General features: G+C 39.6%; 48 protein-coding genes and 3 pseudogenes (2 of these 51 cut by a window edge). 3 read left to right on the top strand and 48 right to left on the bottom strand.

Going from position 1 to position 57,671, the window contains the following annotated elements:
* The 21 genes and pseudogenes from DWW85_RS07370 to DWW85_RS07250 all read right to left on the bottom strand — a co-directional run.
* A protein-coding gene (locus DWW85_RS07370; RefSeq protein ID WP_117808205.1) for a phospholipase D family protein crosses the window boundary here: on the bottom strand, positions 1-1,267 show its 5' portion. The gene continues 167 nt to the left of window position 1, outside the view; the window shows 1,267 of its 1,434 coding nt (coding positions 1-1,267); the start codon lies at positions 1,265-1,267; its stop codon lies beyond the left edge, outside the window.
* 461 nt (positions 1,268-1,728) lie between these two features.
* Entirely contained in the window at positions 1,729-1,953 is a 225-nt protein-coding gene (locus DWW85_RS07360; RefSeq protein ID WP_117808204.1) for a cysteine-rich KTR domain-containing protein, read from the bottom strand.
* Between the two features lie 320 nt (positions 1,954-2,273).
* Positions 2,274-2,975 (bottom strand): response regulator transcription factor, encoded by a 702-nt coding sequence (locus DWW85_RS07355; protein ID WP_008402109.1) that lies wholly within the window; start codon positions 2,973-2,975, stop codon positions 2,274-2,276.
* Complete coding sequence (locus DWW85_RS07350) at positions 2,968-5,661, bottom strand: sensor histidine kinase KdpD (RefSeq protein ID WP_117808203.1); 2,694 nt, start codon at positions 5,659-5,661, stop codon at positions 2,968-2,970. Before DWW85_RS07350 ends, DWW85_RS07355 begins: the two co-directional genes overlap by 8 nt.
* A gap of 327 nt (positions 5,662-5,988) precedes the next feature.
* On the bottom strand, positions 5,989-6,636 hold the full coding sequence (locus DWW85_RS07340) for a TrkA family potassium uptake protein (protein ID WP_117785753.1): 648 nt from the start codon (positions 6,634-6,636) through the stop codon (positions 5,989-5,991).
* Between the two features lie 10 nt (positions 6,637-6,646).
* Positions 6,647-7,978, bottom strand: a complete 1,332-nt coding sequence (locus DWW85_RS07335; protein WP_117808202.1) for a potassium transporter TrkG — start codon at positions 7,976-7,978, stop codon at positions 6,647-6,649.
* Between the two features lie 112 nt (positions 7,979-8,090).
* Positions 8,091-8,414 (bottom strand): CBS domain-containing protein, encoded by a 324-nt coding sequence (locus DWW85_RS07330; RefSeq protein ID WP_117808201.1) that lies wholly within the window; start codon positions 8,412-8,414, stop codon positions 8,091-8,093.
* Positions 8,377-8,919, bottom strand: a pseudogene (locus tag DWW85_RS07325) (plasmid recombination protein); the annotation flags it as partial. The gene DWW85_RS07330 and the pseudogene DWW85_RS07325, both read right to left, overlap by 38 nt.
* 28 nt (positions 8,920-8,947) lie before the next feature.
* The gene (locus DWW85_RS12710) at positions 8,948-9,103 is read right to left on the bottom strand and encodes a hypothetical protein (protein WP_181986534.1); all 156 of its coding nucleotides are present in this window, start codon (positions 9,101-9,103) and stop codon (positions 8,948-8,950) included.
* 113 nt (positions 9,104-9,216) lie between these two features.
* The gene (locus DWW85_RS07320; protein ID WP_117808200.1) at positions 9,217-9,630 is read right to left on the bottom strand and encodes a helix-turn-helix domain-containing protein; all 414 of its coding nucleotides are present in this window, start codon (positions 9,628-9,630) and stop codon (positions 9,217-9,219) included.
* 224 nt (positions 9,631-9,854) lie between these two features.
* Positions 9,855-10,670: a hypothetical protein gene (locus tag DWW85_RS07310; RefSeq protein WP_117808199.1), complete on the bottom strand. Its 816-nt coding sequence runs from the start codon at positions 10,668-10,670 to the stop codon at positions 9,855-9,857.
* 434 nt (positions 10,671-11,104) lie between these two features.
* Entirely contained in the window at positions 11,105-11,833 is a 729-nt protein-coding gene (locus tag DWW85_RS07305; RefSeq protein WP_147340903.1) for a hypothetical protein, read from the bottom strand.
* An 874-nt stretch (positions 11,834-12,707) separates the two neighbouring features.
* Positions 12,708-13,430 (bottom strand): annotated as a pseudogene (locus tag DWW85_RS07290) (AAA family ATPase); the annotation flags it as partial.
* 19 nt (positions 13,431-13,449) lie between these two features.
* Complete coding sequence (locus tag DWW85_RS07285; protein WP_008402103.1) at positions 13,450-13,695, bottom strand: hypothetical protein; 246 nt, start codon at positions 13,693-13,695, stop codon at positions 13,450-13,452.
* A 374-nt stretch (positions 13,696-14,069) separates the two neighbouring features.
* Positions 14,070-14,657, bottom strand: a complete 588-nt coding sequence (locus tag DWW85_RS07280) for a DUF1294 domain-containing protein (protein ID WP_117808196.1) — start codon at positions 14,655-14,657, stop codon at positions 14,070-14,072.
* Between the two features lie 14 nt (positions 14,658-14,671).
* Positions 14,672-16,060, bottom strand: coding sequence for a hypothetical protein (locus DWW85_RS12705; protein WP_181986542.1), 1,389 nt, complete (start codon positions 16,058-16,060; stop codon positions 14,672-14,674).
* Positions 16,061-16,103: 43 nt separating this feature from the next.
* Positions 16,104-17,465 (bottom strand): hypothetical protein, encoded by a 1,362-nt coding sequence (locus DWW85_RS07270; protein ID WP_117808195.1) that lies wholly within the window; start codon positions 17,463-17,465, stop codon positions 16,104-16,106.
* Positions 17,455-17,805: a hypothetical protein gene (locus tag DWW85_RS07265; RefSeq protein ID WP_117808194.1), complete on the bottom strand. Its 351-nt coding sequence runs from the start codon at positions 17,803-17,805 to the stop codon at positions 17,455-17,457. Before DWW85_RS07265 ends, DWW85_RS07270 begins: the two co-directional genes overlap by 11 nt.
* Before the next feature lie 13 nt (positions 17,806-17,818).
* Entirely contained in the window at positions 17,819-18,382 is a 564-nt protein-coding gene (locus DWW85_RS07260; RefSeq protein WP_117808193.1) for a hypothetical protein, read from the bottom strand.
* On the bottom strand, positions 18,382-18,873 hold the full coding sequence (locus DWW85_RS07255) for a helix-turn-helix transcriptional regulator (RefSeq protein WP_117808192.1): 492 nt from the start codon (positions 18,871-18,873) through the stop codon (positions 18,382-18,384). Before DWW85_RS07255 ends, DWW85_RS07260 begins: the two co-directional genes overlap by 1 nt.
* A 131-nt stretch (positions 18,874-19,004) precedes the next feature.
* The gene (locus tag DWW85_RS07250; RefSeq protein WP_242996087.1) at positions 19,005-19,907 is read right to left on the bottom strand and encodes a recombinase zinc beta ribbon domain-containing protein; all 903 of its coding nucleotides are present in this window, start codon (positions 19,905-19,907) and stop codon (positions 19,005-19,007) included.
* Between the two features lie 40 nt (positions 19,908-19,947).
* Here DWW85_RS07250 and DWW85_RS13105 point away from each other — a divergent pair.
* Positions 19,948-20,097, top strand: a pseudogene (locus DWW85_RS13105) (DNA polymerase); the annotation flags it as partial.
* 298 nt (positions 20,098-20,395) lie between these two features.
* Here DWW85_RS13105 and rlmD read toward each other — a convergent pair.
* The 9 genes from rlmD to eno all read right to left on the bottom strand — a co-directional run bounded on the left by rlmD (position 20,396) and on the right by eno (position 30,874).
* Positions 20,396-21,781, bottom strand: coding sequence for a 23S rRNA (uracil(1939)-C(5))-methyltransferase RlmD (gene rlmD / locus DWW85_RS07240; protein WP_117808191.1), 1,386 nt, complete (start codon positions 21,779-21,781; stop codon positions 20,396-20,398).
* Between the two features lie 30 nt (positions 21,782-21,811).
* Positions 21,812-22,345 carry a metallophosphoesterase gene (locus tag DWW85_RS07235; RefSeq protein ID WP_117808190.1) on the bottom strand — a complete coding sequence of 178 codons (534 nt, stop codon included), beginning with the start codon at positions 22,343-22,345 and terminating at the stop codon, positions 21,812-21,814.
* The gene (locus DWW85_RS07230) at positions 22,326-22,925 is read right to left on the bottom strand and encodes an XTP/dITP diphosphatase (protein ID WP_117785740.1); all 600 of its coding nucleotides are present in this window, start codon (positions 22,923-22,925) and stop codon (positions 22,326-22,328) included. Before DWW85_RS07230 ends, DWW85_RS07235 begins: the two co-directional genes overlap by 20 nt.
* Positions 22,926-22,945: 20 nt before the next feature.
* Entirely contained in the window at positions 22,946-24,646 is a 1,701-nt protein-coding gene (locus DWW85_RS07225) for a lectin like domain-containing protein (RefSeq protein ID WP_181986533.1), read from the bottom strand.
* 7 nt (positions 24,647-24,653) lie between these two features.
* Positions 24,654-25,799, bottom strand: coding sequence for a class I SAM-dependent RNA methyltransferase (locus DWW85_RS07220; protein WP_008402079.1), 1,146 nt, complete (start codon positions 25,797-25,799; stop codon positions 24,654-24,656).
* 86 nt (positions 25,800-25,885) lie between these two features.
* Positions 25,886-27,499 (bottom strand): hypothetical protein, encoded by a 1,614-nt coding sequence (locus tag DWW85_RS07215; RefSeq protein ID WP_117808189.1) that lies wholly within the window; start codon positions 27,497-27,499, stop codon positions 25,886-25,888.
* 240 nt (positions 27,500-27,739) lie between these two features.
* Positions 27,740-28,048, bottom strand: coding sequence for a rhodanese-like domain-containing protein (locus DWW85_RS07210; protein WP_021943660.1), 309 nt, complete (start codon positions 28,046-28,048; stop codon positions 27,740-27,742).
* Positions 28,049-28,158: 110 nt separating this feature from the next.
* On the bottom strand, positions 28,159-29,373 hold the full coding sequence (locus DWW85_RS07205; protein ID WP_181986532.1) for a PrsW family glutamic-type intramembrane protease: 1,215 nt from the start codon (positions 29,371-29,373) through the stop codon (positions 28,159-28,161).
* Positions 29,374-29,578: 205 nt separating this feature from the next.
* Positions 29,579-30,874 carry a phosphopyruvate hydratase gene (eno, locus tag DWW85_RS07200; RefSeq protein ID WP_117808345.1) on the bottom strand — a complete coding sequence of 432 codons (1,296 nt, stop codon included), beginning with the start codon at positions 30,872-30,874 and terminating at the stop codon, positions 29,579-29,581.
* A 439-nt stretch (positions 30,875-31,313) separates the two neighbouring features.
* Here eno and DWW85_RS07195 point away from each other — a divergent pair, with 439 nt between their 5' ends.
* On the top strand, positions 31,314-31,865 hold the full coding sequence (locus tag DWW85_RS07195; protein ID WP_117808187.1) for a DUF3793 family protein: 552 nt from the start codon (positions 31,314-31,316) through the stop codon (positions 31,863-31,865).
* Positions 31,866-32,014: 149 nt separating this feature from the next.
* Positions 32,015-32,437: a flavodoxin gene (locus DWW85_RS07190; RefSeq protein WP_021943657.1), complete on the top strand. Its 423-nt coding sequence runs from the start codon at positions 32,015-32,017 to the stop codon at positions 32,435-32,437.
* A 159-nt stretch (positions 32,438-32,596) separates the two neighbouring features.
* Here the strand turns inward: DWW85_RS07190 and DWW85_RS07185 are convergent, their stop codons facing one another.
* From DWW85_RS07185 to DWW85_RS07100, 18 genes are all read right to left on the bottom strand, one after another.
* The gene (locus DWW85_RS07185) at positions 32,597-33,556 is read right to left on the bottom strand and encodes a hypothetical protein (RefSeq protein ID WP_117808186.1); all 960 of its coding nucleotides are present in this window, start codon (positions 33,554-33,556) and stop codon (positions 32,597-32,599) included.
* A gap of 247 nt (positions 33,557-33,803) precedes the next feature.
* Entirely contained in the window at positions 33,804-35,579 is a 1,776-nt protein-coding gene (locus DWW85_RS07180; protein WP_117808185.1) for an oleate hydratase, read from the bottom strand.
* A 222-nt stretch (positions 35,580-35,801) separates the two neighbouring features.
* Entirely contained in the window at positions 35,802-36,383 is a 582-nt protein-coding gene (locus tag DWW85_RS07175) for a TetR-like C-terminal domain-containing protein (RefSeq protein WP_165853015.1), read from the bottom strand.
* 516 nt (positions 36,384-36,899) lie between these two features.
* Entirely contained in the window at positions 36,900-37,400 is a 501-nt protein-coding gene (locus DWW85_RS07170) for a DNA-deoxyinosine glycosylase (protein WP_117808183.1), read from the bottom strand.
* Between the two features lie 181 nt (positions 37,401-37,581).
* A complete protein-coding gene (locus tag DWW85_RS07165; protein WP_117808182.1) occupies positions 37,582-38,226 on the bottom strand; it encodes a methylated-DNA--[protein]-cysteine S-methyltransferase in 645 nt (214 codons plus the stop codon).
* Positions 38,227-38,799: a cytidylate kinase-like family protein gene (locus tag DWW85_RS07160; protein WP_117785731.1), complete on the bottom strand. Its 573-nt coding sequence runs from the start codon at positions 38,797-38,799 to the stop codon at positions 38,227-38,229.
* Positions 38,800-38,837: 38 nt separating this feature from the next.
* Positions 38,838-39,521: an FCD domain-containing protein gene (locus DWW85_RS07155; protein WP_008402061.1), complete on the bottom strand. Its 684-nt coding sequence runs from the start codon at positions 39,519-39,521 to the stop codon at positions 38,838-38,840.
* Positions 39,522-39,680: 159 nt separating this feature from the next.
* Positions 39,681-40,373 (bottom strand): LrgB family protein, encoded by a 693-nt coding sequence (locus DWW85_RS07150; RefSeq protein ID WP_117808181.1) that lies wholly within the window; start codon positions 40,371-40,373, stop codon positions 39,681-39,683.
* Positions 40,366-40,737 carry a CidA/LrgA family protein gene (locus tag DWW85_RS07145; protein WP_117808180.1) on the bottom strand — a complete coding sequence of 124 codons (372 nt, stop codon included), beginning with the start codon at positions 40,735-40,737 and terminating at the stop codon, positions 40,366-40,368. The genes DWW85_RS07150 and DWW85_RS07145 overlap by 8 nt, the downstream gene beginning before the upstream one ends.
* Before the next feature lie 301 nt (positions 40,738-41,038).
* A complete protein-coding gene (locus tag DWW85_RS07140; RefSeq protein ID WP_181986531.1) occupies positions 41,039-41,869 on the bottom strand; it encodes an RNA methyltransferase in 831 nt (276 codons plus the stop codon).
* A 52-nt stretch (positions 41,870-41,921) separates the two neighbouring features.
* Positions 41,922-42,824 carry an NAD-dependent epimerase/dehydratase family protein gene (locus DWW85_RS07135; protein ID WP_117808178.1) on the bottom strand — a complete coding sequence of 301 codons (903 nt, stop codon included), beginning with the start codon at positions 42,822-42,824 and terminating at the stop codon, positions 41,922-41,924.
* Between the two features lie 691 nt (positions 42,825-43,515).
* A complete protein-coding gene (locus tag DWW85_RS07130; RefSeq protein ID WP_181986530.1) occupies positions 43,516-44,613 on the bottom strand; it encodes a toll/interleukin-1 receptor domain-containing protein in 1,098 nt (365 codons plus the stop codon).
* A gap of 29 nt (positions 44,614-44,642) precedes the next feature.
* Positions 44,643-47,264, bottom strand: coding sequence for a hypothetical protein (locus tag DWW85_RS07125; RefSeq protein ID WP_181986529.1), 2,622 nt, complete (start codon positions 47,262-47,264; stop codon positions 44,643-44,645).
* A 24-nt stretch (positions 47,265-47,288) separates the two neighbouring features.
* Entirely contained in the window at positions 47,289-48,788 is a 1,500-nt protein-coding gene (locus DWW85_RS07120; protein WP_117808175.1) for an ATP-binding protein, read from the bottom strand.
* 125 nt (positions 48,789-48,913) lie between these two features.
* Positions 48,914-51,925, bottom strand: a complete 3,012-nt coding sequence (locus tag DWW85_RS07115) for a metallophosphoesterase (RefSeq protein WP_181986528.1) — start codon at positions 51,923-51,925, stop codon at positions 48,914-48,916.
* 161 nt (positions 51,926-52,086) lie between these two features.
* A complete protein-coding gene (locus DWW85_RS07110) occupies positions 52,087-55,497 on the bottom strand; it encodes an HsdR family type I site-specific deoxyribonuclease (protein ID WP_117808173.1) in 3,411 nt (1,136 codons plus the stop codon).
* Between the two features lie 3 nt (positions 55,498-55,500).
* Positions 55,501-56,646 (bottom strand): restriction endonuclease subunit S, encoded by a 1,146-nt coding sequence (locus DWW85_RS07105; protein WP_117808172.1) that lies wholly within the window; start codon positions 56,644-56,646, stop codon positions 55,501-55,503.
* A protein-coding gene (locus DWW85_RS07100; protein WP_117808171.1) for an N-6 DNA methylase crosses the window boundary here: on the bottom strand, positions 56,633-57,671 show its 3' portion. 569 nt of this gene lie beyond the right edge of the window; only the last 1,039 of its 1,608 coding nucleotides appear in the window; its start codon lies off the right edge, out of view; the stop codon is at positions 56,633-56,635. The genes DWW85_RS07105 and DWW85_RS07100 overlap by 14 nt, the downstream gene beginning before the upstream one ends.

Raw genomic sequence — 57,671 nt, 5'->3', positions numbered from 1 at the left:
GTTTATTAATATCTTTACTGCGTATTACAAGCATCAGTTCCGTATCCAGATATACACTTCTCATGTCCATATTAAAGGAACCGATTACAGACAGATCATCGTCAATCAGAATACTTTTTCCGTGATATGAATAACCGCCTTCATATTCCCAGATATTAATTCCTGTACTTAAGATTCTATTTCTGTTTTTCGCATAATCGGCAGACCCAAATGGATTCCTATTATTCGCAACTGAATTTGTCATGATAGAAAAATCTGAAACGTTCTCTGCAATCTCCTCCCATGTATTATACATCATATCATTACAGATAATATATGGCGTGTGGATCTTCACACGATTTTTTGCATTTTTCATCAATTCTCCCAACTGATACCACACTACTGGTTCTTTGGAACCTGTGTGAATAGGATTTGACACTAATGTAATCTTTTCTGTCTCAAAAGTTTCGTCCGTATAATCGGTCTCGCAGATTCTTTCCTTATTCTCCTCAAAATATTTCTGATAGCTGTTCTGCAGCTCTAAAACTGCGTTCTTTACAGATTTTCTATTTGCCAGTTTTTTATTGTTATGAAAATAACCACTGTCTTCCTGATTCCATATGGTTTCAAAATACTCTGACAACTGGTTAACTGAATTTTCTTTCTCAGGTTCATCGCAAACCACTAACACGTCTCTGTCATAGTTCTTATGTCCCGGGAAATCACCCAGGAAATAATTGTGTATATTTCTTCCCCCAAGAATATATCTCTTTCCATCTGCAATCAAATATTTATCATGCATTCTACCCATCATTTTCCACGGTTTCAATGGATTGGCCTTATTATACAGTTTAATTTCAACATTCTCATGGGAAGATAATCCATAGAAATACGGATTTCCTTCCATATCAATCCAGCTCTCCATTCCATCTACTAACAGACGAATATGTACACCTCTGTCTGCCGCATCATGCAGTGCTCCTAAAATCAATTTTCCACTTTCATCGGATTGAAATGCAAAAGTAGAAAGAATAATTTCCTTTTTTGCATTCTTGATCAAACGCACTCTTTGTAAAAGCGCTTCTGGATTCTTTTCTATGATTACTGCCCGTTCTGTATTTTCACTGCATTCGTTCCATGACCCATTTTTTGTTTCTTTTTTGGTTGTATTGGACACTTCCGGCTGCTTTTTATATGCAACGCAGATTCCGAGCAATTCATAAAAAGCCACACATAAAAAAATTGCCAGTATAACAAGAAGGATTTTACATATTTTATGCTTTATCATTGTACATCACCTGATTCCTTTTTATTCCATACTTATACAATACAAAGTCAATCTCAATTTAACCTCAACAAAATTTATTTTTCATGCGTCATTTCATCTGTTATGATTAGATATGGAGTCATAAACCAACAATATTTTTCAGCTTTATTTATCATACTGATACAAACTTCTTCTCCTACTTGTATAAACTTCAGGATAAAGTTCCCGAAGGTTAATTTTCTTCATTATGTACCTCCATTTCGATTCACGGGTGATTGACGGGTGAATCGAATGGAGGCGGAGACCGACACCGGCAGGCAACCGGGTCACCTCCGAAAAAATGGCAACAAAAAACGCCAGATTTCCGTGAGGGAAAACTGGCGCGCCAAGAACAGCCATTATTATACTGAATTACATGGAACGATAATGCCGATGCAATGTTATACTTGTCCGGAGGAGGAGGGCGGCAGAAATGTTTGGTTTCAACCACCGCGACATCTCAAGCGCAAATCATCGCTGTTAAATAGCAACGGTTTTGTGTTTGGCTCTTTGATAACTGTTGTATTCAATTCATTTACATTTATCAGCGTTGTCTGTTTACACTTCGGACAGTAAAGAGGATAATTTATCAAAACCGTATCTTTCCGTATTTGATCACGAGTTTTTCCTCCACATACGGGGCATATTAACCAACTGCTGTTCATCATCAAATTTTCAACTCCAAAATAAAGTTTATAATCTGATTGAACCCATAATCTAAAAACTTGCTTTCAGAGATAGAAAATTGCTTTGATATGAATTGTCCTTTCATTTGTGCAAGGGTAAGGAACGAAGTAATGCTTGACCAAAAAATGTAAACTGTCAACATCGGAATTATGTCTTGCCGTACAACGCCTTTTCCTTGTCCATTTTCAATAAATGTAGCAAGTGTGGTATTGATTTCCTTTCCAAATAACAAAAAATGATTAGGGCAATCCGAAACTCAATCGTCTATTTTTCATAGAGAACACTGGCCGTCCTCATAGCGTTATTCTATTTTCATCATGCGGTAGCCCACACCAATATGTGTTTGAATATATTGTGGAGACTCCTCTGTTGGCTCCAGTTTTTTTCGCAATGTTGCCATAAATACCCGCAGCGAAGCCACATCGTTATCCCAACTGCGGCCCCAGATATTTTGTGTGATAAAGGTATGGGTCAGTACCTTGCCGACATTCTTGGACAGCAGACACAACAGCTTATACTCAATGGGTGTCAGGTGAAGTTCGTTTTCATCCAGATAAGCGCATCCCCCGGCATAATCCACTTTCAACTTACCATTCACAAATACAGAACTGGCAGTAAACATCTCTGCCGTCATCAGAGAGAGTCTTCGCTGCGTCACCCGAAGTCGTGCCAGCAGTTCTTCTACCGAAAAGGGCTTTGTCAAATAATCGTCCGCTCCGGCATCCAGCGCCTTGATTTTATCGTTATCCTCGCTTCGGGCGCTGATTACAATAATCGGAACATTGGACCAAGAGCGAACCGTTTGAATGACTTGAATGCCATCCATATCCGGCAAGCCCAAATCCAGTAAGATGATTTCAGGATTGTGCGATGTGGCCTCCATAATGGCTGCCGAGCCATTAGGTGCTACCACATAACGATAATCATTTGTTTTTAAAGTGGTCGTAATGAGATTTCGTACAGACGGGTCATCCTCAACCACTAATATCAAAGGTTTATTCATGAAGTTCTACCTCCTCTGCAGGTAATGTAAATTTAAAAACAGTGCCATTTGGCTGATTGTCTGATACGGAAATCGTGCCGCCGTGGGCGGTCACAATGGACTTACAGAGGGACAGCCCCAATCCAAGGCTTCTGCGGCTGTCGACCACTTTATTGGCCCCACTATAAAACATATCGAAAATACGGGGTTTCTGCTCATCGGGAATCCCAGGGCCGTTGTCGGAAACGGAAACCGTGACCCATTGCTCTTTTTGATCGGTGTGTATTTCAATTACTGAACCGACAGGGGTATATTTGATGGCGTTGTCAACCAAATTGATAATCACCTGAACGATCAGCTTCGCGTCAATGTGGGCAAGGATAAAGTCTTTACCGCTGGTCACACGAATGGTGTGTTCTTTACTTTTTCTGTTGATGTGCTTCAGTGCTTCAGAAACGACCTCATCCATGAGTTCGATACTCCGAGTTAGATTGACCTGTCCGCCCTCAATTCGTGTGACTGCTAACAAATTTTCAACCAGATTGATTAGCCACATGGAATCGTCATAAATATCAGTAAAGGTCTGCTCCCGTAGTGCATCGTCCATTTTTTTATAATTTGCAAGCAAATTGTCTGCGCTGCCGGAAATCGCTGTCAACGGCGTCCGAAGATCATGGGAGATTGCCCGCAGCAGGTTGGCACGAAGTTGTTCATTTTGTGCCAGGACAGCCGCTTCCTCCTTCTCCTTGGCATTTTTGATGTTTTCCAGTGCCAATGCGCACTCGCCAAGAATGGAAAGAAGCACGCTATTTTCAAAAGAGTCCAATGGAGTACCGTTCACAGCAATACCAGCTACTCCATATACATTCTGGTTAACCCGAATCGCAAGGTATAAACACTTTGCACTGGATAATGTATCTGTTGTGGCACCGGCGTGTTTATTGTTTCGGAAGGCCCAATCGGCGACTGCTTTCTCGTTCTCAGAAATTAAATCTTCCTGAATGCTATTAACAGCACGAAAAACGTTAGGGGTGGCAAGTTCTTTACCATCAGACAGGTAGACGACAATATCTTTTTTCAGCAGCTTCATGAGCTGCCCTGCCGTAGCGGTGATTACCGCATTCTCATCCTGCTCTTTTTGCAGAAGCTGGTTGGTTTCAAAAAGAATCTTTGTACGGTAAGCTGTATGGGCAGATTGTTTCGCATTTTCTTTCAGCCGGGTAGCGAGAGATCCAGAAAGCAGTGTTACTATAAACATAATGGTAAAGGTAATAATATAGTTCGGATCGTCAAAATGGAATGTCAGTCTCGGAGTGGTAAAAAAGAAATTGAAAACCAGCACACTGACAACCGAGGTCAGAATCCCGCACAGTCGGTTGGTTGTGATTACAGCGGTCACAAGTACGCCTAATATATAAACTGCGATAATATTACTCTCCGTGAACCCAAGAGCGTCAAAGCCACAGCCAATTAGTGTAGCTACCAGCAATACAGCTATACTCTTCAGAACATCACGCAGGGGCATCGCATCTACCTGCGCCTTACTCTTTTTTTCCTGATAGCTGGTTCCTGTGCTGGCATCCGGTATCACATGAATATCCAGATTAGGTACGCTGGAAATCAGGCGTTCCGTCAAGGTGGGCTTGCTGAAAATATTCTTTCGTGCAATGGTACTTCGTCCAATTACGATTTTTGAGATGCCGGAAAGACGGGCAAATTCCGCAATCTGATAAGGCACGTCATCGCCATAACTTGTCTCAATCGCAGCGCCAAGTTGCTGGGCCAGACGCTTATTATCCTGCAAACGCTTTTTATCATCGTCACTCATCGCCGCTGTATTTGACGTTTCCACATAAAGAGCGGTAAATGTTCCCCGAAAGGCTCTTGCCATCCTTGCAGCAGTCCGAATAATTTTTGCGTTGGATGGCGACGAGGAAAGACATGCCAGAATGCGCTCGTCTGTATGGTAATCGCCTCGGCTCTGTACTCTGGCGCTTTCCGTCAGCAAGTTCACCCGGTCAGCGCACCGACGGAGGGCGATTTCCCGCAATGCGGTGAGATTTTCCAGCGTGAAAAAATTAACTGTTGCCCGCTGCGCCTGATCTTCCCGGTACACATTTCCACTTGCCAGTCGTTCCAGCAACTCCGCAGGCTCAATATCCACCAGTTCTACCTGATCTGCTTGATCAAAGGTGGAATCCGGAATGCGCTCCCGCACAAGAATTCCGGTGATAGAGGCTACTGTATCGTTGAGACTCTCAATATGTTGGACATTTACAGTCGTATAGACATCAATTCCAGTATTTAGCAGTTCCTGAACATCCTGATACCGCTTCGTGTGCCGACTGCTTTCGGCGTTGGTATGGGCCAACTCATCCACCAGTATGAGCTGGGGATTTCGCTTGAGCGCAGCATCAATATCAAATTCACGAAGGGTCATTCCTTCGTAAGCAACTTGTTTCACCGGAAGCTGCTCCAAGCCGTCCAGAAGTGCCATCGTCTGGGGTCGGGCATGGGGTTCTATGTATCCAGCAACCACATCGATGCCACGCTCCTTAGCCTGATGAGCCGCCTGAAGCATGGCATAGGTCTTTCCGACACCTGCGGCATAACCGAAAAAGATTTTGAGTTTTCCGCTTTTCTTAGTGGATGCATCGTTACGGATCGCACGAAGAAACTGATCCGGATCTTGTCTTGGCAGTTCCATTTTAACCCTCCTATCTGTCACTCAAGTAAAAGCGATTCCATTTTTCAATATTATAACACACAACGTCAAAACCTACATCTGCGACTGATCCACGGCAAATTTGTTCAGGCATCCAATGAAAAAATCGACAACAGGTGATTTTTTGGAATCCCTCCATAGTGCTATTTGTGTGATTTGATTCTGGGTAATCGGCTCAAAATTGTTTTCCAGAAAAACATCCAGTTTATTCATCAGAAAATACCCAAAAATAAATATGGCTGATGTACTTACAAGTAAAATAACATCCTGCATGGATTCACCCCCCAATTCCTTTGATTTTTCTTAAAATCAAGTATGAAAGCACTTTTGCAAATTTCTGTTACTTCCCAACGCCAACATGGTATCTCCTGCTTTCAGCACTGTGTCTGAAGAAATAGATAACTCCAGCTTGCCGCTTTTCTTGATTCCCATAATGTTAATATTGAATTTTTTACGAATATCAAGCTCTCCAATCGAATGATCCGCCCAATCTTTTGGAATGGGAATCTCAAACATGGCATGATTTTCATCCAGTTCTATGTAATCGAGAATGTGATCCGCACTGTAACGGATTGCTGTCCACTTTGCGAGCTGTTTTTCCGGGTAGACCACTTCATTTGCACCGTTACGCAGCAAAAATTTTTCCTGAACATCAGTTGCAGCTCTGGAAACTACAAACCTCGCTCCCAATTCACTGAGCAGAGAAGTTGTTTCCAATGAACTTTGAAAGTTGTTGCCGATGGCCACAATGCATACATCATAGTTGCGAACACCGAGAGATTCCAAGAAATCGGCATTCGTACTGTCTCCAATCTGTGCATTGGTAACAAGAGGCAGAACAGCCTCTACACGTTCCTCCGAAGTATCTACCGCCATCACTTGATGACCCAAATGATTTAAATGCAGGGCAATATGCTTTCCAAATCGCCCCAGACCAATTAGAAGAATTGATTTCATAATGTCTCCTTTATCCTACTGTTATTTTTTCCTTTGGTAGTTTTGAAACTTTCTTTTGTGCACTGGACAAGGCCGCAAAAATTAATGTAAGGCCACCGACTCGTCCAAAAAACATCAGCAGAATCAAAACACTCCGTGAGAGCAGATTCAGTTCCGGCGTAATTCCCAGGGACAGGCCGACTGTGCCAACAGCTGAGGCAGTTTCAAAAAGGCAGGTAAGCATGGGAAGTCCTTCGGAAACGCTGATGATAAGGCCACCGGTACAACATAGCGTGATATACATAAGCGAAATTGTCGCTGCATTTTTTACGACATCATCATCAATGCGACGTCCAAAGAGGTTGGCATTTTCTCTGCGCCGAAAGGTAGAAATCGCAGTAGTAAGCAAAACAGCAATGGTTGTTGTTTTCAAACCGCCTGCGGTAGACCCGGGACTACCGCCGATCAGCATCAGCGCAATGGTGATAAATTGTCCCGCCTCACTCAAATCAGTTAATTCCACCGTATTAAAGCCAGCTGTTCGTGGTGTTACAGCTTGAAAAAGAGAAGATAAAAGCCGTTCCTTTCGGGTAAGATCAGCAAACTCAAAAAAATAAAAGTACATTGCCGGAACGATCAATAAAACCGCTGTGGTACAAAGAATCACCTTACTCTGCATCCGATATTTGTGCAAATGCAATCGATTTGTCCGAATATCATCCCAAGTCAGAAAGCCAATGCCTCCAAACACAATTAAGAACATAATAGTAAAGTTTATGACTGGATTTGCTGCATAGCTGGTCAGGGAGGAAAAGGGAGTGCGCACACCCAATAGATCAAAGCCTGCGTTACAAAAAGCGGACACGGAATGAAACAGTGCCATCCAAAGTCCCTTTTTCCCGAAATCACGGCAAAACACCGGCGCCATCACGGCTGCACACAGCAGTTCCATCACCAGTGTCACCCTGACGATAAAGCCAGTCAAGCGAACGATTCCCCCTACCTTTGGCGCTGAAATCGCCTCCTGCATGGTACAGCGCTGCATCAAAGAAATCTTCCGACCGGAAATCATTGCAAAAGATGCGGCTATGGTAATAACCCCCATGCCTCCAATCTGAATCAGCAGTAAAATGACAAACTGGCCGAAGGCCGACCAGTATGTTGCCGTATCATGTATAATGAGTCCGGTTACACAAACTGCTGAGGTAGAAGTAAACAATGCATCCGAGAAAGGCGTTGCCAGTCCGCTTCGGCTGGAAAACGGCAACATTAAAAGGAAGGTGCCGAAAAGGATCACACCAGAAAACCCGAGGATGATAATTTGAAACGAAGTCAACTTCCTTTTTAACAACACTACTCCCATAACTGCAATCCTCCTTTATACCCCTTTATGTGCCCTTAATTATAAATCAAAGGGAGTAAAGAAAGTAAAAGAGAATGCGTATCTGTATTAAGACCGTCTAAAGATGCAGGACTTATTCTTTTTTATCACGAGCTTGTGCCAGAAATTCAATCAGCCGTTTCCTTGGCAGAATCCCGCATAGAGCATTCCGGCCATCAACGATGGGGACAAAATTCTGATTCAGCATTGAAGTTACAACCTGCTCGGAATCTGCATCTATTTGTAACGCAGGGCAAAAATCTCTGCGAACAATGCTGCCAAGTCGGTATCCCTCCTGTACTTTCAAGTCTGTTGTCTGGCAAACAAGAAGGTGACGGAGGAAATCTCCCTCCGTCACGCTTCCAATATACTGTTCCTGATCATTCAGTACCGGGACAGCGGTATAGCCATGTACCATAAACCGTTCCAATCCCTGACGAATCGTATCCCTTGTCCTGCTTGATTTGATATTGTAGGGAAGTAAGATGTTCCGCTGTACTTCCGTATTCGCCACGCTGAAAGCCTTTGAATCCTCGCTCCGTCATATAATTAAACAATTCGTCTTGCAGTATGCTGTACGAAGCTCGAAACATAGTTTTTCCGTTCTTTCTGAAAAGCGGATTGCCTTTTTCATCGGGCAGCGGAATATCCGATTTCCATTTCTCTGAATGGCTAATTTGATGAACAACTTCCTTAACTGTTCCTCGCAGTTTTTCATCTTTGCAACGCTTGCTCCATAGGATTTCTTTCTCCACCACAGGCAGAACCATAGCGTGAAGATGATAGTGGTAAACCTCTTTTCCGAGTTCCTCGGTTGCCGCAATATTGATTTCATCAGCGTGCATAACAGCCGATATGACATTATCAGCGCCGAATTTTTCCTCAATGAAACGGAACGCTTCTTCATAAAACTGCTTTGCATATTCGTAGCCAGCTACATATTCATTCTTGTTAAAATCCTAAATGTGCGATAAATGTTCCAACCACATAACCTAAACCATATATTATCAGTACAATTATTCCAACAACCATTATTCTCCTTATCAATTTTTGAACATTAGTTCCTCGATTCATCCAGTCTTTTATTGCATTTTCATTCAGTTTCATAATAGCAACCTCCTAATCAAATTTGTGATTAAAAGGTATCATTCAAGGCTCAAACAAACCATAAATTTATAGTTGCACTTGTGTAAACTTAAGGTTGCACCCGCCATTTTAGGTCATTTCGTCAGATATCCAATAAATTTTCCTATTTCATATCCGCCAAGATATATAACACTTATAATAAGGGCAACCAATGCGCAAATGATTAAAATATACAGCAGCATAAATAAGATCTTTTGCTTTTTAGATAAATTGGATAAAAAATTATTCCACACTAGTAAGATATTTTTTGTCTTATATTTCTCTAATGTCTTTTCGTCATTATCCTCTTTTTCAATTCCTCTCATCAGATAATCTAATGAGACATCAAAATAATCACTCATAAACAGTAGCCTGGTCATTTCAGGATATGCTTTATCATTTTCCCATTTGGAAATCGACTGTCTGGAGACATCCAAAACCTCTGCAAGCTCTTCTTGAGATAAATTCTTTTTATTTCGCAATTCATATAGTCGTTCCCCAAAAGTCATACTTCTTCCTCCAAATCATTGTAAATTAACAAAATCTGTATTTCTATTTCTTCTCATTCAAAAATTCTTTTCTTACTCTTTGAGGTTTTTACATATCCAATCCAAGCTGGTCCATCATAAGAATATCCAGTTTTAAGTTCAATATACATTAAATCACCAATCAATATTAACGCCTCCAATTTTTGTTTCGCAATTTTATGAATTGCGATTCATCGAATTTTTTATTAGGTCTTCGAATCATTTTTTTTTCGAATTACCCATTCATAAAATTTTTCATCACTGCCATCATATTTTGATTTTTGTATAGCCATAGATATTTGAGCAATATCACTATCAAGGTCATTTATGTCTGAAACCACTTTTCGTCTACAATATTGCACCTTAAACATATCCATTCCAGGTGAAATTATCATTGGTTTTATCTCTAATAAGTCATATAACTCTTGATAGTCGTTTTTCATGCAATCTAAAATTGTTTCAAACTGTTGGATTCTTTTTTCGATGTGAAATATAAACGAAGCCAGCTTCTCAACAGTATAGCCAACTATCTCTTTAATAATCACAGGATTAATTTGAGGTACTATTTTCACAAATTCTTTTAGTTCTTCAGGAATTCTTCTCGTTGCAGCCTCATCTCCAGCAACCAATATAGATTGTGGATTATGAAAAGTCCAATTTCTAATATTGAGAAATTCATTCAACAAAGCTTTTTTATCTTCATCCAGCTCATTTTTTAAATATCCACTTTTAAATAATAGGCTTCTAAGATTCATATATGAAAACGAGCTATTTTGATGATCTGCAATAAATTTTAATAATTCATGTTGCCGATGTAATATCTTATCATATACGTCTTCATATTCTTTGGCTGGAATTATATCTTCTTTCGAATTAACCAGAAGTTCTATTGCCTCCTGATAATATTCTTTATACTTTTCAAGATTAACTTCTACCGGTGCAATTAAAGAATTTAATGCCGAGCAAGCATGTTCCACATCATTAATTGAATACTGCTTGTACCGTTTATTATCTTTTGACATAACCCATTCTCCATTTATATATTTTGGCTATTACATATCTACTCAGTATGCTTAACTGCCTCTCGCAGAATAAGATCAATATTTATCATACACAATTCCAATTTTTCCTAACATATACAAATTCTCATATTTATATACTTTGCATTGATTATATCAAATATAAAATTATACAACAATACCCGTAAACGAGAGGCTAAAAAAGAGGCTACCTTTTACACTTTATAGTCAACCGCTATTATTGTATCCTTCTAACTGTATATGGCATAACCCAAGAAATACAAAATTAGTATACATTAATCACTTTTCCTTCATTTGAACTTCTGGACATAATGTCCAACTGTAACTTTCATGTTCTTTTATCCTTAAAAAGGGAAAAAGCATTTATGCCTTTTCACATAAATGCTCCACTCCTGTAATTTTCTTGGTGAATACTGTCACTTTTTCCTTATAGAACTAATCCAGTCAAAAACAATTGGTATAATAATTGTACTTGCTACAAACTCAAGAATAGCAGTTGTTGCCTCCTCATTTCTAAATATTGGTTGGTATCGATTTATAACAACTGTACATACCAAAGCCAATATAATTGCTATACGAAAGCATATGGCTATCATTCTTTTATTAGTTAATTCAACTAACCGATCTGCTAATCTTCCCATGGTTATTTTTATCATTCTTCCCAAAACATAAGTATAACCAACTGCTGATTCTATCATAGATATAAAAACTTTAATCAACATAATTATCACATCTGCGACAAATGAAGCCGGTAATAATATATACATAATATAGCGTACTCGTGATTTTATCTGTTTGATATATTTCCAGTGCATTTCAAATATGGATTTATAACTTATTGATTTTTCTATCCTGTTTATCCAATTGTCTCCGTGCTTTTTCATTTTTTCACTGCAAAAAAGCTTTTTATTTATCCACCTCAACATTGTTATTGTATAAACTATCAAATCTGGAAACAGCCCACAAATGAAAAAAATATATATAGAAAATATCAAAATATATATTAATGCAATTCCAATATCAGATATATAAATATTATCAAACACATATATTTTTTCTACTAACTTTTCCCAAACATTAAATGCCCCTAAAAACCATACACCATATGCTAATAAATAAATTGACGTTCGTTCTTTTAAGGACAACTTTCTCCATATATGTTGGTATAATAATTATAATAAACAACCACATTAATCTTTTTATTTCAAAACAGATTCCAAAAACAATTAAAATAAAAACAATCAAAGATACAATAGTAATCATCATCTGTATCTTATCGTTTGAATCATTATCTATATAGACTTTGGAAGAATCACTTTTTCTCTTAGATTCTTTACACGAGTTAGAAAACCATTTTATTACATAATCTATCAATGTAAACACTATTGATAATATAAAAACAATGTTAAATACCCTTTCTAATATATTAAAAACAAACATTCTCCCCTAACCTCTCAAATATCCATGGACATATCTACAGTTGAATATTATATCAAACTCTTTATTGTCTCTCAATATTTCAAGAAAGAGAGAAGATAATGTTTTTTTCTAAAAACGATAATCTATATGCATCTACCATACTTATCATAATCTATGTTGGCTCTGATAAATGAGCACACTTCATCCATCCTATCCATTGTATCTGCTTTCTCGCCTGTGCCTGATAGAATGATAGGATAGGTAATCTCCCCTGTATTCTCTGTAGTATTCTCTGTATTTGTCCCACAAAATTTTGTATGAGGTGGTACATCGTTTTGTGGGAGGGTGGTACAAAATTTTGCAGGAGGGTCATACGAAGTTTTGTAGGGGGGTACAAAATTCTGTAGGAAGGTCATACAAAGTTTTGTAGGAGGGGGTACAAAATTTTGTAACAGGCTTATTTGCTTGGTTTTCTGCCTGTTTTTGTATTTCTTTCCCTGTGTTTTCTACATCTTCATCATCTCCAGGTGTATCCAAATATGTACATGTATAAAGTTTATCAACGCATAAATCTATGTACATAACATTATTTAAGACCATTGGGTCATGCTTGAATATACTCACGCCCTCTGCGGAAGTCTCTGCTGCTCGGACAGAATGCGGGATAACCGCACCAAATACACGGACGTTTCTGCCATAGATTTCTTCCACCATAGACTTAATTTCCTTTGCGTAATTGGTACGTCCAACCATCTTTGTAAAGACGATTCCCTCTATTCCAAGGTTTGGGTTCAGATATTTCTTTGTCCTTCCAATAGTGGTAATAAGCTGCTGCAAACCCTTTACGGAAAGGTACGCTGCTTCTATCGGTATGATGACCGAATCAGCCGCAGTCAGGGCATTCATTGTCACCATGCCAAGACTTGAATTGCAGTCAATCAAGATATAGTCATACAATTTTCTCACACTTGTTATGTACTCTTTCAATATGTACTCTCTCCGCATGGTATTTACCAATGTGACTTCCAGTCCGGAAAGTTCGATATTGCATGGAAGAAAAGATACTCCCTCCTCATGTACAATAACCCCTTCCCGCTTTCCATAATCTTCATCATTGATCACTTTACACATGATCGTCGAGAGAGTAACATCAAGCTCATCAGACTCTGCCACGCCAAGGCTTGATGAAAGGGATCCCTGACTATCCGCATCTATAAGTAGTACCTTCTTGCCTTCTCTTACCAAACCTATACCTAAGTTCACTGTTGTCGTAGTCTTTGCTACGCCACCTTTTTGATTCACGATTGCTATTACTTTACACATACCGTTGTACCTCCATTCCCTATCGAATCACCATGCCACTTCCTACATAGTGACATTTTTCTTCTACCTGCATAACGTTACTTGGTTTCTTACCAGAATCCTTTTTCTTTCTTGATACTTCTGCATACACACGTTTATATTTATCTGTTCCAACATTATCGAAAAAAGTTGAAACATTATTCACGTCAAATCGCTTATCTCTCTGAAGTAAACGTACAAACCAACGTATGTCATTTTTTGTCCCTTGAAGCCTTATCTTTAACATATTGACACCTCCTTGAATAGAAAATAAAAGGCAGGGATATTCAATATTTTGTAATTAAATATCCCTGCCAAATTGGCTATTTTATTCACTTTTATTCATCAAAGAATATTGTGTCCCTCGTGTCGACTCTATAGCCGACAACGACATGAATTCTGTCCACTATCTGCTTTTTATTCCTTTTCACATCGGTTCTGCCGAAATTGAAAAAGCTGCAAAAGTGCGTAAATTCAAGGATTTTCACGAATCTGTACGACGTAGCCCTATTATAGTCTCCACATGGAAGGACTGCTGTCTATGAATTACCTTGGTAAAGGGGAACTTATCCACACACCTTTTTACGATAGGTCTGAGCTATCGTTAAAAAGTATACCTTATTACCATCCTGCATTCATTGCATAAAAAATCACGACTACTTGCATTATCATTATTAATGGAACACCAACAGTGAAATAATCTTTCTTAGTCTTATGACGCAATAAATACATTGCCAATAAACTACCAATCGAACCACCAACAAAAGCTAAACCAAGTAACGTTACAATTCTAATTCTTGAACGATGCTCAGCTGCATTAACTTTATCAACTGCATAAGATGCGAACGCTATAAAATTGATGACTGCTAAATATATCAACAATATTTTATATTTTGCAAAAAATTCCCAAAATGCTAGTGTTATGTGATCCGCATGATGCCCCTTTACCATCAATAATATTATGACTTGTATCACAAATACACATGCGATAAACACTCTCGACATCATATTATCTTTGACAGCCTTGCGATCAAACAGTAATATTGCAAGCAATATACCGGCCGATCCGCCAATTAAAGACCAGATAGTTAAAATAGCATCAACTTGTCCGTTTTCAGTATGTGAGTACAAAAATATATTAAGCAGATACAGAAAAAATCCAATTATATTAACTCCAATAAGGTAGTATTCAAATATTCCTAAATTCATAATCTGTATCCTCTTTAGTGTCTATCCTTGAATGTATGATATTCTATCACAATTGGAACATCATACTTAAAAACTGCACCTTTTCTATAATTTGTGTTACTATTTATTCTCACACTTTCTACCGAGCCGTCCTTTTTTATCCAACCAGTTGTAAGATCATTTATGGGTTTAACAGAAATATTGATAAATCCCAAATTTGAAAGTTTCTTATGAACATCCATATAATTCAATTTTCGTAAATTTCCGTGTGTAAACGAAATTGTGATTTCTCGTTTTTCGTGGTAAGTAATGACCACCTCAGAATCATAAGGATACATTTCCTGTTGTGAAAAAACTGTAGTTCCATTAATCAATACACTTTCTACTTCTCCATCTTTAAAAATAGAATTCACATAAATATCTTTTTGAGACTTAAGATGTATATTCTTGAATGCTTGATTATACAGTCTATTTTCCACTTCTCTGTAGTTTTTGCCTACCAGTTGCTGTGTACTATAACCAATTGGCACCTTCTTCCTAGATGTGAAGAACGCCTTCATTCTTATTTTTCGAAGTTCTGATTTTTCCTTTAATAAAACTGATTTATCCTCGCGATCAAAGGCATCTCTATATGTAAATTGTTCACTGGAATAAGTGTGTGGCTCTTTTGTCTCGCTAGTATCTGTATGGTCATCACCACTTTCGTCCACAACCGAATATTCATGATCCCCAAAATATCTATGAAGTTTCGTGCCACAACATTCACATTTCCAATTATCATACTCTTCATCATAACCATACTGATCAGCTAAATCCGAATCGCACATTGGACAGGTATAATTTATCTCATCATCCTCTTCAGTTTCTTCTACCTGCTCAAACTCATCTGATGTATATTCACGATGAAGATGAGCACCACACTCTGTACATGTCCAATCGTAATTATACTCTGAATATCCCCATTGATCTTCCAAATTAGCATCACAATTGGGACAACATATTTTATCTTCTTCCACAACACTATAATCATCATCCGAGTAACTATGTGTCAGTTTCGCTCCACATGATGAACACTCCCAATCATCATATGCATTGAACCCGAACTGGTTATTTAATGTTGCTCCACATTCAGGACAGGTAAAATGCTTACCATCTATAATTTCATCCTCATTTATTCCATTTGTATGCCCACATTCTGTGCATGTCCACGTACCATAGCTATCAGAAAAACCATACTGTTTATTTAAGAGAGCACCACAATCGTCACAATACCATGCTACTCCCTCAAATGTATCACCATCATATACATCATCATCCATCAGTAGCTGCCCACATTCTGTGCATGTCCATGCTCCAAGCGATGGATCGAATCCATCTTGATAATTTAATGTAGCTCCACAATTAGGACAAAAATATTCATCCATTTCTCTTACCTCCACCTGTCATTTACTTTTTAGTAACTACTTTTCAGCTATAAATGACAATTTTGTCTCGTGTATATTCTTCAAACGTATTATCAACTTCGGCAAATACAACATTCATTTCCTCATATATCTTTCCTGTTACATAAGCATCTCTCATCGCAGGTTTCTCCATGACTGCCCATTTCAGCTGAGAATATGAATACTTCGTAAAAGCAATCCACTGAGGGTAATTGATTGCCATAGGGTTTTCTGTAAAGGCAACCTTTCCGGCATTTACCGCTGTTGCTGCAGAATGTCCTAAAAAAAGTATTGTTGCCAACTTTGGATGTTTTTCTCTATTTAATGAAACTGGAATTGAGTCTTTTATTGCATGACCTTCACTAATTCTTTTGAATGCATATCCCATTCGAACAATTACTTCTACAAGCATTGTTGGAATCGACATTGAACAGAAATGAATAAAGTCATATCCCTCGTAATACATTCCCTGCACTATTTCAGCGATGGTTTGATCATACTCACATATGTCCCCAAATTGGAGCAAATTGAATAAACTCATAAACGGTGCCGGCAGTCCCATTGATGTAGTGATATCTGATTTAAAATGAGCAATCTGCTTTGCCAGTGCCTTGAAGATTTCCGTTTCTTTTCTACCAGCATAATTCTCCATTACCTGGCTAACTACATTACCCGTCTTATCTATAGTTGTCATACGGCCAGTTAATATATCAGCAACACCAAAGATAAATCCTAATACCGGATCATGTCCTAACTGAAGTAATCTGTGGTAATAAGCAGATAAGCCTTCAACACGAATCGTTGTATGGCGATTATCCTGGGCATCGAATGGAACCTTACTTTCTTTTGAGTTAGCAAGTTTCTGCATTTCTTCTTCAGGAAATTTTCTATCAAAATAATCTCTAATATAATTAGACAGCGGTCCCGCTTTTAACCCTTCTGGAGTTTTTTCAGGAATGCCGACCATCAATATATCCACAGCAGCTCCAACCATTCCGGCAAGAGCTCCGATTGCCACATCAACTTTATCAAGATGATGTATTTGATTAAACTCTGCATTCATCAAGCGTACAACTTCTTTATTCTGTTGCAGTTCTTCCTCTGTGAATATAGATTCTATCTCACACTCGCCCACAACAAACTTATCTGCCTCTTCTAGGATCTCGTTCCAAGGACGCGCGACCACTACTCTACGTTTGTTCAGTGGTGCCAATGTCTCTTTACTTGATGGTAAATCGTACCCTCTACTTTTCAAGATTTTCTCTGCAGCAGAAGTATCAAATTGTGATGCATTATTTCTTTTTTCTTGGATTTCTTTTAACATCGCATCGTGATGTACAATTACCTTATTTATTTCCTGCTCAGTACTTCTGCTTTTATTCTTCATTATCTGATTCACCACCTTCGCTTGACTCCACAAGTGCATCACATAGGGAACTGTTTAATTTTTTCAAATACTCATTTTCTTCGGATAAGTCCTTATAGTCTTGAATCTGAGCATCTTGTTTCTGAATTGCATCCTTCTGAAGATTCTCTACTTCTTCATGACGCTTTTGCTCTTTCCGTCTTTTTCTCCATTGAATAAAATTAGTCATTCCCAGGGTTGTCAGGAGACCTAATATACCAACACCCGCTTCTTTCGGATGTTCTTCTATTCCGTTTACGAAATTATCTAATATATTATTCGAATTGTTTTGCATTTCTAATTCTTCGTTCTCCTGTTCCATCTGCACACCTCCGTTATGATGCTATTCCTAAATCTTTCTGCAAATCCGTTATTGCTCTTTGAAGTAGAATGTTTAGGCTTTGCAGATAATCCATTCGTTCTTTGTCTGCATCAGCTTCTTCTTTTAAAGCTTTAATAATTGCATCATGTTTACTTAAAGCTTCCTTATAAAGTCTCTCTTTTTCTTGGCGTAATTGTTTGTTTTTCAGATGTGAGGCAACTCCTACACCAACTCCTCCAAGGACGGCGACTGGTGCAGCAAGTACAAAAACTCCAGCTACCATTCCACCACCTACAATACCACCAGCAGCAGCGAGGCTAGAGGTTATTCCTGCGGCTGAGAGTCCCACAACCGAGCCCAAACCATACAAAGCAGCAAATGAACCTACTCCTCCAATACCTGCACCAAGTGCCCCAGCTAACACTTCTGGAATCGCACTTTCCCTTATTGTTCTCTTTTTATCATTAACAGCAGCAGCAGCCTCATTCACCACATTAACAATGGATTGAAGTGATTCTACGCTCTGAAAATTCATATTTTTCTTTTTGGTAATATAACCTCTTTGATGGTTGCTCATCACTTATCCCCCTTCCTCTTATCTGTGACCATAACTGCTTTTGCTAACCATCCTCCGACTGCAGCACCCACAATCGGTGCTCCTACCAAAGGAACTGCCATTGCACCTGCTACAACTGCTCCTGCAGTCTTCATCCACTCTTTGGAAACAGTCTCCCTTGTTGCAGTACCTGCTAATATTGATGGAGACATTAAGTTTGCTTTCTCAAGCAATTCATTATAATCAGCCTTCGAATAATTCTCCGGATGATCAATTAGCATATCTAGGAGAATTTTAACCATCTCTGTTTCCTCCGGATGCTTTACAATCTCTGCATCAATCACACTTCTCATAGCAATATACTGTGTCTTCGTCAGTTTGTTTCTTCCACTTTCGATATTATTTATCGTCTGACGGGTAACACCAATCTGTTCACCAAATTCAGATGCAGTCCACCCAATAGCCCTACGAATCAATAATAAATTATCTTGCATTCTCTGAATCTCTACCATTGATGTATCCTCCTGTTGAAAACATAATATTACTTGACAATATATTTGTCAATGTACATTGTATGAACAACAAAAATAACCTCACTACCAAGAATTTCATCTTAGTAGTGAGAACAGTTCACTCAATATATTTATCTTAAAACATTGATTTCCATCTTTGCCTTAAAGCAGACCACAAACTTATCGTCATAGATCTGTATCTGCTCGATGTATTTTCTAACCAATTTATCATCATACTCTGTTATCTGAGTATCCTGTGTTTTAACGTATGCTGCCAGTTCATTGATTCGTTGTCTAGTACCTTCAGTCTGAGCATGCTTTACCAAAATCAGCTGTTTATTCTGTCTTAGTTCTTCCATTTCATCAGCACATTTTGAATAGTCTTTTTTGCCATGTACCAATGCCAAGAGTTCCTTCTGCTTTTCTGCAATGGTCTTGTTAATTTCCTCGATTTCATCAGAATTGTCTTGGCTGATAACTTCCAGAATATTCTCTTCCAGAATAGCTATCACATCCTTGGAACTCTCCAAGACCGCATTCATGGCATCGATAACTGCCTTTTGAAGTTCCTCCTCTGGCACTGTCGGTGCGGAGCAAGCCGATGGTCCCTTTTCCACCCTTGTGCAGCATCTCCATACAATTGATTTCTTTCCTCTATTATTCCAAGCTACTCGTCTGTAAATATCCCCACATTTCATGCAGGTACAAATACTTGAGAGTGCATATCGACTAGAATAAATCCTACGCTTCTGCCCATCTCTTCCGCTTGTCATATTGGCTCGCCTTAACATTTCTTCTTGAACCTGTGTGAAAACATCTCTAGGTATGAGTGCTTCCTGACTGTTTTTTACATAATACTGAGGAACCGTTCCATCGTTTTTAATCCTGGTTTTTTCAATAAAATCCGTGGTGATGGTCTTCTGCAGAAGTGCATCACCAATGTATTTCTCATTTGAAAGAATTCCGCGAACCGTACTCATATGCCATTTATAACGTTTTCCTCCGGTTTTAATATGATCTCGTTCCAGTCCCATTGCGATATCTCTAAAGCTTGCCCCTTCCAAATACTCTCGGAAGAGCTCTGTCAAAAAGTATCAGGCCATACAAAATGCTGTGTGCAACGATCATCGTACTAGAGGTATGTTCCAGTTCTACGGTGCCAATCGTACCGGTCGCTGGGCAGGCCGCTTGATCCAGTTACAGAACCTTCCTCAAAACCACATATGAGTACGTAAAGAAAATGCAGGCATACGCCAAAGAACTCTACAACAAGAATTATCGTTAATTTACGAGCAGCGGCCGGACACCAACTCTCCGGTCGCTGTTTTTCTTATTTCTATTATCGTTATAGGGTGAACCCCAAGGTTCATTTTCTCTTGTTATCTATCCCCTAGTGTCAACCCTGCATTATGGACCAATTCCCACAAAGCCATTTTCAAGCATAAAAATAAAGGCTTTCCAGCAGCCAATCGTACTCAATAACGATAGCTCTCTGAAAAGCCTTTTATTTACTACATTATTTTTACTTCTTAGGGTTCACTTTTGACATCAAAACTACCGTCTCCACATGCCCCGTATTCACAAACTGATCCACCGCACATGCCTTTTTCACATAATATCCATGCTCCTGCAAGGTCACAAGATCTCTTGCGAGAGAAGTTGGCTTGCAGCTGATATAGACAATCTCAGCTACACCGTAGTTGATGATCTTAAGGAGAGCCTTTGGATTGATGCCATCTCTCGGTGGATCGAGGATGATAAGATCCGGTTTTTCCTCGATGATGTCGATGACCTTTAAGACATCGCCTGCGATGAATTCGCAGTTATCAAGTCCGTTGCTCTTTGCATTTTCTCTTGCAGCTTCGACTGCTTCTTCCACGATCTCTACGCCGATAACCTTGGATGCAACCGGTGATAACATCTGGGCGATCGTTCCGGTTCCGCTGTATAAGTCGAAGATCAGCTTGTCCTTGGTATCTCCGGCATATTCACGGGCTTTGCTGTACAGCCGTTCCGCGCTCTTTGTATTTGTCTGGAAAAATGAGAATGGTGAGATCTGGAAATGCAGTCCCAGCACCTCTTCCTCGATATAATCTCTTCCGTATAACAGCGTTACCTTCTCCGGCACAACAGCATCCGCCAGAGAATCATTTGCCGTATGGAGAATACCAATGATTGTTCCGTCAAGCGGAAGTGCCAGAAGCCCTTCTACATATGCATTCAGATCCAGATTCTCTAATCCGTCCGTGCTGGTTACAAGATTTACCAAAAGTCCGCCATTTGTCTTGGACTGGCGAAGCACCAGATGACGAAGCAGTCCTACATGCTGCATTTTCTTATGGTAGGACAGGCCATGCTCCCTTGCAAATTCCATCGTATAGGAAACAATCCTGTTATAATCTTCGCTTACGATCACGCAATTACAGACAGGAACGATATCATACATGCTGTTTTTCTTATGAAGCCCCAGCACCAACGGGCCATCCTTATATTCGTCGCCAAATGAATACTCCATCTTATTCCGGTATGCAGTTGTAACTGGCGAGCCAATGATGCCCTCCCAATCATATGGATGTGCCTCTGAATCGATCACACCGTCTAACAGCTTCTTCACCTGTCCTGCCTTTAATTCCAACTGATGCTCATAGCTCATGGTCTGGTATGCACAGCCGCCGCAAATGCCAAACTGTGGACATGGTGGTACTGCATCTTCGATCTCGGAGCGTTCCAGCACATCCAACAGACGTGCTTCTGCCTTATCCTTCCGCACCTTGGATACCATACAGGACACCTTTTGTCCGGGCAGTGCTCCCTTCACGATCACTTTTTTGCCATCCAGTTCAAAGCTTCCCTTATTTGGGAAATCATAGTCTTTTATAACACCTTCTATAATCTCTCGTTTCTTCACAGCCGACCTCTTTCTTGTCTCTAATAATCTCTACTCTTCCCGGTCGCCCCACATATCTTCAAATATGCTGCGCATCCGACGTTTCGGTTTCAGTTCATTTTCCGCAAAAAATGGTGTTCCATGCTGGTCAAATTCCAGCAGCATGTATTTACCATTCATGCCATCACGCGGATATGCCAGACTGCCCGGATTTACGATATAAGCACCGCCATATCGTTCCAGATTCTGGACATGCGTGTGTCCATACATCACAATATCGTAACCATCATATTTGACCAACTCCTGTAAGTAGTCTGTTCCGTAATGTACATTGTATCTGTGTCCATGTGTAATGAACACTTTATACCGACCGATCATGAATTCCTCCTGCATCGGAAGATCAGAGGTCCAGTCATTATTCCCGGCAACCATGTGGATCGGGCAGGTTACATTGTCATAAATATATTCTTCATCTCCGCAGACATCCCCCAGATGGATAAACATATCGATGTCACCCACTGTATCTAAGACATCCCGAATCGTATTGGTTCTTCCATGTGTATCACTAATTATCAGTATTCTCATTTATAACTTCCTTTATCAAACGAAGTGCGTTTCCTCTATGGCTGATCGTATTCTTTTCTTCCGGTGACAGCTCTGCTGTGGACTTGCCATACTCCGGCAGGAAGAAGATCGGATCATAGCCAAATCCATTCTCGCCGCGTTCTTCATATCCAATGATTCCTTCGATCGTGCCACGTCTGGTAATGGTCTTTCCATCCGGAAATGCAGCCGCGATCGCACATACGAATCTTGCAGTACGCTTCTCATCCGGAACACCGGCAAGCTTGTCAATGATCGCTTTATTCTTGATCCGGTATGAGGTGTCTTCCCCCATAAATCTTGCAGAGTAGATTCCAGGTGCTTTATCAAGATAGTCTACCTCCAGACCGGAATCGTCCGCAAGCACCAGACAATTTGTCATCTTACGGATCGCCTCTGCCTTGATGATGGCATTTTCTTCAAATGTTTTTCCATCTTCTACGATGTCAGCCTGAATTCCGGCTTCCTTCATCGACAGGATCTCATATCCACAATCCGCAAGGATCATGCGGATTTCTTTCATCTTATTCTCATTACCCGTAGCAAAAATCAATTTCTTCATCTTGTCTTCTCCTTTTCTATTCAATCCCCCACATCCGTGAAGGCTTTCAAACAGACATTACAGTCATTCTCCTGCTCCGCACTCGACCACTTCGTGCCATACAGGCTGATATAGCCCTCGCCATCCGTGATATCGAAGTTCGCCGTTTTCTCATCATTATTATATTCGATTGCGATCGGCATCGTGGAATCCTGTGTGTTCACATGCACAACCACCGCAAATTTCCGATCATCCGGAAGCGGTACTGCCTCATTTAGATTGATCGTATAATAACCCTCGTACTGCATTTCACCGGATGCCACCTTTGTCCGCTGCTGCAAGTCGGATACATCGGTAAAATCCGTCACAACATACACATCATATGTCGTTTTCGGGCCTGTCGCATAGAAAGAAACTGCCTTTAATGTCTCGTTCTTTCCAGCCGTATAGACATTTGCAAAATAGGCCTCCGGCCTGTCGTCAAATCCCATCGTTCCGACCTCGCCCATCAGATCTGACTGATAGATCTTGTCGTAGTTGTCACTATTTCCAAGCTTCGTATATACTACGCTGTTCATACCGATATTGGTATCATAATAAGAGATATAAAAGAATCCCTCGTCACCAAAATCCTGCCCCCAGCTATTCTTGCAGATAAATGCGCCGTCTCCCGCCGGTTCTGTATTAAAATATTCCTTCGGATAGTTGTCATCCCAGCCAACGATCACCACGTCATGATTCGGCGTCTGATCTCCATCATAATAATAGGAACTGCGGTTTCTGTTATAGTAATAAGAACTACTCGTTGCATTCTTCATATCACAGTAAATAACCGTTTCCACACCGCCATATTTGTATACAGATGATTTGATCGCCTCGTAATTCTTGTCCTTCAGGATGATGGCTTCTTCCAGATGCTTTACCGCCGACAATCCATTTACCGTCTGGTTATCACCATACGGATCATCTTCCTCAAGCACCGGTCCCTGCCATGCCGCAAGATAGGCTATACTCATATAATATTCGCCACCGTCAAATGGGCTGACATTAAAGCTGTTATTCATTGCCATATGATCAACAGAAAATACCAGATTTTCAGCCGGACGGATCGTACTTTCCAGTGCCGCAAGTGATGCAAATGCCCAGCAGGTTCCATAGATACCCTGATCTCTTACAAGAGATACACGATCATGTTCTCTCATGTCATATGCAGCCGGAAGCTTTTCTTCCTCGGCAATCTTTTTTAACACCGCAGCATTTGTCTCCAGATTGATATTACAGCTGTAGTTTAATGCCTCGCAGATCTCATTCACCGGCACATAGATGATATCATCCTTTCTTTCCGGCTTATCGATCGTCTGAATCGTATTTCCGTTGATGTTCACCACATCCGAATCACCATAAACTTTAACAAGGCTGTCACCTTTTGCCAGTGTGATCGTTCCGTTTTCATATACATTTACCAGACAATCCAGTTTATCGGTAAATGCTGCAATTGGAATCATTAACTGTAACCGATCACTGAAATATGCCTGATATTCAGCCTCTGTGATCTTATTGTCATTAATATATAACGTAACACCCTTTTCATTTGCACTTGTTACGATCTCTTTCATCATTGCCTCGGCCGCAGCCTCCGAACCGTCGGTCTTTTCCACGCTCACATCCGGATGCCGGAAGAAGCCCAGATAGAGCAATACACTCAAGATTGCAACTGCTACCGCTATCAAAAACTTTTTCAATTTGGTCTCACTTTCTCTTTGGCGGCTTTGGTCCCATGAACTGATAGAAATATGATTTGATCATACCATTGTAGATCTTACGATTCTTATCCGCCTTTCTTCCTATATATTTCTCCGCCTCACTGTATGACGTGATCAGAAACATCGACCAGTCATCCAGTCGTCTGAAGCTTTCCCCGATCGTCTTATATAATTCAGGAAGATCCTCCCGATCCTCGAGACGTTCACCATATGGCGGATTCGTGATGATAAAGCCATATTTTTTCGGATGCCTGAGATCCTTTACATCTCTCTGTTGGAAATGGATATGTTCATCCACTCCCGCTGCTCTGGCATTCTCCATCGCACACTTCACCATTTCATTATCCAGATCGTAGCCCTGAATATTCATCTTCACATCATGATCGATCATGTCATTTGCTTCATCGATCGCATTGTACCACATCTTCTTATCTCCGACCTTCGCCCACTCGGAAGCCAGAAAATCCCGGTCGATGCCCGGTGCGATCCTTGCTCCGATCATAGCAGCCTCGATTGGAAATGTTCCGCTTCCACAGAATGGGTCAACCAGTACACGATCCTTGTTCCACGGTGTCAGCATGATCAGTGCCGACGCCAGAGTTTCCGATATCGGTGCTTTGCCAACCAGTTTCCTATAGCCACGCTTATGAAGGGATATTCCTGATGTATCAAGTCCTATCGTAACAATATCCTTAAATATAAATACACGAACCGGATATTCTGCTCCATCTTCCGTGAACCATGATACATGGTAGGTCTGTTTCAAACGTTCTACCATAGCTTTCTTCACGATGGACTGGATATCAGATGGGCTGAACAGTGCACTCTTATTTGATGTAGCCTTGGATACCCAGAATTTTGCATCACGGGTCAGATACCGCTCCCATGGAATACTCTTGGTTCCTTCAAATAATTCATCAAATGTTACAGCCTTAAAGCTTCCGCACTTGATCATGATACGTTCAGCCGTACGAATAAACATATTTGCTCTTGCAACCGCATCTTCTTCTCCTGCAAATGTAATTCTTCCGTCTTCTACCTGAACGATCTCATATCCAAGATCCAGGATTTCTTTTTTCAATACTGACTCCAATCCAAAATGACATGGAGCAATCAATTCGATTCTGCTCATATGCTTCCTTTCAATCACAAGTGCCAGATTCAGACATTTCTGTCCAAATCCAGCACTCCTTTTCTCTTATATCTTTGTTTCTGATTTTATTTTCTGCGTTTATTTATAACAACGATTCCGGCAAGCCCCAGTGAAATGATCATACCTGCAACTGCTGTCTTCATAGCAAAATCATCTCCTGTCTTTACTCCGGTGTTCTTCTGGTCATCCGGCTTATCGGCATCTGTTTTCTCTGTTGTTTGGCCCTCCGTTGATACAACTTCTTCGGATTCTGTTGTCACATCTTCCGTTTCATCCTGAGTATCATCCGTTGACTCTGTCGTTACATCTTCCGTTGTATCATCGGTACGATCTTCTGTCGTAGTTGTAGCTTCCGTTGTATCCTCTGTCGTTGCATCTGTAGAAGCTTCCGTTGTCACGTCTTCTGTTGTCACATTTTCTGTTGTTCCACCATCCGGAACAGACATTTTAACCGTTACTTTTGTTGCTCCCGATGCATAATAATTTGCTGTTTCCTTATATCTGACGTAATAATCACCGGCAGAAATGCCTGTGATCGTATTTGCTGTGATCGGCTTCCATACATTCTGGTCAACGGAATATTCCATGGATACATCAACATTTTTAATGGAACCGTCCTTTTTCCCTTTTGCACTTTCATTTTCTGTCGTAAGACCGGTTGGTGCTGTCTGTGGTGCTTTATCGATCGTATAATTCTTTACGGTTTCTCCGTGATAAGTCTTACCCTTTGCTGTTATTTTTACGCTTGCTGTTCCTGCATTGATATTATCTGTAAATGTACAGGTATAATCCGTTCCTTCTGTCAGATCTCTTCCATCGTATGTGACAGTCACTGTTGGCTCTTTTGCTTTTCCATCATATACATAAGAAGTCGGGGCAATGGATACAGAAACTGTCGCATCTGTCAGCCGGCGATAACGAAGCTCTACGCTTCTCGCCTTTGTGCCTGTTTCATCTAATATCGTATTATAGGAATTCGGCTGTCCATCCAATGTGTATCCGGCCGGAAGAAATTCCTCAATACCGCCCACAGCTTCATCTAATGAAAGCAACCCATAATTGCTTAGTCCGCTTGGCGAATTTGTAATCTTATAAACAGATGTCTGATCCATCTGCAGCTTTTCAAGCCACCATTCTGTAAATGCTGCACCATCATGTTGCTGTTCTATATTACTGTTTACCAGTTTAATGCCACCCTTTGCATACCATCCAAGCTGCGTAAGATCTGCTCTCACATTTTCAAATGTTAATGTATGTTCATTCCCTGTCGCTGCATTCCTGATATAGCCACTATATTCTCCATTTTCTATCACAAGCGAACCCATGATATCGAAATGAACAGCCTTTAACTCCTTCTTATTCAGATCAATCGTAAGATTCTTATTCCCAGCATCAATATATGTTGATGTACTCTCACAATTATATAGAAGCTTCAGTATATCACCGTTTCCGGCAGCAGCCGCTGCATCTTCTAGTTTAGAATAAGTGCCCTTTGCTGTTCCACTTGCATCCTCTACCTCGATGCATTCTACCGGATCATTACAATCCACGCAGGCTCCATCCTTCACCTGTGAATGTTCACATGCCGCCTGTGTCTCTGCCAGTCCATTTGCCCCTGCAAATGCTGCTACTGCAAAAAAACCTGCCGCAATGATCGTTCCTAAAATTCTTTTTCTCATTTACCCTATATCCTTTCTTTTCTAAAAAAATAAGTACCTCCGGAATATCCTGTGATACCCGCCAATTACCCTGTCCATATTATACATACTTCCCCCTGCCACCACAAGTAAATTAAACAAAAAAATCCCGGTCATGCACTTCCTTAACAGGTTCTGTCATGTCCGGGATCGATCTATTCTGTTATTCTCATTTTCAAACCACATTTTCTTCTCTTTCATAATGGCTAGTTACACCCTCTGTCAGCGGTTTTTCGTCAATGCTCCTTTATACTGTACGATTCCCCCAACGGTATTGATCACCTTATATCCTGCCTGCGACAGCAGTCTCGCTGCCAGTGCACTGCCGCCTCCATACTGACAATATGTGAGCAGCACTTTATTTTTAGGAAGATTATAATTACCATACTGTATATCCGACAATGGTACATTGACTGCCATTGGTATGTGTCCTCTCAGAAATTCTTCTTCTGTACGAACGTCCACGATCACCCCGCCATATCGGACTGCTTCCTGCATGATATCGCGGACCGGTATGTTGTGAAATCTCATCATTTCACCCCCTGGCAAATGTTCCTGCTATATGGATTCCTATATATTCATCATATGTCTCTTCCATCAAAACGTGCGGCATATTCAGCGTTTCTGCCACAATTCCGGTCTTATTTCTGTCCTTGTCCGTTGTACCCTGTCATGCCATAATCCGTACCAGTGCCATTCGACGTATAACTCTGTGGATAATTCTGTGATCCGGGATTCTCCTGCTGCCGATATGGATTCACTCCAGTTTGCGGATATGTTACATTTCCCATGTAGCCGCCATTTTGCATATATGCTCTATTCACAATATAACCGTTTTGAGGGTTATAACCAGTATTTTGCATGTACTCCATATTAGTCGGATATGCGCTGCCTCGATTATAATCATCCTTTACCTCATACCCGGAATTTGTGCCGTAGGCTGATTGACCTGCATTGGCATTCATCCCCTGTGTATAACCACCATTGTATGGGTTGTAATTTGTATTCTGCATATATCCTCCGGCCTGACCATATGCATCACCACCCGGATAGCCCGGATAACCCGCCCGGTAATCCGGTTGATCTGGATAATAATATCCTCTGCCCGGTCTGCGAAAATCCATCCGGTACATCCCATAATCTGCAGTCTCCGGTCTGCCGTCAATTCTGCGGTCATGCGCTGAACAGTAAAAGATCAGAAAAATTGAAAGTACATACATCACTCCAAGGATCAGGAATACCCATGCCTCCGAAATATATCCATACGATGCCGCCATCACAAGATAGTCATATAAGCCATGAATAAATACCGGCACGATATATGCCCATGCCATAAATCCGATCATACCCGCACGGTCACCTGCATATGCCGCTTCTCTGCCCTTCGCATAAAGTGCACCCATGATAACACCTACCGTACAATGAAGTGGAATAGCGGTAAATGCCCTGAGTATGCCCGTTCCGATTCCGCCGGAAGCAACATATAAGATATTTTCCAATATAGCAAAGCCAAGCGATGCACAGACCATATAAATAACTCCATCATAGCTGTGCTGAAATTCTCTGCTTTTCCATGTAGTGCAGACCGTTACCAGATATTTTCCAAGCTCCTCCACAATTCCGATCACCAGAAAGCAGAGCACCAGCAGCATCGTCTGATGATCCGTATCTGTCTGTGCAACGATTAACTGCCCGATAAATTCTGCAATCGCTGCCGGAATGATCGTACCTGCACCAAGTGCCAGAAGCAATACCATTAATTTGACCGGCGGCTTCTCTTTCCGGTCTCTCATATATATAAAGCCAAGCAGGACCAATGCCGGCAAGACTGCTATTATGATCAGTATTCGACTCATATGACCTCCCATAATCCTGATCCGATGACTGTAATCACAACCATCGAATCTTTTCAACATAATATGACTTGTTTAAAATTATACCACCCAGCAATGAAAAACTCTACTTACAGGTCTTATTTTACATATAAAATATGGGAGACGCAAAGCTTACGTCTCCCATAGCATTTATTCATATTTTTTTGAGGAAAATATATGACAATAATTATTTTACATTGAAGGCTTTCATACCCGGATATACGGCTGAAGCACCAAGCTCTTCTTCAATTCTTAAGAGCTGGTTGTACTTAGCTACACGCTCGGATCTGGATGGTGCGCCGGTCTTGATCTGGCAGGTATTTAAAGCAACTGCAAGATCTGCAATCGTTGTATCTGCCGTCTCACCGGATCTGTGCGATGAGATAGCTGTGTATCCGGCCTTGTGAGCCATCTTGATTGCTTCCAATGTCTCTGATACAGAACCGATCTGGTTTAACTTGATCAGGATACTGTTACCACAGCCAAGCTCGATACCCTTTGCAAGTCTCTCTGTATTTGTAACGAAAAGGTCGTCACCAACTAACTGTACCTTATCGCCAAGCTCTGCTGTAAGCTTCTTCCAGCCTTCCCAGTCTTCTTCGTCCAGACCATCTTCGATGGAGATGATCGGGTACTTCTCAACCAGTCTCTTCCAGTGAGCGATCAACTCTTCTGATGTATATACTGTACCAGCCTTTGGCAGCTTGTACTCGCCAACCGTGCCTGTCTTCCACTCGGATGAAGCTGCATCCATCGCAATCTTGAAGTCCTTGCCCGGCTCATATCCGGCTTTCTTTACTGCCTCAAGAATTGTCTCGATTGCTTCTTCGTCGGATGCAAGTGCAGGTGCAAATCCACCTTCATCACCAACAGACGTAGCAAGTCCTCTTTCTTTTAAGATGGCCTGAAGTGCATGGAATACTTCTGCACACCATCTGAGACACTCTTTGAATGAAGGAGCACCAACCGGCATGATCATAAATTCCTGAACATCCAGACCGGATGATAATGCATGGCATCCACCATTGATAATATTCATCATAGGAACCGGAAGTCTGTTGCCGCTTACACCGCCTAAGAAACGATATAAAGGTACATCCAGTGAAATAGCTGCTGCTCTTGCTGCTGCAATTGATACAGCAAGGATTGCATTTGCACCAAGATTTGACTTGTCCTTTGTTCCGTCTGCCTTGATCATTGCCTGGTCAACAGCATATGTATCTGATGCATCCATTCCAACTAACATATCATTGATCGTTGTATTGATATTCTCTACTGCCTTTTGGACGCCCTTGCCGCCAAAACGGTTCTTGTCGCCATCACGAAGCTCCAATGCTTCAAACTCACCTGTTGATGCACCACTTGGAGCTGCGCCACGTCCAACTGTACCATCTGCAAGAATAACTTCTGCTTCTACTGTAGGATTTCCTCTGGAGTCGATAATTTCTCTTCCGATTACTTTTTCGATTTCTAAATAATTCATCATGCTTTGATCCTTCTTTCTGGTGACAGCTTCTGTCCCGGATCCGTCATTGCATCCGGGTGCATACCCTGTTTTCAGCAGTCAGGGATGCATATAGAATGGAGTCACACGATTTATTCACAAGATTTTTGGTTAGTTTCTGCTAACTATTTATAAAAATACCATGCAGAAGCCTTTTCCGTCAACAAAAAACGGTCGAATTTATTGAGAATTTCTATCACATTTTTCGCTTGATTTTTACAGGATCAGACCGTATAATGCACCCATGAGTTAGATGTGTCTAACCAGTAGATTGAATGATTTACAGAGTTACGGTGCATACTAAAATTTGATATGCAACGTTGCTTTGATGCGAGCGTACCAGCACTGCATATAGCTTTAGGTTTTTTGAATATTGCAGAATATTTGTCGGAATCGATGCAAAAAGGAGTTTGTGATTATGTTTGAAGAATATTTGATCACACATTGTTCGCCTACATTGGCGTCCTTAAAACCTGCCAGCCTGTTTCTTTATCGTTTTTCTTCCGAAGAAGAATTATACGAAAGTGTGGCTGTCTGGGATGCACAATTTCAGAAAAAAGGAATCCGCATAACGATCCTGCGGGAAAATACTGACACTGCTCTGATCTATGTCTACAGACCGGAAGCCATGATCCGTGAACTGTCAAGACCGGAGATCAATGTCTTTCTTTTGAACATCGGATATCCGTCCGGCACGGTCGACCAGCTACTCGCCGAGCTACGTATAAGGCTTCAGGCATCAACGGAATTTCCTCATGAGATCGGTGTATTTCTCGGTTATCCGTTACAGGATGTTCTTGGATTTATCAAGAACCACGGAAGCAACTGTAAGGGCATGGGAGACTGGAAGGTATATGGTGATCTGGGTGAGGCTCAGAAAACATTTGCAAAATTTAAAAAATGCCGGGAGATCTATGCAGATCTCTGGCATCAGGGACGAACGATCTGGCAGCTGACAGTTGCTGTATAAGTATTTAGAAAATTGCATCCGCATAGTAAAATAATTATTTATGCAAACGACGTTCACATAACAAAAATGAATATAGGAGATTTCTGCATATATTTCCAATGCAGAGATCTCTAAATATAAAATACATGAATTATAAGGAGGAACCTACTATGAGTAAGGTTGCAGTTGTATATTGGAGTGGCACAGGTAATACAGCATTAATGGCACAGGCTGTTGCAGAAGGTGCCAAAGCAAAAGGTGCAGAATGTGATCTTTTAACATCCGCAGAATTTACTGCAGATATGGTAGATAACTATGATGCGATCGCATTTGGCTGCCCTGCTATGGGTGCTGAAGTCTTAGAAGAAAGCGAGTTTGAGCCAATGTTCGCTGAATGTGAACCGGCATTAAACGGTAAGAAGATCGCCATCTTCGGTTCATATGGCTGGGGAAGCGGCGAATGGATGGATACATGGGAAGCTCAGTGCCAGGCTGACGGTGCTGTATTTGCAGCAGCTCCACTGATCTGCCATGAAACACCGGATGAAGCAGGTCTTGCTGATTGTACTGCACTTGGCGAAGCACTTGTTTAATAAATAATAATACACATCTCTAAACACAACCAAAATACAGGAATCTGCCATGTGGCAGTCCTTCCGCTTGTACATTATCGTACAATCCAACAAATGCTCTGGCAAACCACACCTCTGCCAGAGCATTTATTATATTTATAGTTTCTGTTTTTATATGTTCTATTTCTGACTCTTCTTTAATGTTGCAACAACCTTGCCTTTTACATTGATGATCTTTACAGTTCCATCTTCATAACTTGCTTTTTGATTGCTTTCTGCAAACATAATATATCCCGGACATGCTGCCAGAACATGTACCTTCTTCTTGGATGACTGGTAGATCCTTTTCTTGGAAGTTCTGCCCGTACTCTTTCCATAATAAGAATCTCCAAATTTATAAATGGAATTTGAGCTTTTTCCATTTTTGATCAAAGTACCATACTGATATCCTCTTACAGTCAGGCTCTCATTAAACTGCATATCATCAAAAGCTCTGACAAATGCATTGCAAACCGTTTGATTTCCTGCCGGGTATTTCTTTTTATGCTTATATTTTGTGTCAACGGAATAGGATTCTGTCATATACGGAAATACACTGTAGAAATATTTGCCCTTATAATAGAATACCTTTCCATTTGCATCATCTTTTACCCTCATGTGACGCTTCTTATCAGTTCCGTCCAGTTTCATAGAACATAAACCGGAATGACCATAATAAAGTCGGTTGTTTTTCATAAAACCAAGTCTTCCATTTTTACAGATCTGTTTTGGCTTTGAACTTCCATCAGCCTTGATCTTATAGATACTCATCTGGCTGTCCTGATAAAGGTTGTAATACAGATATCCTTTGTGTACCAAAACTCCACTGACACCATCACTCTCTACAACATACTTTGCAGTCTGTTTTTTCATATTATACGCAAGTACACCCTTTGAGGTTTCTATGTAGAGATAGTCACCTGCATGATACAGTTTTCTCGCTGATACATGCTTTACGGTTGATGCTGCTTCCAGTTCCGCCGTCTGCTCCGTCTCAACGTCTGTTGCTGCCAGACTTACATTGGAACCTGTCACATTCATTACTCCACACAGTACAAATGCGATCATTGCCAATACTACTTTTTTTAAATGTCTTTTCATTCATTTTCCTCCTGATTTTTTATTCCTTCCTTCTGCAGATTTTGCAGATACCTGTATTATATCACTGCATATAAAAAATAAATATATAAATTTGTCATGCATGACAGTTTATCCGTCATGGTCTGCATTGTCCATATAAAAAACATCTGCTGATCCATAAACTATATAAAGTCCATACATCAGCAGATGCTTTGTTTTCTTTCACTATATTATATCGTAAGACTTTCTTTATATACAGATCTTGTATTTATATCGCTCCATGCTCCCGCAGCAGTTTCTCGACATCGGTTCCTTCTACCGCCTTTAAAAGCTCTTTCATCGCGATCTTTTCTTTCAGACCAAGCTTCATATCTGTGATCTTTCTTCCATCCCGGATCGCCACTGTCGCATTTAACAGGTCGCGGACATCATAGACACTGCCCCAGACCTCCGGCACACCACGATCGATATTCAACAAAGTATATACTGCTTCCATACCTGTCCGGATCGAATACTCGGTTGTAAATATCGTATCTCTTGCTGTCTCGGCAAACTGTCCAAGGAATGCAAAATTGACCGCTCCCTCCGGTACGACATCCGGACGGTCGCCCTTCTCACGCGGCATGAAAAATGCCGTGATATATGGCATCATAACCGGCACCGTATTTGCGCTGTGTTCGGCAAGCTCCGGTATTTCCTCCTCCGGTACCCCGATATGATAGAGCCATTCCTCGCAGATCTCCTTACCGGTGCATTCCCGCATGGTCTTCTTTACATAATCACCCGGTTTATTCGAGAATAAGCCATATACCCATACAAGCACCTGTCCCTTTGGCTGATTACGGAACTGCGGCTGACGATTGATCGTCCAGGAAAGCAGCCATTCGGAATCTCTCGCAGTCACAATACCACCTGTAACTACCTTGCCTGAGAGCGGATCTCTCTTACAGATCTTCTTAATATACGGGAGAATCTTTTCATCTAATGTCGTCACCGTTGCGCTCATCCAGTTTGACTGCTCCGGATCGTAGCAGAATTTGTCCGGATGTCCAAAGGATGGATCCTGTGCTGCGATCTTCCTCCACATATCCCATCCGCCACCCTCACGGATCTCGGTCTTGAATTCAGCCGGTTTGTTCTGACTTCCGTATGAAGAATTCTCCACGCAGCCGCCATTTGTGATAAATACCAGATCATTCTCGGTCAGATCGATCGCATCTGCTTCACCGTCACGGATAATATCAATCTTCTTTGCCAGCTTTCTTCCTGCTTCGATCTCGAATTCCACATTTATAACCTTGGTATTATAATGGAACACCACACCGAATGATTCCAGATATTTTACCATCGGAAGAATCATGGACTCATACTGGTTATATTTGGTAAAACGAAGTGCCGTGAAATCCGGCAGTCCTCCGACATGATGGATAAAACGCTTAATATAGAGCTTCATCTCAAGTGCAGAATGCCAGTTCTCAAATGCAAACATCGTCCGCCAGTACATCCAGAAATTAGAATTAAGCACTTCTTCATCAAAATACTCATCGATCCGTTTATTATATAATTCTTCATCCGGGGTAAAGAACAGCTTCATGATCTCCATTGCACCCTTATCGGACAATCCGAACTTCTTATCGGTATGTGCATCCTGCCCCCGATTCTCAGTTGCCCGACACAAAGAATAGTTTGGATCTGCCTTATTCAGCCAGTAATACTCATCCAGTACACTGACACCCTCTGTCTCGATGGACGGAATCGAACGGAACAGATCCCACATACACTCAAAATGGTTATCCATCTCACGTCCGCCACGCATAACATAGCCGATATCGCTGTACTGATAACCATCACATGCACCGCCCGGAATCGGGTCTTTCTCCAGAATGTGCACATGCGAGCCTTTCATCTGTCCATCTCTTACCAGAAAACAGGCTGCCGCCAATGCACCAAGTCCCGAACCTATAATATATGCCGATTTCTGATCCACACCCGCCGGCTTCTTCGGTCTGGCAAATGCTTCATAATTTCCACTTGTGTAATACATACGAATTACCTCCAATCTATACAGCCTGCCCGCAAACAGACCGGTTATCTCAAAAACTGTCTTTATTATAAGATTCCCCGTTTTTGCCCTCAATAAACAAAAAAAGTACCGTGATAAAAATATATTCACGGTACTTGTTCTGTCTAAAATTTTATCATTTCCCCTGTTTTGATGGGATAACCGGTCTGAAAAATAAGACACATTGTTTTTTCAATGTATCTGTCAGCTCTCTGTTTTTTTGTGAAAGGCATCCGTCCGAAATGCTTCCAGTGCTCTGGTAATATTATCATGCATCACCAGTCCCATCTTATCCACGATCACATGTGGATCCTGCTTCATGCCATTCTCAATCCATTCAAGCAACACACCGACAAAGGAGCATTTGTAAAAATCAGCAATGAACTTCTTATCTTCATCCCGCACCTGCATATTCTTCGCCTTATCTTCGATGACCTTGATCATCAGATCATACGTCAGACTGTACAGATATTTTTCTACCTGATCTCTGCTGATCGAATGATATGCATTCATCATAAATGTCTTATTCTCGCTCACCGCTTCAAAGATACGAAGGAAGCCTTCCTGCCAGGTATCATAGGTTTTATTCTCACCCAGTATCCTCGTTGCATCCTCCACACACACCCACTCTACCAGATCATAGATATCTTTAAAATGGTAGTAAAATGTCATCCGGTTAATACCACAATCTTCTGTAATATCGGTTATTGTGATCTTGTCAAGCGGTTTCTTTGTAAGAAGCTTCTTCAGTGATGCTTCCAACGCACGTTTCGTTATCTGAGACATTTCCTTGTAACCTCCGCGTCTATTGTTCATCAGAAAAAAAGTTATCCTTACTATACCATACCCACCAGAATTTTGTAAAATTAAAAATAAGCTAATGGCATGAGAAAATTCCTCATGCCATCATCTTATATTTTACACGCAAAATTCTGGTCTGGATGTGGTATATCATACAAAAAACGGCCGGTCAACTGTAACATACAGAGACCGGTCAAACGAAAAAACAATCTATATCATTCAGGGTGTGAAAAAAGCCCTACAGAAGGAACTGTTTCATATGATGTTACAAACAGATAAAACCGCCATGTAACATGCTTTTATGCAAGGACTACATTATCGGAAGCTTCTATTTCTGCTTTCTTTGCATCCTCCCTGATCTCAACAAATGCTGTATTGTCGAGAGCCTCTTCTGCAATACTTACACAGTTTTCTGCGATACGGTTGATGTTGTCAAGTGTGTATAATCAATGTAAAATTTTATTCTTTTTTATATCAGTCAACCTATATTGTAAAATGCTTTTACAAATATCTTCCTAACTCCTGCTTCCATATTTCTTCCAGTCGTTCCAGCGAAAACGCTGCATTTGCCGGGCTTGTCGACGGCAGTTCGATCATCGGAAGATCAATATGTTCCGCCTGATATTTTTTATATAATCTGCCCGCAGTCTTTCCATTTGTAAAAACTGCCCGGATCGATGTATGTGCTACAATGCTTTTAATATCTGCAGGAACAACATTTCGGATACTGCTGTCACTGGAACCGATGATCTCACAAGCCCGGATCACATCATAGACCGCCACATGACCGGCAAGCAGCATCCGTTTTTTCTCTTCTATCGTCAAGGGTTCCGGTACACCAAGTACAGCTGCCACTACCTTCCAAAAACGGTTTCTCGGATGTCCGTAGTAGAAGCCCTGCTCTCTGGATTTCACCGATGGCAGACTGCCAAGAACCAGCACCTGTGATTCTTCATTATATACCGGAGCAAATTCATGCTCTACATACTGATATTCTGACATTTTTATTTCCTTTCAAATAAAGAATTGCCTGCAAATCTTACACATTCAAACGGAATTACAAAATAATTAACTTCCACTCCGTAAAATATGCATCCGCAAAAATGACTTGTTTTCTGTTTCAAATAACCTTTGTATTTGAACGGTCATTTCCTGCATACAAATCATTTTTCACTTTATATTTTTATATGATTTCTCCATCTAAGATCTTTATTCCAAATCTCTCCATATCCACCCGTCCATCGACAACTGTAACTCCATCTGCCGTCAATCGATCTGCCTGTACATTCTTTCCGCCAAATGCAAATGCTCCGGATAATTCACCCTTTGCATTTACCACACGAAAACAGGGAATGTGCTCCGGATCCGGATTCTTATGAAGCGCGTTTCCCACTGCACGCGCCATCTTCTTATCCCCGGCAAGCTCCGCGATCTGACCATAAGTTGCAACCTTTCCGGCAGGAATCTTTTTCACCGCCTCATAGATTCTCTTTGACGGACTGGTTGTCACCAGATCATAACTCTCTGCGATCATCCGTTTCACATCCTGATCCGGAATACTTCCATCCAGAATGATCGTATTCCAGTGCTCCTTATTCTGATGCCAGCCCGGTATCACCGCGTCAAATGCGCTCCGCCAGAAATCCCGCCATTCCGGATCGACCTTTACATTCAGATTAATATATCCGTCTCTCTCATATGTCCACAGGAATACCTTCTTGCTTCCTTTCACACGCACCAGTTGCCAGTTCGGATCATGAAATGGCGCCTGCTGATATGTATCAGGAAAAGTCAGTCCATATGCCAGCGCTTCTTCTCTCGTTGTCATTTATCTTCCTCCGACATGCTTTACATAGTCTGCGATCAATTCCGCCGTCTTATCAACACCCAGTCGTACCGCGTCTATACACAGATCATAATTCTCTGCATAGCCCCATTCTTCTCCGGTATAATATCTGTGATAACCACGCCGTTTCTCATCTGTCTTTTCAACAAGCGCTATAGCCTTTCGCTCCGAGATCTTATGCTTTCCCGCGATATGATGCGCCCGCTGCTTCTTATCTCCGCACAGAAACACCCGGACAGCATCCTTATCATCCCGGTAGGCATAATTCGAAGCACGTCCTATAATGATAAAACTCTGTCCGCCAAACATTGCTGACAATGCCCGTTTCGGTGTATCATACTGATTCTTCGGACAGAAATCATCCGCAACCGAACTGATCATCGCATTTACCGGCTGCTCACCAAAATACATTGGATACTTTTCATAAATTTTCTTTTCTTTTGCAAGCGCGATCAGCTCTGGCTTCGTATAAAAAGGAATCCCTAACAGCTCCGATAATTTTTTTCCAACTTCATCTCCGGCACATCCACATTGTCTTCCAAGTGTTACGATCATACTCTCTTACCTCCTTCTTATATATTACCTCTACTCACCTACAATGCAAGCATCTGACTAATCAGATGATAATGCCCGTCTACCGCCGCTTTCATGGCTGCTTCATCACGTTCTAATACACTATTATAGATCTGCTTGTGATAATTAAGCAAGTTTGCCTTTTCTTTTGTATTCACACGGCGCAGCACCAGATCGATCCATTCCCGATAAACGATCATAACCGCCTCCATGATCATCGAAAATAGTTCATTCTCTGTTGCCCGGATCAGCAATTCATGAAATTCCTTATCCACGCTAACCAGTTCGGAACCATCCGCCTGCTCCATCCTTGCCAGATTATCCTCCAGAAGCACCTGACACTCAAATGGTATTCCTTTCTCGATCAGCATACTGCATACAGACTTTTCCATTGTACAACGGAACTCACAGACCTCGGATTTCGTGATACTGCCAAGTGCCAGCATCATCATAAGCATCTGACGGATCGACTCTCCGGCATTTTTTGATATATAATTTCCCGATCCCTGTACGCGTTCGATCATTCCCATGCCATGCAGGATACTGAGTGCCTCCCTAGTCGAATTTCTTCCGATTCCTAACGTCTCCGCTATCGTACGTTCGGTTGGAAGCTTGCTTCCGTTCTGCAAGGTTCCGTCCTGCATCAGGCTGTAAATATATTGAATTGCTTTTTCATATTCTGATGTAACATGTTGTTTTTCCATACTCGTCTCCCTGACTATCAATAAATTTCGTTATTTCTATATTTTGATATCCGCTACCAGCGGATACCCGCCTATGAGATTATCAACTAACTTCATTATTTCTATATCCGATCTGTAAATTCGAAATAAATCCTTGCATTTTATAAGCAGCATATATATTTACATAAAATGCGCAAATAACGACGAAAGCACAACCGTAAGAATACCGGAAACCGCAATCGCCAGACTGCTCATTGCACCTTCCACTTCACCGATCTCGATCGCCTTTGCCGTTCCGATCGCATGAGATGCAGATCCAAATGCCAGGCCCTTTGATATCGGTTCGGTGATTCGAAAAATCTTGCACACTAATTCACCAAATATATTTCCAAGAACACCCGTTACGATAATAACCGCAACCGTAATCGTTACATATCCACCCAGTTCTTCTGAAACACCCATACCGATCGCAGTCGTAATAGACTTCGGAAGCATCGTTACATACTCCTCATGTGTAAGTCCCATGATCTTTGACAATACAAACACCGTACAAAGACTTGTCACCACACCGGCAACAAGACCTGCCATAACCGCCTTACAGTTATGCTTCAGCAGTTCCCACTGTTCATAGAGTGGGATCGCTAGGCATACAGTTGCAGGGGTCAACAGCCAGCTTAAATATTGGGCGCCCTCATTATAAGTATCATAATCCACCCTGCTCACAACCAGTACCAGGATGGTAACTACAATCGAGATCAGCAACGGATTAAATATTCCCAGTTTGAATTTTTTCTTTAATATTGACCCGATCAAATATGAGATCAGGCTAAGTGTAACTCCCGCAAACAGGGAGTTTTCAAAAAAATCATGCATCCTCTTGTTCCTCTTTCTTCCTATCCTTTCTGATGATCCACTGTGACAGTCTGCCTGTCATTGCCATAACCGTAATGATTGTAACGACCGTGATCACACATACCGGAATCAGCACCGGCTTCAGCGTTCCCCAGCTAACCAACAGACCAACACCGGCAGGAATGAACATCAATGGCATGATCTCAATTAAAAATTTGCCTGTCTCCTTCACTGCTTCTAACTTGATCCATCCAGTCATCAGGCATACAAATAAAATCGCCATTCCATAAATACTGGCAGGAATCGGCAAAGGTAATACATATTTGAGCAGTTCCCCGATAAATGAAATTGCAAGAATGATTAAAAACTGTCTAATATACTTCATTCAAATATCCTCTCTACATTTTTTATCCTTTTTCGTTTGAACTATACTTTTTCATATAAAAGAAATTGGTAGCACCAATTCAGTGCTACCAATCATTATACTGCCATCTTATTATTTGTCAATTTATTATTTTACCAAATCGGCATCAATATATTCCCAGCATGTTTTCTTGCGGGCTGCTCCTTTCTGCGACTGATGCTATAACTTTCCAGATGAATACTATTTATTCCTGTCAGCGGTATCTCAACTGCCAGAAGACCACCCTTTCCTGCCGTCGACGCACAATCTTTACAAACGGATACTACTCCTGCCGCTGATGTCCCAGCTGCCAGAAAGCTACCGCTCCTGCCGCCGCTACGTTAAGTGAATCTACGCCATGTGCCATCGGAATCATAACCATATAATCGCAGTCAGCTATCGTATCTCCGGCCAGCCCATCGCCCTCTGTACCGAGCACAATTACAAGCTTTTCCTCACTATTTAACTGCGGATCATCAATTCCTACACTATCTTCTCGGAGTGCCATTGCCGCCGTCTTAAAGCCCATTTCTTTCAATGTATTCATTGCCTGCTCCGGCCAGACACCATCCTTCTTTGACAACATTGTCCACGGAATCTGGAATACTGTTCCCATACTCACACGACTTGCACGTCTGTAAAGAGGATCACTGCAGCCACCGGTCAATATCACTGCATCCATACCAAGTGCTGCGGCACAGCGGAACAATGCTCCCACATTTGTCGGATTGACCACTTCTTCCAAAATAGCGATCCGCTTCGCTCCCTGACATACCTCCTCTATCGTTGGCAATGTCCTGCGGCGCATCGCACACCAGAGTCCTCTTGTCAGATGATAACCGGTAAGCTTCGTCAATATCTCATCCGGTGCAACATAGATTGGAACATCCTCCATCCGATCCAGAATCTCCTCGGCCTCTGCAAGCTGTCCCTTTTCTGCCAGAAAAGACACCGGTTCATATCCACCATCTAATGCCCGCTCGATCACCTTCGGACTCTCGGTAATAAACAATCCTTCCTCCGGTTCATAAATTGTTGCAAGCTGCCGTTCCGAAAGCTCCGCATAAACCGTCAGTTCCGGTCGATTCAGATCCGTTACTTCTATTATCTCCATCGTAATTCCCTTCCTGATACACACGCTTGTCACCTTTTTATGTCAATTACCTTTATACCAAATTGGTATCAATATACTCCCAATATGGCTTCTTGTTTACCTCACCTTCATGCTCTATATACCAATTTGCAGCCTCCTGTAACCCGGCATCCATTGACATCGTCTCCGGATATATCTTCTTCTGCCGGGTCACATCAAGACAGTATTCATAATTATAAAAGCTGAAATAATTTCTCTGCTCTACTGTTTCCGGTACCGATACGAATTCCGGTACTTTATCAAAGCAGGCATAACATTTGATAACCCAGTCTCTTATCGATATTGCATTTTCATTTCCGACATTTAAGATATGATCAGTTGGGCGCTTTGTAATTAATACTTCCATCAGCCTGCACAAATCTTCCACATGGAAAAACTGTAATTTCATCTCACCGTCTTCCGGCAAATAAAATTTTCTGTCTGCCATTGCACAGTCAAATACAAACGCCTCCCGATAGACGTTGTCCATAGAACCATATAAATATGGCGGTCTTAAAATATAAGCATCCGGGACTCTCTCCAACAGTGCATTTTCTGCTTCGATCTTATCTGTTCCATATTTTCCCCAGAATTTATTTACTGCTCTTTCAGAATCCTCAGGAAATGGCTGTACACCATACTCCGGATATACCGCACTGGAACTAATCATTATATATTGATCAAAAGAGTCCAGCGAATTATGTAAATCAATTATGTCTTGTGCATCATAAGCGGTTATGTCGGCAACAACATCAAAATGCAGATTCTTCAGCTTATCCCCTAAATTATGCCTGTCGCTTTCAATCAGCGTCACGCCCTTAACCTGCGGTTTTGAATTACGGTTCACTACATAGACATCATATCCATGCTCTACAAAATACTTTGCTGCATACTTACTGACAAATGTGGTTCCACCGGTAATCAAGATTTTCTTCATTGATATCTCCTTTTCTGCTGCACAGGGCTTGCTTATAAGCCCACCCAATTGTTTGCATCTACAAAGTAACATACCGGTAATTCGACTGTCAACATTGATGCAAATATTCGGACTACACTTTCAAATAGTCAAGTTGGTGGAAGTCGCCGCTTATAGATAAACAAAAAAATACCCGGAAGAGTGTAAACACTCTCCGGATATTTTTTATTTATCTAATCTTCTCGTTACTTACGCGTAGATTACTCAATGATAGTAGCAACACGTCCTGATCCTACAGTACGTCCACCTTCACGGTCTGATTTGGTCGTATTTAGAAGCTTATATATTACGATTTTTGCCATTTTGTGACTCATTTTATGGGTATTTCACCTATTATTTTTATTTTTTCCGAGGGAAATGTTGCAGATTCGTATCACGATAATCCGCTATTTTCCGTCCACCTAAGCAATAATATAACATGGGCGAACCGGAATGTAAATTGGGATTTTTGACTAAATCAGGGTTGTGATACACATTTTAGGGGACGAGATACACGTTTTTGTGTATCATAGCGCGGTGGGATACGTTTTAGCATACGGCACCAGTGCCACGATACACAGTGTGGTACAAATTTGAGAAAAAGTACACACGAAAGCCTATTGTGTGTATCTTTACTTAAAATACTTTAACCAGAACTTTCACTTACTAAAACCTACTTTGGCTTATATGGTGAAAACGGCTTATTCTTCTGAAGTAATATGGCATCCTGATCATTTTCTGTTATGTCTGAAATATGCCTATAAACCAACTGCTTTTTATGTATTCCATAATGCGGAAGTGGTTTGATTTCTCCAGTCTTTTCATTCAATACAGCAGGCATTAACATATATTCTCCATATTGATAATATGCCTCTTTAAAGTAATTAAATGATTGGAAATTATCCCTAGGATTTGCACGAATTATACGAGATACGTTAAGTATCATCGTCTCGTCCGCAGAAAAACCACCTTTTTCAGCTCGCTTCATAGCTTCATCAATATTATTTCCAACCACTACGTAATATCCTGATGCCTCCCCCGGTACATCTCCTTCTACCAATGCAATCCTTATATCTTCTTTTTTATCATCTCTTCCTATTATCTTTATCCAATCTTCAAAAATCTTAATTGCATATTTTTCGTTAACAAACGGCAAAAGCAACGCCGGCAACGGCATATATCCTAATACAAAACCTGCCCCACGCCAAACTGCTTTATTCCACGCCTCAATATCTATCATCGAAGTGATAAATAAATTTTTTCTTTCTTTTTCTGGCAATGGTCTCAATTTTCCAAGCGGCGGTTTTTCTTTCGTATTAATGCCTCTCAATCTCCAATATAATCTATCATATCCATCCTCGTTGCTAATATTATAATAAGTGCTTCCCTGAAGCGGAGTTGGAATATACTCCAAGTCTCTCTCATCAAAAACAACCGGAATATATTTGTCGTTCATTGTATCCGACATATATAATTTCTGATAAATGAGATTTCCTTCCCATTTAACACCCCGACCTTTTCCCAGTTCTACATTTCCATATATTTTATTATAATATCCTTTTGAACCAATCACTATAACATAGTCGGCTCTATTTATACTATTTTCCATCCATCTTGGCCAACCTTCAGAAGGAGCCTCTTCATACTGATCCAGAATAGCATCAATTCCTTCTCTTCTCAATTTGTTAGCAAAAGAAAATACTTGATCTGCAAATGATAATGAATCTTGTGAATAACTTATAAAAACAATAGGGTTCTCTTGTTGTGCCATTACTCTCACCTCCAAATCTCTATTGAACTTCATTTTGTCTCAGCGCTATTTACAATCTTCATATTTCTAATCATATCATCTAACTTAACCAAATGGTCATAAACGCACTTTATATCAGCACGTTCGAACTCCTTTTGTTCATCTTCGAAATGGGTTCCTTTGTTCAGGACGCGCCAATTCCCAGCTTCTTTAAGACTCTTGAGTTCTGCATTAATGTCTTCCATACCTTTTATCTTACCAGTTTTCTTAATCAGACCATCCACTATAGAACTTAAATCTGGTAAACTCTTGGGACTTCTCATCCCTACAGATATCGTCGCATCTGAGGATTTAGCAATTAAATTCCACAGATTATATGAAATACACTCCATTGCTTGTCGACATTTTGAAGCAGCATCTTTTGTTTCATTTTTATTGTACTTATCCTCCGCAGCCATCAATGGCGTTTTTGAATCAGAGTATTCTACTATTACACCTCGTTCCTCTAATGAATCTGCCGGAATAAATTTATACACAATAGCATTTTCTTTTACTCTCTTTTGACCTAACTTATCTTGCAATTTAAAAATGAATTGGTCTCCGTGTGTAGACAATATAATCTGTGTATTTGCAAAATCGGCATGATTCATCAACAAATCCGCTACACCATTTCTATGATCATCATCAATGGCATTTACAATATCATCGAATATAATAAAATTCAGATTATCATGCACGGCTTTAGCCAAAAGAATTGACAGACCTAAAATTTTGATATGCCCCTCGCTTAAAACTTGTAATGCCTCCGATGTGCTACCATCGGCAAAAGTGATATACATCTTGTCAGAGGTTGCATCAGGTAAAATCAATTCCTCTATCTTTTCAAAATCTGCATCATCTTGATTGATCGTATTATAATAATCGACAATTCTCTGTTCTAAATCCTGTGCTATCTGTCTCGGTAACTCATTATTATAATCAATCAGACTACCTATTATCTTATTATAAGCCTCTATAATTTTTGCATTAAATTCACAAATTCTTTTTTCTTCGTGAATTTTCTTTATTGTATCCTCGCTTTGTTCATCAAACTCCTTAATCTCTTTTTGGCATCTCTTTATTATCTGCTCCTTTTCATTCATCTGAGTTTTTAATGTCACAAGTGCATTTCTTACAGCACTAAGCTTTGCAACTTGTTGATCATATTCAGAATTTGATTTGTTTGCCGCCTTATTGTATTCTTCTATTTTGTTTCGGGCAACTATCTTGTCAAATCCCTTTAATTCTTCACAAAATTCAAACCACTTACTCACAGTATCCACATACATTCGAATATCTTCCAATTCTACGGAAACCATATTGTCTGTTTTTATTTGTAATAGTTTAAAAAATTCTTGATTTCCCGAAATAAAATCTAATATCTCACGAATGTTCTCCCTAGCATTTTGAGCGGCATCATTGATTTTTTTCTGTATCAGTTCTATTTCAGTAAATGTTTTTAACTGCTCTTTAGCATATTCATATGGATTTCTTTCAGCATTAGCCAAATTCGTTCCACAAGCAGGACAATTCGTTGTTTCTTCCAATTCAGATATAATCTCATACAAATTTTTATAATTTACCTGCAGAGCCATATCCGATAATTTGTTTCTATTTTCATCAACAATTTTAAGATTTTTCTGCAATTTTAAAATATAATTTATAAAGCTTTCAATATGTTCTACCGGTATTGGAGTAACATACTGTTTATCTCGCTCTGCAATTTTTACAGTCAAAATACCTGTCGTGGGATTCTCAAGATAATCTAACGCACTGTCAACCTCTGTTATTTCCCGTTTTTTAAGTTTTGCAATTTCTTCTACAAGCAAATCTCTAATTCTATTTAATTCATCTTTGCTTTCTTGAAGTTGTTTTTCTTTAGAATCTCTCGATAGCTTTTTTTCTTCAAATAGTTTCTCCGTAACAGAACTTGTTGTTAAATATTTCTCATCAAAATTTGTCGTGAACCCATGTACAAACTCGTTAAAGGCTGATAGTCCAAATAAAGCAGCTATTCTCTCACTCTGATTCTTAGAATTCAATACACTAATATGAGAAAAATCAGCAATTCCATTTTTTTCTACAAATGCGAATCTGTATGCATCATAATCAATTATGGCTTCGTCTTCCGAGCCATCCTCATATGTACAAGTAATCGTAGGCTTTTTTCCTTTTTTAGTCGCAGTATTTTTGATGTAAGTAGATAGTTTAATTTTATTTGCATCTGCTTCTTCAATAACACCAAGCAAACTGTATTCCAAAGCTTCACTAAAACTGGATTTTCCAGAACCATTAGGTCCATAAAGGAATACATACTGCTTATCAAGATTAAATGTTCGACTCACTGAAAAACCTCTAAATGAATCTACTTCTAAGCCATTTAATTTCTTTATCTTCTTTGTATTCATTTCCGATCCAAATGATAAAGTCTCAATAGTTTTATCACATACGCCTTGCTTCTCACGGATATACTCCACAAATTTATTAGCTCTTTTACCACCAGCAGTCCCGCCAGCTTCTATAAGAGTTTCATAATGTTTTAGTAAAATGTTGACCAATGTTATATCGTATTCATTCAGTTCTTCTAATGTTTCCGACCAACGTTTCAACTCTCTGCCTACAATTTCACTCATTTGTACCATCTCCAATACCTTATATTAATTCGCATTAATTTTTTTATACATCTTACCTTTCGTACTACCGGTACTCTCAATCAGTCCCTGTTCCGTCATATCCTTAAGCAGTACTTTAATTCTTGATTCCTTAACACCTGCAATACTTTCGAATTCATAAGCTTTATACCACTTATCAGGCTGCATAGCATTCAAAATAGCATCGTATTTTTCCTGTGTTTTTTTCGTCACTTTTTTTTCGCCACTTTTTTTCGCCACTTTTTTTCCGCCACTTTTTTCTGCCACTTTTTTTACAAAAGGAAGCGACAGTATCGTTCTGTCCGGATCAAATCTCTCTTCAATTACCGGTTCTTCCCAGCCTTCATCTGCCCAAACATTAAAAATATTCGGTACACCACTTCCGGCACGTTCACCGATATTGATAAGATTAAACATTTTCATAAGAGCCTTATTTCGAGGATCGGATTCGCCGCCAAGACGCATCTGCTTTTTACCCGTTCTGACATAACCTGGATTTGCCAAAACCAGCTTGTCCGGTTCTTTACGGATTACAACACCTCGTAAACCATGATAATCTGCATTAATAAGGCAGTTTGCCAAGGCTTCACGTAGTGCCTTGTGCACTGGAGTATCGTCAATACGCTCACCACCAGACATTTTAAATGGCACCTTAACATCTTTGATAATCTTGTTATAAACCCGGAAATAAAAATCACACACATTTCCGGACCATTCGCCGGAACTGGACTGTAATCTGTCACTCCAACGTGTTGTAGGATCTAATTCTTCTCTGTAATCCAAGAAATACTCTGGGAAGTGACGTACAATGTTATACTCATCCCCAAACATCAGCATACCTGCTGCCGTAGGATGCAACTTTCCGTCTTCCTCTGAAATAGCAGCCGCGCCAATGCTTCTTAAATACTCATGGTCGCTCAGTCGTTCAAAAGGATGTCCTTCTTTTAAAGAACGATGACTGTTGCGATATCCATGAATGGTATCGTAATTCATATCTTCCATCGGAACCTTATCAAGCACTTCCATATCCATGGTGCGCTCGGTCTGGTCACGGAGCATGGTCTTTACCTGCAATCTGGTACAATGATAATCGCCCTCATAATTGCGGCGGAAAGTACCATTAAAAATGTCATTATTGATGTACACCGGCTTCTGCTCACGCTTTGCCATAGGCACATAAATAACCATAATGACATCTTTGTTGTCACCGACTTCATAGGTCTGCACATCATCTTCGGACAGAAGATTTATACTTACCTTCTTGGGATTGTTCATATTATCCCAAAATTCCTTGCGAAGCTTGGATGGATTTTTGAGACCGGTAGTTTTCCAACTACCATCTTTGTTTTCTTTGACACCAAGAATAATGACGCCACCATAGCAGTTCGCAAAGGAAGAATATGTGTCCCACAAAGATGTTGGTAAACCACCATTTGCTTTCTTTACTTCTCTTCTGTTGTCTTCTCTATATTCATCAAATTGTGAAAGGTCAAAAGTATTCTCCAAAATGCTCATCTCACTTTCTATAATATTAATCTAGTCTTAAAATATACTACATTGCATATACTATACAGACCGCATTTATACAGAACACCATTGTAGTTGGGCTTTATCTACAATGGTCAAAAGCCCTAAGTGCGGTCTTTTTCTATAATACGTTTCTTAGCAATTTCCATTTTTAATTTTTGACTTGTCTGTCCGCCAAAAAAGCAATCAATTAAAGATTGAGCCTCACCGTATATTTCCACATTATTTCTTAACAGATACTCTCTTACAGTATACTTAATTATAGATTTCTCAATCTTATTCTCTAATTCCCTATTCAGTTCCTGTGCTCGTCTCGAAAATGTTGTTACATCTGCAACACGCGAAATCATCATTAGGTTCTGTAATTTATAATTAGAGTTTGAATTATAGTTAAATTCATTCAACGCAGTAATCGTTTGTTCAGAAGATGAAGTTGCTGCCACAACCTGATATAATGCCATTACCAACACCGCCGATATTTGTTCAATCATATGCTTTACACTATTGATGTTGACTTCTGCTATATTTTTTTCTTGACGCAAAGCAGAAATATCTTCATAAACTTCATTGCAAAATGCCTCAAAGTTATCGCCTATATCTTTAAGTACGTCAAATAAAAATTGATTAGGACATCTATATATCAACGAAACTAACACATCCTGTTGTTCCACCTTCATATTTTGACAAAAAGCTGGCAGTGTTTTTGATAAAATTTCCAAGTATTTGAAAGATATCATAATTTGATTTTCTATCTTTAACAAATCTTCTTCTGAATAATCATATTCGTTCACTAATTCAATCAAATCTGAAAATTTAGCATCCTCTTCTTGTTTTGCTAAGACCTCATCTCTTTGCTTTCTTTCCTCTTCATTAGGCAAACTATTCTTTACCGGAATAGTTGTATCCAATAAAAACTTTATATTTTCTGCATCAAAAGATAATTCTTCTTTTTTTTCAAAATGTTTTATTGCTCCATTAATGATAACATTAATAAACTTCGGATTATTAGTTATAAGTGCCAAAAATAATACAATATCACTATTAATGCTAAAGCATAAATTCTTCAAAAGATAATCCAAATAATCATTTATATCTTCGTCTTGATGATATTTTTGATTTAATGCTTGTGCCACAAAATAAGCAACTAATGTATGATCTTTAAATCGTATTTCGTCATCAACGTCAACTAATATCTTGGCTCTAATTGTAGCATCTATAAAAAAACGTATATTAACCTTCTGTCGATAGTTCTTCTTATAAGTTTCAACAACATTTGTTATTTCGTCTATTCCTACATAATTCTTTTTGCCAAAATGCATATAAAAAGCAAGTTCTCGCAAAACATTTATTACTATTGTTGGATCAACATTCTCGGAATTAGCAATAATGCGATTACGTATTGAACTCTCGTAAACTATATTAAATACATTTAAGCCAGATGAAAACTGAAACCTATAGTCTCTTTCATATTGATTAACAAAATTAATTATGAACTCAGGATCCAAATTAAAATATTTAATCTGTGCGTTAATAAGTTCATTGATTTTATGAGTTTCTTTATCTACATCTCTTTCAGTATTCTTATCACAAGACAAAATATTGCTTATAAGTTTTTTTCTTTTAACATACAAGAATGGTTTAATCACCATATTTAGAGTGTCGGGCTCAATCATCATATCTACTACTTGCTTTTTTATATCCAATTCCATTTTTTCTTCGCTAAACACAACAATTTTCTCAAAATTGTTATCTAAAAACTTCAGCAAGATATCCAATATATTTTTCGGTATGAGATTTGCCTCATCTAACAGAACAACTTTATTACTTTTGTGAATCTGTTTAAACAATTCATATGCATCATTCTCGCTATCATATTGTTCATAAAATGCATATTCAACTGTTCTGTCTATTTTTTTCTTATTAACATCACTAGCAGTAAGTAACAGTGGTGTTTTTCCTTGACTTAAGAAAGATCTAAACAGCCTTTTTGCTAGCAGAGTTTTACCTGCTTTATGTTCACCGGAAATTACAATTTTGTTATATTTTTCAATAACTTCCATTAGATCATTTTCAGTTTCAACATCATGTTTTTCTACTTCTTCATTTTCCCTACAAGTATTATATGTAAGGCTTGGAAATACGTAATAATCATCTATTTTTCTCTTACTGTTATCTATATTAAGAGATTCAACAAACTCTCTTTTTACTGTAAAAACTCTACCAATACAATCCTTTATTGGTGCATCCAGTATTTTTTTAGGTACATAAAATGACTCATTCCATAACAAAGAGTGTCCCGTCATTTTTCCACTATTAAAATCCAAATCAACTACACAAAAGCCATTTCCCTCTGTAGCATAACCGTGCAAAGCATTACCTTGTACATATTGAATCTCTCCAGCCCCATTTATATTACGACTTTCACCTACCGGCTCATGCTCATGACCAGTCAAAACAAGTGAATACTTTTTTGATATTATTTTCCTTAGTTTATCTTTACATGAGCTGTTAAACCATTCTATACTATGATGCATTACTAAGACATTTACATCTGCTTCCGTTGCGCTTTCAATCTTATCTATCTGTTCATCTGACAGATAGTGTCGCCCCATATCTTCGGCATTGCCACCCAACATTGATAATGGTGCTGTATTCAACATTACAAAGCCTACCTTCTTATCCTCATATGTAAATACCCTTTTAGATACTATTTTATCATCCAGAAAGCATTTTTTGCGTTGTGCAAAACCGAAGAAACCATCCATGCACGACAAATATCTCCTTATTAACGCATTCATGTCTCCTTCTAAACTTTCAACATCACCTATTTTAGGAAAGAAAATATCATGATTACCCGGTACACATATCATTTCTATATGCTTACCGCTCATTTTCTCTTCACGTACAGTTTTGGAAATGGCACCCACTAAACTACTTACATATCTATATTCATTATAATGCCCTGATGCAGCCAAATCACCCGATACAACAAGAATACATTCATCTGCATCATCGATTGTATTCATTGCTTGCATCATTTTATCTATATTAATTTCAAAAGGATCTGTTTTTTTCGAAAAGTGCATATCACTCAAATGTATCAATTGAAGTTTCATCCATTTTCCTCCCTCGTAATCTATAATATTACTAGTAATGTATATACGAAAGCATAATCTGCCCATTCGTTGCAAACATCTTATGCAACTACAAAAGCAAATATGGATTCTACATATAGTCTTCTATAAATTCAACTATGGTAATCTTCTATGTGTTATAATTAACTATCTTTCCCGTACTTTACAGAATCTTCTGCCACCATCATCATGGGTTGTGGCTCACTATCATAATATGAAATTACTTTATGTTCTGAATACTCCTCAAAATTCTCCACCTGTTCCATAACTTTGTTGAATACTTCCGGGCTATACTGTGGTGGATAACCATTCTTCACCAAGCAGATTTTTATATCAAGTTTTAATTGGTTACGAACATTCTGATTATTGAGCCAATCAGCAAATGAGGATTTTGTGTCAATAATATCTTTTATCTTCTTAGCTAATGCTTTACATTTATCATTTACTACAACACCGTCTACCTCTTTATCTGTTCCGTACACAAAGTTATATTGGTCACGCAGTGAAATCAAAATATCATAGAACGCTTTTTCTTCGAAGGTTAAACCGATTTTACGAAAACTTTCTCTGTTCTCGTTCATTTGACGAAGAATGGCTAACGCCTGTTCCGTGGCAATCCTAATAATATCCTCAGATGCCTTTTCCTGTGCTTCTCCAGCTTCTTCTGCTGTAAGATGTTTACGTCTTTCATGATACTCCGCGATAGTCTTTTCCAGCATTTCTTGGAATGATTTTGCAGCTAACTGATTCACTTTTCCGTATTCCTTAATCTGCTTACGAAGCATTTTTATAAGAAGTTCTAACTTGGTCGCAGGCATTTTGACATCAGATAATTTTTCAAAGTATTCTGGTGAAAAGATATCTTCTTCCTCGCCACTTTCAAGAACACTTTCCACCTGATTGTATTTCAATGCTTCTTCAACCATTTTGGAAACTGCACGATTCATGGTATCTGTATCCACTTCACTTGTTCCACTCATTTTACGAACAAAACCAGCTATAGCCATAAAGCATTGTGCAAGTGCAGATTCTTCTTCACCAAGATTACCGGAAGGCTGGCAGATATCAAAAGCACTTCTCATTCGTTTTACTGTTTTTAAGAAGTAGGTTTTAAATGAAACCTTCTGAGAGCCCTTGTTTCCTTCTGTTTGTAATTCCTGCGTTGATGCAAACACATATTCGGCAGCTTTAGCAAGAAGTCTGTATCGCTCGATAGGATCACAATTTGGATTTAAGAAAGGTGATAAATCATAATCACTAAACAGTGTTTTTATAATTTCTAACTCTTCTCTGAACACTGATGTAGCCTGTTCAACATCATCAGATGTAGGGGCAACAGAAGTATCTCCACCATAAACCTTCATTGCTTCACGCATATTGTCGCGAATGCCGATATAGTCGATTACCATACCAAATTCTTTTTCAGGATATTTTCTGTTTACACGGCTAATTGTCTGTATCAACAAATGCTTCTTAAGAGGCTTGTCGTTATATAAGTATGTAAGACAAGGAACGTCAAAGCCTGTAATCCACATATCTACGACAATAACGATATGGAAGTTTGATTTTTCCTGTTTAAAAGCAGCGTCAAGTTCTTCAGAACGCTTATCATTTTTAACTCCGCCCAAATAATTATACATATCTTCTTCATCGTTACTACCGACACTAGACACCATTGCGATAAATGGCATTGGCTTCAATTCTTTCAATTCTTCTTCGGTTACAGAAACTCCATCAGGTGATTTTTTTTCTTCGAACCATTCAGGATATTTATCCTTGAATTTCTGAAGTAACGCATATGCAATCTTTCTGTTTGAACAAACAACCATTGCTTTCTGTATTCTGTCCGGATCACCTGCACAGGAAGAAATATAGTGGTCATGGATATCTGTAGCAAGACGTTCTAATCGGGAAGGTTCCCCAAGAATTACTTCCATAGAACTCATTGCTTTTTTACTTGCTTCGATATCCTCATAAGTTGCACCATCATCAGCACATTTTTTATAGTAATCTTCAATCTCTTTTGCTTTTACCTTATCAAGTAAAACCTTTGCAATACGAGGGTGATATTTGATAGAAACAGTAAGACCATCTGCAACGGCCTGGTCCATTGTATATCGGTCAATTTCGTCACCAAAGGTCTGATATGTCTCTGCAATAGGAGTACCGGTAAATCCGACAAAAGTAGCCTGTGGAAATGCTTCTTTCAAAACCTTTGCGTATGGCTTTGAAACCATAGCTTTCATATTTTCATCAGCATCCTTGCTGAACTGAATCTTCTTAGAATGTTCAAGCTGAGTTCTGTGTGCTTCATCAGAAAAACATATAATATTCTGTCGGTTATTAATAAGACCGATTTTGTCATCTTCCCGGTCGCAGAACTTCTGAATTGTGCAAATGTAAAAACCACCACTTTGCCTTGCCCCAAGTTCCTGTCTTAACTGTGCTCTATTTTTTACAACAGATACTTCACCAAGGTTCAAAAATTCCATACTCTTTGTAAAAAGCTTTGCCCCCTGCTTTTGAAGTTCATCCCGGTCAACAATCAGGATAATTGTCGGTGACCCGATTTCCGGTATATCTGTACAACGAAGTGCAAGCTGACGGGCAAGAAAAGCCATAGTGTATGTTTTTCCGCATCCTGTCGCACCAAAATATGTTCCACCTTTACCGCTTTTTTGAACAACGGAATTAATAATACTTTGCTTGAGTAATCTTGCAGCAAAGAACTGTGGATAACGACATACAATTTCAACTTCGTCACTATCGTAAATGCTATCTTGAAAATAAATATAATCTCTGAAAATCTCTAAGAATCGCTCAGGTGCATAAACACCCTTTATCATTGTTTCGGTTTCTTCAAAAGGCAGAGTAGATACAGTATCTCCATCATTCACACGTCTCCAGGCATAAAAATGCTCATAAGGAGTACGAACTGTTCCAAGTCTTGTTTTAACACCGTCAGAAATACAAGCCAGAGGACAGTAATGTAAAAGATGTGGAATATCTCTCCAATAGCGTATATTAATTTGCTCCCATGCATCATAAACCGTAGCATTTGCATCAGCAGGATTTTTCAATTCAATAACGCACAATGGTATACCATTAACAAATAAGAGTACATCCGGTCTACGATTTTCTTTCTGACCATTGTTTGTATATTCTACTGTAAACTGATTTACCACACGGAATATATTCTTGTCCCAATTTTCAAAATCAATGAGAGGTATCATTCTCGCCAGTCCGTCTTGCGGTGTAAACTGTACCCCGTCAACCATCCAGCCATATACCTTGTGTAAAGTAGCAAAGTCACTTTCGCTTCCGACAAGACGAACATTATCAAAAATCTGAGTCACCTCATCTTCTGTTAATTCTGAATTGGTATCGGATATAAACTTCTTGAAATCATCAGCAATCAGCACATCTCTTTTGGTTACGCGAGAGATATTGTTACCAGAAGAATAAATCCAATCCTCAGCCTCCAAAAATCCAATGAAGGCATATTCATATTCTGATTCACAATAATGACCATTATATTCTTTTAATCTTGCCATAGATTACGCCTCCTTTGTTTTTCTCGCCTCTTCAATAGAGCCCTTAATAAGAATCGGGCAGATATCTTTTATTTGTGCTTTTAGTTTTTCGTTTATGTCTTTGCGAGTATTATATGCTTCAAAGATATTAACAATATCCTGTTGTATTTCAATATCAGGAACAGGAATTCTTACATCACACATTTCTTCCCAATCAAAGGTTTCTCTTGCACTTCCCCATGAATTAAAACGAGAATAACGATTAAACTCACTACGCTCAAATAACATTGATAGATATTCTGGCAATAATTCTCTTGTATCATTAACTTTAAATACAATATAAGAAGAAGAACAGATATAAACTTCGTTACTATTATTACGAGCAAGAGAGATTTTTTCTCCATTTCTTGAAGTTACAGTTACATATGCAAATTCATTAGGATTAACAATTTCATATGGTTTAAGAGATACCCCCTCCATATTCGCCTTTGTATCAATGAATTTCTTTTCAATCGAAACACCCCGTACAGCATCAATTCCATATACCAAGTCATCATTTTTATTTTCACACATTGAAATATAACTCCCCAACTTTCTATGTGATAGTTTCTTTCTGAGGTCGTCAATATACGCATCACAAACTAGTTTCAAATCCTCCAACCCACGCTCATAACTTTGCTGATTTGCAAGCATAGCATTGTAGATATCTACATACTTTTGCTGAATTGAAAGCGGTGGGAGGTCAACTTCCATATCACACATATCTTCCCAACTAAAAGTTTCTCTTGCAGACCCCCAAGAATTAAATCGTGAATAACGATCAAATTCAGAACGATTAAAAAACATAAATAAATAGTCGGAAAGGAGTAATTCTGGCTTACTTACATAAAAAACGGTATATATTGAGGAAATCAAAATATTGCCTTCATTTCTATTAAATGCAACAGCAATCTTATCACCACGCCTTGAGGTATCTGCTACATAAGCAAATTCATTCTCTTTAACTATCTTATACGATGTTAAGCTAACTCCATCCATATTAGCTTTAGTTTCAATGAATTCCTTACCTGTCGAGATTCCTCTAACATCATCAGCTGTATATCCTTCATCAGTATTTCGATTATCACATTGTTCAATCAGTTTCCCAAGTTTATATTTAGTCAATCCCATAGCCAATCCCCCTAAATGCATCTTCCAGCATCTGCTGGGATTTCTTTTCCTGCGCCAAAACTTCTTTCATTTCCGCCTGAATACGAGCTATTTCCTTTTCATAATCTATATCCAAATCATGGTCAATAAATTCTATATATTTGCTCGGAGTAAGTGTCCATCCCTTGCTTTCAATCTCATCAATACCCACACTACGATAAAGTTCAGGCACTTCATAATTCGTACCATCAGTGCCTTCGCTCTGCCATGTATGGTATATGTCTGCTGCTCTTTCAATCTGCTCCGTTACCAAACGTACCTTCTTTTTGTTCTCGCCTTTAACTGGGTTTTCCCTCCACTGACGTAAATCCATAAAAAGAATTTCATATTCATGATTACGAAGATTTCTACCGTGATATTTACCACCTTTTTTATTTTGATTCAGTATCCAAAGGGTAACACTGATATCAGTAGTAATGAACAATTCTCTAGGAAGAACAATAATAGCTTCCACCTTATCTTTCTGAATTAATTTTTTACGAATTTCTAAAGTATCACTGTCGTTTAATGAACCATTTGCAAGAAGAAAACCGGCAACTCCGTCAGCTTTCTTCAAATGCGAAAGCATATGCAGAATCCAGGCATAGTTAGCATTACTTTCCGGTGGTGTTACATAGTCTGCCCAACGAGCGTCATTTTTTAAATTGTCGTTATACCAGCCTTTAAGGTTAAATGGGGGATTTGCCATTATATAATTAAAATACAATCCCTTATGCAAGTCATGAGTGAATGAAGAATCAGCTTCATCACCAAGATTATGGCTAATACCACGAAGTGCAAGATTCATTTTTGCAAGACGATATGTTGCTGGTTCTTTTTCCTGACCATAAATATTAATGCCATTTAAGTTTCCCTGCTTTGACTTTACAAGTTCAGCACTCTGAATAAACATACCTCCCGAACCACAGCAAGGGTCATATAAAGTGCCATCATAAGGCTCAATCATAGTTGCAATCAATTGAACCACGTCATGCGGTGTATAAAAT

Origin of the sequence: Clostridium sp. AF17-21AC, from assembly GCF_003461365.1 — a bacterium.
In the GTDB taxonomy this organism is placed as follows: domain Bacteria; phylum Bacillota; class Clostridia; order Lachnospirales; family Lachnospiraceae; genus Coprococcus; species Coprococcus ammoniilyticus.
This window is presented reverse-complemented; position numbering and strand designations above follow the sequence as displayed.

What these genes read in the sequence shown, in the direction of transcription:
- DWW85_RS12710 (WP_181986534.1), bottom strand. Translation starts at nt 9,103, where the DNA reads ATGAAACTGAATGAAAATGCAATAAAAGACTGGATGAATCGAGGAACT.
- DWW85_RS07180 (WP_117808185.1), bottom strand. Translation starts at nt 35,579, where the DNA reads ATGTATTACACAAGTGGAAATTATGAAGCATTTGCCAGACCGAAGAAG.
- DWW85_RS07175 (WP_165853015.1), bottom strand. Translation starts at nt 36,383, where the DNA reads ATGTCTCAGATAACGAAACGTGCGTTGGAAGCATCACTGAAGAAGCTT.
- DWW85_RS07210 (WP_021943660.1), bottom strand. Translation starts at nt 28,048, where the DNA reads ATGAGATTTCACAACATACCGGTCCGCGATATCATGCAGGAAGCAGTC.
- DWW85_RS07255 (WP_117808192.1), bottom strand. Translation starts at nt 18,873, where the DNA reads ATGGTAGAGATTCAGAGAATGCAAGATAATTTATTATTGATTCGTAGG.
- DWW85_RS07285 (WP_008402103.1), bottom strand. Translation starts at nt 13,695, where the DNA reads ATGTTAAAGATAAGGCTTCAAGGGACAAAAAATGACATACGTTGGTTT.
- DWW85_RS07190 (WP_021943657.1), top strand. Translation starts at nt 32,015, where the DNA reads ATGAGTAAGGTTGCAGTTGTATATTGGAGTGGCACAGGTAATACAGCA.
- DWW85_RS07185 (WP_117808186.1), bottom strand. Translation starts at nt 33,556, where the DNA reads ATGAAAAGACATTTAAAAAAAGTAGTATTGGCAATGATCGCATTTGTA.
- DWW85_RS07230 (WP_117785740.1), bottom strand. Translation starts at nt 22,925, where the DNA reads ATGAAGAAATTGATTTTTGCTACGGGTAATGAGAATAAGATGAAAGAA.
- DWW85_RS07335 (WP_117808202.1), bottom strand. Translation starts at nt 7,978, where the DNA reads ATGGGAGTAGTGTTGTTAAAAAGGAAGTTGACTTCGTTTCAAATTATC.
- DWW85_RS12705 (WP_181986542.1), bottom strand. Translation starts at nt 16,060, where the DNA reads ATGGATGAATATTTTTGTCCTAATTGTGGAGCTACATTAAATTATCAA.
- DWW85_RS07265 (WP_117808194.1), bottom strand. Translation starts at nt 17,805, where the DNA reads ATGGAACAGGAGAACGAAGAATTAGAAATGCAAAACAATTCGAATAAT.
- DWW85_RS07320 (WP_117808200.1), bottom strand. Translation starts at nt 9,630, where the DNA reads ATGACTTTTGGGGAACGACTATATGAATTGCGAAATAAAAAGAATTTA.
- DWW85_RS07105 (WP_117808172.1), bottom strand. Translation starts at nt 56,646, where the DNA reads ATGGGATTGACTAAATATAAACTTGGGAAACTGATTGAACAATGTGAT.
- DWW85_RS07145 (WP_117808180.1), bottom strand. Translation starts at nt 40,737, where the DNA reads ATGAAGTATATTAGACAGTTTTTAATCATTCTTGCAATTTCATTTATC.
- DWW85_RS07350 (WP_117808203.1), bottom strand. Translation starts at nt 5,661, where the DNA reads ATGGAACTGCCAAGACAAGATCCGGATCAGTTTCTTCGTGCGATCCGT.
- DWW85_RS07260 (WP_117808193.1), bottom strand. Translation starts at nt 18,382, where the DNA reads ATGAGCAACCATCAAAGAGGTTATATTACCAAAAAGAAAAATATGAAT.
- DWW85_RS07220 (WP_008402079.1), bottom strand. Translation starts at nt 25,799, where the DNA reads ATGAGCAGAATCGAATTGATTGCTCCATGTCATTTTGGATTGGAGTCA.
- DWW85_RS07150 (WP_117808181.1), bottom strand. Translation starts at nt 40,373, where the DNA reads ATGCATGATTTTTTTGAAAACTCCCTGTTTGCGGGAGTTACACTTAGC.
- DWW85_RS07340 (WP_117785753.1), bottom strand. Translation starts at nt 6,636, where the DNA reads ATGAAATCAATTCTTCTAATTGGTCTGGGGCGATTTGGAAAGCATATT.
- DWW85_RS07355 (WP_008402109.1), bottom strand. Translation starts at nt 2,975, where the DNA reads ATGAATAAACCTTTGATATTAGTGGTTGAGGATGACCCGTCTGTACGA.
- DWW85_RS07280 (WP_117808196.1), bottom strand. Translation starts at nt 14,657, where the DNA reads ATGAATTTAGGAATATTTGAATACTACCTTATTGGAGTTAATATAATT.
- DWW85_RS07360 (WP_117808204.1), bottom strand. Translation starts at nt 1,953, where the DNA reads ATGATGAACAGCAGTTGGTTAATATGCCCCGTATGTGGAGGAAAAACT.
- DWW85_RS07310 (WP_117808199.1), bottom strand. Translation starts at nt 10,670, where the DNA reads ATGTCAAAAGATAATAAACGGTACAAGCAGTATTCAATTAATGATGTG.
- DWW85_RS07205 (WP_181986532.1), bottom strand. Translation starts at nt 29,373, where the DNA reads ATGAGTCGAATACTGATCATAATAGCAGTCTTGCCGGCATTGGTCCTG.
- eno (WP_117808345.1), bottom strand. Translation starts at nt 30,874, where the DNA reads ATGAATTATTTAGAAATCGAAAAAGTAATCGGAAGAGAAATTATCGAC.
- DWW85_RS07235 (WP_117808190.1), bottom strand. Translation starts at nt 22,345, where the DNA reads ATGAGAATACTGATAATTAGTGATACACATGGAAGAACCAATACGATT.
- DWW85_RS07165 (WP_117808182.1), bottom strand. Translation starts at nt 38,226, where the DNA reads ATGACAACGAGAGAAGAAGCGCTGGCATATGGACTGACTTTTCCTGAT.
- DWW85_RS07155 (WP_008402061.1), bottom strand. Translation starts at nt 39,521, where the DNA reads ATGGAAAAACAACATGTTACATCAGAATATGAAAAAGCAATTCAATAT.
- DWW85_RS07170 (WP_117808183.1), bottom strand. Translation starts at nt 37,400, where the DNA reads ATGTCAGAATATCAGTATGTAGAGCATGAATTTGCTCCGGTATATAAT.
- DWW85_RS07330 (WP_117808201.1), bottom strand. Translation starts at nt 8,414, where the DNA reads ATGGTACATGGCTATACCGCTGTCCCGGTACTGAATGATCAGGAACAG.
- DWW85_RS07215 (WP_117808189.1), bottom strand. Translation starts at nt 27,499, where the DNA reads ATGAGAAAAAGAATTTTAGGAACGATCATTGCGGCAGGTTTTTTTGCA.
- DWW85_RS07160 (WP_117785731.1), bottom strand. Translation starts at nt 38,799, where the DNA reads ATGATCGTAACACTTGGAAGACAATGTGGATGTGCCGGAGATGAAGTT.
- DWW85_RS07140 (WP_181986531.1), bottom strand. Translation starts at nt 41,869, where the DNA reads ATGGAGATAATAGAAGTAACGGATCTGAATCGACCGGAACTGACGGTT.
- DWW85_RS07115 (WP_181986528.1), bottom strand. Translation starts at nt 51,925, where the DNA reads ATGAAACTTCAATTGATACATTTGAGTGATATGCACTTTTCGAAAAAA.
- DWW85_RS07125 (WP_181986529.1), bottom strand. Translation starts at nt 47,264, where the DNA reads ATGAGTGAAATTGTAGGCAGAGAGTTGAAACGTTGGTCGGAAACATTA.
- DWW85_RS07130 (WP_181986530.1), bottom strand. Translation starts at nt 44,613, where the DNA reads ATGGCACAACAAGAGAACCCTATTGTTTTTATAAGTTATTCACAAGAT.
- DWW85_RS07110 (WP_117808173.1), bottom strand. Translation starts at nt 55,497, where the DNA reads ATGGCAAGATTAAAAGAATATAATGGTCATTATTGTGAATCAGAATAT.
- DWW85_RS07135 (WP_117808178.1), bottom strand. Translation starts at nt 42,824, where the DNA reads ATGAAGAAAATCTTGATTACCGGTGGAACCACATTTGTCAGTAAGTAT.
- DWW85_RS07270 (WP_117808195.1), bottom strand. Translation starts at nt 17,465, where the DNA reads ATGAAGAATAAAAGCAGAAGTACTGAGCAGGAAATAAATAAGGTAATT.
- DWW85_RS07195 (WP_117808187.1), top strand. Translation starts at nt 31,314, where the DNA reads ATGTTTGAAGAATATTTGATCACACATTGTTCGCCTACATTGGCGTCC.
- DWW85_RS07250 (WP_242996087.1), bottom strand. Translation starts at nt 19,907, where the DNA reads ATGGGACTGGAACGAGATCATATTAAAACCGGAGGAAAACGTTATAAA.